Consider the following 57,083-nt stretch of genomic DNA (forward strand, 5'->3'; position numbering starts at 1 on the left):
ATCCCCGCCCTGATGGCCGGGAGTGGACGGCAGCCGACACGCTCAAGAACGTCGTGCTCGCGCTGACCAGCCTGGACGGCACGCGAGAACTGATCGCGATCGGCGTTCCTGGCGACCGCGAGGTCGACCTCAAGCGCGTCGAGGTGGCGTTCGCGCCGGCCGAGGTTGAGGCCGCCAACGAGGGCGACTTCGCTAAGAATTCCGGCCTGGTCAAGGGATACATCGGCCCGTGGGGTGCGCAGGGGGCCGTGCTCGGCACGGCGTCAGCCACCGGTATTCGTTTTCTGGTCGACCCGCGCGTGGTCGCCGGCACCGAGTGGATCACCGGCGCCAACGAAGCGGGCCGCCACGTGTTCGGCCTTGTCGCCGGCCGCGACTTCGCCATCGACGACGTGGTCGAGGCGTCCGATGTGCGCGCCGGCGACCCGGCGCCCGACGGCTCCGGCCGAGTCGAACTCATTCGCGGTATGGAAATCGGGCACGTGTTCCAGCTCGGCCGCAAGTACGCCGAAGTACTCGGCCTCAAGGTTCTCGACGAGAACGGCAAGCTGGTCACGGTCACGATGGGTTCATACGGCATCGGCGTCACTCGCATTCTCGCGGTCATCGCCGAACTCAACAACGACGCAAAGGGCCTGATCTGGCCCGAATCGGTCACTCCGTTCGACGTACACGTGATCGCCACCGGCCGGGACGAGATCGTCTTCGACACCGCGGAGGCCGTCGTCGCCGCGATCGAGGCCACCGGCCGCGACGTGCTCTACGACGACCGCCGCAAGGTCTCACCCGGCGTCAAGTTCGGTGACGCCGAACTCATCGGCGTGCCGTGGATCGTCATCGTCGGCCGCGGCGCAGCCGATGGCATCGTCGAACTGTGGAACCGCCGTACCGGCGACCGCGAACAGGTCGACGTCGCCGACGTCGCGACGCACTTCGCCCAGCACGTCGCCTGATCGACCGCATCGCGAGCGGATGCTGCCGGCTGGCTGAGCCGGCAGCATCCGCTTTGTAGCGACCCCGCCCAACCGGCCGGGCGCGGGGGGAGTGGGTGACGGGACGCCGCAGATTCGGGTACCGTTGTCTTCAGCCCGCTGCGCGGTTTCGCGGCGGCAAGATCTGAATAGAGGAGGCCGGCCATGGACATCGACCTCAGTGTTTTGCGGCTACTGGAGCGCGAAAAAGAGATTCCCTTTGAGGAACTCGTACACATCATTGAACAGGCGATTCTGATTGCCTATGGCAAGCACATCCAGCAAGATGTGACGAAGCTTGAAGCTTCGAAGATGGCTGACGCCAATCACTCCGGTCAGGAAGTGCCCGAAGCGCGCGTCGTTCTCGACCGCAAGACCGGGCACGTCGACATCTACGTTCCCGAGCACGATGACGAGGGCAACGTCGTCGGCGAAGCCGTCGACAACCCGACCGATTTCGGGCGTATCGCAGCCTTCGCCGCCAAGCAGGTCATCAACCAGCGTCTGCGCGACCTGGCCGACGACGCCGTGCTCGGTGAATTCAAGGGTCGCGAGGGTGACATCATCGCCGGAATCATTCAGCAGGGACCGAACCCCCGAATGATCCACGTCGATCTCGGCACGATCGAAGCGATCATGCCCCCCGAGGAGCAGGTTCCTACCGAGAGCTACGTGCACGGCGCGCGCATTCGCGTGTTCGTCACGGCCGTCGGTCGCGGACTCAAAGGCCCGCAGATCACCGTGTCGCGCACCCATCCCTCGCTCGTGCGCAAGCTGTTCGCTCTCGAGGTGCCCGAGATCGCGAGCGGAGTCGTCGAGATCGTCTCGCTCGCTCGTGAAGCCGGACACCGCACCAAGATCGCCGTGCGCGCCACGGAGCCTGGCGTCAACGCCAAGGGTGCCTGCATCGGAGAGCTCGGCCAGCGCGTACGCGCCGTGACCGTTGAGCTCAACAACGAGAAGATCGACATCGTTGACTTCTCGCCCGACCTCGCGACCTTCGTCGCGAGCGCCCTGTCGCCGGCCAAGGTGACCAGCGCCTACGTGATCGACGAGTCGATCAAGGCTGTGCGTGCCCTCGTGCCCGACTACCAGCTGTCCCTTGCGATCGGCAAGGAAGGCCAGAATGCCCGCCTCGCGGCCAAGCTGACCGGTGCGAAAATCGACATCCAGCCGGACAGCATTCTGGAGGATGCCGAATAGGGGGTACGATGGAACCCGTTAGAACGTGTATTGGCTGCCGTTCGCGCGCCCCTCGATCCTCACTTTTGCGGATCGTTGCTGGGAAATCAGAAATTGTGGTGGATGAAACCGCCACAATCCCCGGTAGAGGTGCGTGGCTGCATGCCCGCCACTCGTGCTTTCAGGATGCCGTAAGGCGACACGCTTTCGGGCGTGCCTTTCGTGTGACCAGGTCACTGGACGCGAAACAACTAGAGAACAGGCTGAATTGGCTTATGGATAACTAATGAGCGGCTCGAAATGAGACCCGTCCGTTACTAACGGTCTGCCCCTTTCCGGGTGCAGGCCCGGAACAGGAGAATTGTGGCTGCGAAACCACGCGTACACGAGATCGCTACCGAGCTCGGAGTCGACAGCAAGGTCGCCCTTGCTAAATTGAAAGAAATGGGCGAGTTCGTCAAGGGACCGTCTTCCAGTGTTGAACCGCCGGTAGCGCGTCGCCTTCGCGCCGCTCTCGAGTCGGAAAGCACCGCTGCTAAGGCTGCAACACCCGTGCAGGCCACTGGCGCCGTCGTTGGCGCTGCCACTACGGCAACGCCTGCTCGCCCGAGCCACGGCGCCAAGCCGGGTGCTCGTCCCGGCCCGAAGCCCGTCGCTGAACCGGTAGCCCCGGTAGTCGTAGAGTCTGTCCCGGCAGCGGATGCCGCGCCGCTTCCGGTCGCGCCGCTGACCGTGGCCGAGCGCCAGGCGCAGGCTGCTGAGAAGGCTGCAGCTGCCCAGAAAGTTGCCGCTGCTGACCAGGCTGCCGCGGCTGACGCCGCCGACAAGCCCGGTACCGAGACCCCCAAAGCGAAAACTACGGAAGGATCGGCTACGCCGGTCAAGCCCGGCATGCCTCGTCCCGGAGCAGCACGTCCGGGTAACAACCCGTTCGCCAGCAACCAGGGCATGGGCCAGCGTCCAACCCAGCCGCCGCGTCCGGGTAACAACCCGTTCGCGAGTGCGCAGGGCATGGGCCAGCGTCCCGCGACACCAACCCCAAGCAACATTCCGCGCCCGCCGGCACCTCGTCCCGGCGCTCCGCGCCCCGGCGGACCCGGTCAGGCCGCTCGCCCGACCGGCTTCGGCCAGCGGCCAGGCGCTTTCCAGCGTCCTGGTGGCGCCCCGGGCGGAGCCGGCGCAGCACGCCCCGGATTCACCCGTCCCGGTGCTCCTGCCGGAGCCCCCGGCTTCGGCCCGCCCCGCCCTGCCGGTGGTGGTGGTGGAGCCGGTCGCGGTCGCGGCCCCGGCGGTGGCACTGCTGGTGCCTTCGGCCGCGGTGGCGGCAAGAACAAGGCGCGCAAGTCCAAGCGCACGAAGAGAGCAGAGTTCGAGCTGCGCGAGGCCCCGTCGCTGGGTGGAGTATCCGTACCCCGTGGCGACGGTGGAACCGTTGTTCGTCTTCGTCGCGGAGCATCCATCACGGACTTCGCCGACAAGATTGACGCGAGTCCTGGAAACCTCGTCACCGTACTGTTCCACCTCGGTGAAATGGCCACGGCAACAGAGTCCCTCGACGAGGCGACGTTCGATGTGCTCGGCAGCGAGCTCGGCTACAAGATTCAGATGGTCTCTCCCGATGACGAAGACCGTGAGCTGCTGCTCGCGTTCGATATCGACATCGACCAGGAACTCGAAGATGAAACCGACGAAGACCTCGAGATTCGTCCTCCCGTCGTCACCGTCATGGGTCACGTCGACCACGGTAAGACCGCGCTTCTGGACGCGATCCGTAACGCCAAGGTCGCTGAGGGTGAAGCCGGTGGCATCACGCAGCACATTGGTGCGTACCAGATCATCACCGAGCACGAGGGTATCGACCGTGCGCTGACCTTCATTGACACACCGGGCCACGAGGCGTTCACCGCCATGCGTGCCCGTGGCGCGCAGGTCACCGACATCGCCATTCTCGTGGTCGCTGCCGATGATGGCATCATGCCCCAGACCATTGAGGCGCTCAACCACGCCCAGGCCGCCAACGTTCCGATCGTGGTTGCTGTGAACAAGATCGACAAGCCCGGCGCGAACCCGCAGAAGGTGCGTCAGCAGCTCACCGAATTCGGCCTCGTCGCGGAAGAGTACGGCGGAGACGTCATGTTCGTCGACGTGTCGGCCAAGAACAAGACCGGCATCCAGGAAATTCTTGATGCTGTGCTCCTGGTCGCCGATGCCGGGCTCGACATGCGCTCCAATCCGAACAAGGACGCCCGTGGTGTCGCCATCGAGGCCCGCCTCGACAAGGGCCGCGGCGCGGTGGCAACCGTGCTCATCCAGTCCGGAACGCTGCACGTGGGAGACTCCATCGTCGCCGGAACGGCTTACGGTCGCGTTCGTGCGATGGCCGACGAAAACGGTGTCGCCGTTCTCGCCGCCACGCCGTCCCGTGCGGTCCAGGTGCAGGGTCTCTCGAGCGTCCCGCGCGCCGGCGACACCTTCCTTGTCATCGAGGAAGACCGCACCGCACGTCAGATCGCCGAGAAGCGTGAAGCCGCCGAGCGCAACGCCCTGCTGGCCAAGGCCCGCAAGCGCATCAGCCTCGAAGACTTCACCCGTGCCCTCGAAGAGGGCAAGGTCGAGTCGCTCAACCTCATCATCAAGGGTGACGTTTCCGGTGCCGTTGAGGCCCTGGAAGAGTCGCTGCTCAAGATCGAGGTCGACGATTCGGTTCAGCTGCGCATCATCCACCGTGGTGTCGGTGCGGTCACGGAGAGCGACGTCAACCTCGCCACCGTCGACAACGCCATTATCATCGGGTTCAATGTTCGCCCCGACACGAAGGCCCGCGAGCGGGCCGCTCGCGAAGGCGTCGACGTACGGTTCTACTCCGTCATCTACTCCGCCCTCGAGGACATCGAGAATTCCCTCAAGGGAATGCTCAAGCCCGAGTACGAAGAGATCCAGAGCGGTATCGCCGAAATTCGCGAGGTCTTCAGCTCGTCGAAGTTCGGAAACGTCGCCGGTGTCATCGTGCGCTCCGGTACCATCACCCGAAATGCCAAGGCTCGCGTTATTCGCGAGGGCATCGTGGTGGGGGACAACCTGGGCATCGAGTCGCTGCGTCGCTTCAAGGACGATGTCACCGAGGTCCGCACGGACTTCGAGTGTGGTATCGGACTGGGCAAGTTCAACGACATCCGAATTGGCGATGAGATCGAGACCATCGAAATGAAGGAGAAGCCGCGCGTCTAGCGTTGGTTTTGGGGGTCGGACTTGGTTTTCCGAGTTCGACCCCTTTTGGGGTCGAGTCTTCGCAATTTCCTACTCAAAGGAAAGAGCGGGACCCGTACCCCGATTCCCATTTAGTGGGAAATTTCATTTGAACCCGCAATTGATAGGCGGATGTCCGTCATCCTGCGGCGGAGAAAAAAGTTAAGGACGACCGGGCGCATCGGCGCCCGCTAATAAGGAGTGAATCATGGCAGATCCGGAACGCGCCAGAAAGATGGCGGACCGCATTAAGGTCATCATCGCCAAGCGGCTGGAACGCGGCCTGCGCGACCCGAGGCTCGGGTTCGTGACTATCACCGACGTGAAAGTCACCGGGGATCTCCAGCACGCCTCGGTGTTCTACACCGTGTATGGTTCGATCGAGGAGCGCACGGACAGCGCAGCCGCCCTGAAGGCCGCAACCGGCCTCATGCGCAGCGAGGTGGGCAAGAACATCACCGCCAGGCTCACGCCGTCTATTGAATTCATCGCCGATGGCATTCCCGAAAACGCGGCCTTGATCGACGACCTGTTGCGCGAAGCGCATGACCGTGATACCGCGACCGAAGACGAAAAGGGCACGGCTACATACGCCGGCGAAGCCGACCCGTACAAGAAGCCGCGCGAATACGACCTCGAAGAAGACGACGACGACGAGTCCGGCGCCGAGAGCACCGCAAAGCACTAGCGCCCTTCACCCCACCACCTCACTCCGGACGGGGCCCGGGCCCCGTCCCCGGGCCCAGGTTATAAACTGGGCCCGCGTTCCGGGCCCGGGCCCCGTCCGACTGAGGCGCCGCTGCACACTGCGGCCGGCTAGCGGATGCCGGGGGACCGCTCGTAGCGGGTGAAACGGTAGGGGAGCGCCATACTGGAGCTGAGCCATCCGTTTGCGGGATCTGTCTGGACGCGGGTCCAGGCGGCGTCGAGGCTAGGCGCGAGAGTGTCACCGGCGATCGAGGCGTCGATCTCAGTCACCTCGAGGGTGTCGGCCTGGGGCAGGGCCAGCCGAAAGATTTCGGCGCCACCGATCACCCAGACCGGCCCCTCGGTGTGGGCGAGGGCGTCGTCAAAACTGTGCGCAATGGATGCTCCCGCCGCGGCCCAGCCCTGCTGCCGGGTGATCACGACGTTCTGCCGACCCGGCAGGGGACGAAAACGCTCCGGAAGCGAATCCCAGGTGCGTCGACCCATGATGACGGCGCCTCCCCGGGTTACGGTGCGAAAATGGGCGAGGTCTTCCGGCAGGTGCCAGGGCAGAACTCCGTCAGCCCCAATGACGCCACCCACCGTCTGCGCCCAGATCAGGCCCAGTTTCATACCGCGACCGCGCCCTTGATAGCGGGATGATGCTGGTAATTCTCGAGGACGAGGTCGTCGAACTCATAGTCGAACAAGCTGGCGCGACCCGGCTTGATGCGCAGCCGGGGGGAGGGAAACGGCGTGCGGGAAAGCTGTTCGTTGACCTGCTCGACGTGATTGTCGTAGATGTGGCAGTCCCCACCGGTCCAGACGAACTCGCCGAGCTCGAGGCCGGCCTGTTCGGCAACGAGCTGGGTGAGCAGGGCGTAGCTGGCGATATTGAACGGTACCCCGAGAAAAAGATCGGCGCTGCGCTGGTACAGCTGGCAGGAAAGCTTGCCGTCGGCGACGTAGAACTGGAACAGGGCGTGGCAGGGAGCGAGCGCCATTTTCGAGAGGTCGGCTACATTCCAACTCGAGACGATCATGCGCCGTGAGTCCGGATCGGTGCGCAGGGTGTTGAGCACGTCGCTGATCTGGTCGATGGTCTCTCCATCGGGGGCGGGCCAAGAGCGCCACTGCACCCCGTAGACCGGGCCGAGTTCGCCGTTTTCGTCGGCCCATTCGTTCCAGATGCGCACGCCCTTTTCCTGCAGCCAGCTGACGTTGGAGTCGCCGCGCAGAAACCAGAGAAGTTCGTAGGCAATCGACGCGAAGTGCACTCGTTTGGTGGTCACGAGCGGAAAACCGTCGGCCAGATCGAAGCGCAACTGGCGGCCGAACACGCTGCGGGTTCCGGTTCCGGTGCGGTCGGCTTTTCGAGCGCCGTTCTGGAGGGTATCGCGAAGAAGCGCTGAATACTGGGCATCGGCAGCAAAAGAAGTGGTTACGGTCACCGTACAATCGTACGCGGCGAAGCCGGGATGACTACTCCGGCAGGGTGTAGCCATCGCGCACCGGTATGGCCAGACCGTCGGCCACGAGACTGGCCAGCGCCCGCTGCAGCTGGGCCGGGTCCGGCCACAGTGTGTTGATCTCGGCATCCGTCACTGAACGGTGAGTGGAGCGCAGCTCGGCCATGATCAAGCCGCGCACCTGCCGGTCGCTGCCCACGAACTTCTTCTGCACCGTTTTGCGGGCACCGGTGTACTCGGGGTAGTCGGCGGCTCGCCAGGCACATGCATTCCGAATTGGGCATACCTCACAGTGGGGGCTGCGGCTGGTGCAGACCACCGCACCGAGCTCCATGATTGCGGCGTTGAACAGCGCCGCTTCCTGCACGCTCTGCGGCAGTAACAGGCCCATCGCATCAAGGTCACGGCCACGATTGGGCGGCGAAGGCTCGCCCGCTCCGGCGATTGCACGGGCGATCACCCGTCGTGTGTTCGTGTCGACCACCGGATGCCGATGGCCATACGCAAAAGCGGCCACCGCTCGCGCGGTGTAATCTCCGATGCCGGTCAGGGCCAGTAGTTCGTCAATGTCGGAGGGCACAATACCCCCGTGCAGTTCGGTGATCTGCACCGCTGCGGCATGCAACCAGAGCGCGCGCCTCGGGTAGCCGAGGCTGGACCAGGCGCGCACCGCCTCGCTCGGCGGCACCGCGGCCAGCGCAGCCGGCGTGGGCCAGCGCGCCAGCCACTCCTCGAGCCGCGGAATGACTCGATTCACCGGAGTCTGCTGCAACATGAACTCACTCACCAGAATGCCCCAGGCTCCGAAGCCGTCGCGCCGCCATGGCAGGTCGCGGGCGTTCGCGACGAACCACGCATTGAGCGCGGCGCTGACGCCGTTTGTGGCGGGAATCGAGGGTGTGACGTTCATCCGTTCTAACCTAGGCTCGATTCATGAAGTTGGTTTCCACACCGCGCATCGAATTTCTGCGCACCCTCGCCGCCGAGATCCTGCACAACTACGGTCGCGGTCGCACCATCATTGCCATCGACGGACCGGATGCCGGTGGTCGCACCGCCTTCGGCGATGATCTGGCTGCGGTGTTCCGGGAAGATGAACTGCACGTATTCCGGGCCAGCCTGCGCTACTTCCAGCACTCCCGTGCCGAACGGCAGCGATTAGCGCCCGACGCACCGGACCATCGCTACCGAGTCGGCTACGACTACTCAGCGCTTCGCCGAGTACTCGTCGAGCCCTTTCGCATGGGCGGCAGCACCGGCTTCGTCACCGAAGAGTTCGACCCCGATCGGGACACCTGGATTCAACCGACCTGGCAGACCGCTCCCGCCGACGCCATCCTGATCATCGACGGTGACTACATCAACCGGCCCGAACTACACGGACTCTGGCTGTACAGCGTGCTGCTGGAAGGCGCAGCGGTAAACGCTTCTGACCTGCGGTACCACGCCGAAGTGCATCCGCGGGACGTCGTGTCGGCTGTGGTCGACACGACCGACCCGGAGGCTCCGCGGCGCGTGCTGACGGATCGCTGCTGACCGGTTGCGGCTGGGCGCTTACCAGTGCCGGGCCCTAACCTCGGCCGGGGTCAAAAACCGACCGCTGAGCTCGACCTCGTGCACGAGTTTGGTCAGCAGCGCGTTCACCGGCGCGGCCACGCCCGCTTCGGCTGCAGCTTGCACCACCGCTCCGTTCAGAAAATCGATCTCGGTGCGTTGGCCGCGCGCGAGACTCTGCAGGGTCGAACCCTGGTTTGCCACCTTGCCCATACGTGCACGCATCGACAGTGGCAACACCTGGCCGGCCCAGAGCGGCGCAACCGCAAAGGCACGCAGCCGCCGGTGCGACAGTCCCTGCAACGTGTGAAACCGAACCCCGCTGGCGAGGCCTACCCGCACGGTTTCGCGCATGCTCCGGGTCATCAACCGTCGAAGGTCCGCTTGCCCGATCACCTCCTGCACGCTGAGCCCGGTGATGGCAGGCAGGGCGTTGAGCATATTGACGACGAGCTTGGTCCACTGCGCGCCGACGAAGTTATCGAGGGCGAGGGTGGGTACAGCGGCGTCAAGAACCGCCTGCCAGCGCCGGGTCGCCGCATCAACTGGGCCGTCGCCTCGCCCGAGATAGCTCGGCGCCGCCGTCGTCACCCGAACCCGGCCCGGCCCTTCATAGTGGGCAGCAATGATCGTGATGAGTCCGAAACATTCTGACCGCGGCAGCAGCCTTTCGGCGGTGCTGACCCCGTCCAGTCCGTTCTGTACGACGAGCACCGGGGTTCCGTCCAGCGCTGCGGCATTCTCAGCAATCGCCGCAGCAGCATCCTGCGCCTTAGTGCAGAGCAGCGCCAGGTCACACGGTTCGACCAAGCGCTCAACGGCCACCGGTCGGGCGAACCGATCCCCGTAGCCGCCCGTCACATGGATGCCGTCGGCCAGCACCGCTGGCAGCGAGGCCCCGCGCATGGTCACCACCAGATCGTGCCCCTGCTCAGCGAGCAGGCAGGCGAATGTGCTGCCCAGGGCACCAGCACCGATCACCGCGATTCTCACGGCTCACATACTACGGGCCGGGGCTGGCAGGTGATTCGCACCATGCCCCCAGTCCCACGCTGATAGCCTCAGCTAGTGACCAGCGGCCTTTTACTCATTGACAAGGCGCAGGGCTGGACCAGCCATGACGCTGTCGCCAGGACCCGGCGTCTCGCCGGCACACGCAAGGTCGGCCACGCCGGCACCCTCGACCCCATGGCCACCGGGCTGCTGGTACTCGGTATCGACAGCTCGACCCGGCTGCTCACCTATGTCGTCGGCCTCGACAAGGAATACCTCGCGACCATCCGCCTCGGCCAGTCCACCACAACGGATGATGCAGAGGGCGACGAACTCACCCGCGCGACCGCCGAGCAGGTCTCCGCCATCAGTGCCGCGGCCGTCGCGGGCGGAATCGCGGACCTCACCGGTGAGATCAGCCAGCAGCCGAGCGCGGTCAGCGCCATCAAAGTCGACGGCAAACGCGCCTACGCCCGAGTGCGCGCGGGCGAAGACGTGCAATTACCGTCTCGACCGGTGACAGTGAGCGAGTTCGAACTGCGTTCCAGCACGCACGGAGATGGTTTTCTCGACCTCGAGGTTCGCGTCGTGTGTGCCTCCGGCACCTACATTCGCGCCCTGGCACGTGACCTGGGCACCGCGCTCGGCGTCGGCGGACACCTCACCGCGCTCCGCCGCACCCGCATCGGCCCGTTCCGAATCGAAAACGCCGCCACCCTCGAGCGGGTCGACGTCGTCGCGCAGCTCATTTCGCCAGCGGATGCCGCCACCCGCCTGCTCCCACGCCTCGACCTGTCGACAGAAGAGGCCATCGACCTGGGCCACGGCAAGCGCATCACCATCGAGAGAGACCCCACCCGCACCGGACCGGTCGCCGCGATCGCTCCCGACGGTCGACTGGTCGGACTGATCGAATATCGTGGTGACCAGGCCAAGGTGCTGCTGAACTTCGCGCCGGATAAACCCGACACATCACACGCCAGCGAATCGACACCGACCTCATGATCGAATGGTTCACGTGGCTGCAACTGGCCATCGCCGTGCCCGGCGGACTGCTCTGCGTCGTCCTCGGCCTCGCCGGGCGCAAACCCACCGACCTCACCATGGGCGCGACCGCACTCGTCGAGTTGTTGTTGATCGTGCAGCTCGCGGCCGCAATCGCGGCGCCGCTGGCCGGCAACGATGCCACCGGCAGCCTGCTCGAGTTCTACACCTACCTGGTCAGCGCCATGCTACTGCCGGTCGTGGCCGGATTCTGGGCGCTGGTGGAACGTAGCCGCTGGAGCACGGTCATTCTCGGGGTGACATGCCTGTCGGTCGCCGTCATGATCTACCGCATGAACCAGATCTGGAACGTGCAGGGCAGCTGACGCGGTTTCAGGTTCGCTGCGGATGCTGCAATAATTATCGAACCAGATGAATGCCGAGCAATGACACAATCCGACACCGAAGAGCCCTCCCCCTCCCACCGGGTGAGCGGCATTGGGCGACTCCTCATCGCTGTCTACGGGGTGTTGGCCCTCGCCGCCACGGGGCGTTCATTCGTGCAGATAGCCTCCGAGTTTGAAGACGCCCCGCTCGCATACTCGCTGTCGGCCCTCGCCGCTGTCGTCTACGTCGCCGCAACGGTTGCACTGATCAAGCGCAGCCGCCGCTGGTATCGCATTGCCTGGATCACCATCAGCTTCGAACTGCTCGGCGTGCTCGTCGTCGGAACGTTGAGCCTGGTCGACCCCGCGCTGTTCCAACATAAAACGGTCTGGTCGGTCTTCGGTCAGGGCTACGGTTTCGTTCCCCTCGTGCTGCCACTTCTGGGCATGTGGTGGCTCAGACGCCACCCGGTGTCGGTGGCCGCCCACCCGGCAGTCACCGAGAGTCGCGCATGAAAACCCTGTACGGTATCGATTCGGTACCGAACGACTGGCCCGCCTCGGCCGTCAGTATCGGAAAGTTCGACGGCGTGCACGCCGGGCACCGGGCCGTGATCGCTGAGCTCAAGGCCATCGCCGACCGGGAACAACTCGCGACCGTCGTGGTCACCTTTGACCGGCATCCGCTCGCCCTGCTCTCTCCAGCCACCTGCCCGAGCGCGCTAGTCAGCGCCCAGCAGAAACTCGACTTGATCGCCGAGACCGGAGTCGATGCGACGTTGCTGCTCGAGTTCAACCAAGCTCTCTCCCGCCTTCCCCCGCGTGAATTCATCGAACGCATTCTGGTCACCGCGCTGCACGCCCGGTTTGTGCTGGTCGGTCGTGACTTTCGCTTCGGTACGGGCGGTGCGGGCGATATCGCCATGCTCCGTGACCTCGGCACCGAGTTCGGCTACGAGGTGGCTCTGATCGACGATGTGAAGCCGGACGGGCAACGCCGAGTGTCATCCACCTGGATCCGCGAGCTGCTCGGCAGCGGCGCGGTGACCGAAGCCGGCCGATTGCTCGGCCACCTGCCAACCGTGCGCGGAGTCGTCGTGCACGGTGCCGCGCGCGGCCGCGAGCTGGGCTTTCCCACCGCCAACCTGTCGGCCGACTCCGACGGCCTGATCCCTGCCGATGGCGTCTATGCCGGGTGGCTGACGGATGCCGGATCGCGCTACCCGGCAGCCATTTCGGTAGGCAATAATCCCACCTTCGACGGAGTGGCCCAGAAGCAGGTCGAAGCGTACGTGCTGGACGAGGTCGATCTAGACCTCTATGACCACGTCGTGGAGGTGTCGTTCGTGGAGCGGATTCGCGGCATGGTCGCGTACTCGGGCATCGATCCGCTGATCGCGCAGATCCGCGATGACGTTGTGCGGGTTCGGGTAATTCTGGGCCGCGAAAGCCTGAGCTAATCGCCACCGCGGGCGGCACCGGTTTCGAGGGTCAATCCATCGAGGCCGGTTTGCCCGGGTACGCTGGGCAGACCAATATTTTCCTGGGGGTTCCATGCGGCAACAAGCACGAGCGATAGAAACGCGGGCAGCGATAATTCGTGGCGCCGCGGAAGCCTTCGAGCAGCGCGGGTACGGGAGCACGTCGCTCGCGCAGGTGAGTGCTGCCGCGGGCGTGACCAAGGGAGCACTGTACTTTCACTTCGATTCCAAGGAAGCCCTCGCGGTCGCCATAATCACGGCTCAGCACGAGAAATCGGTCGATGCCGGTCGTCAGCTGCTCGAGAACAACATACCCGGCCTGCGTGCGCTCGTTTCCATGTCCTACGAGCTGGCGCGCCAACTGCGCGATGATCAGGTCGTCAGCGCCGGTGTGCGCCTGACCATCGAGGCCGTGAACTTCTCGACGCCCGTGTCCGCGCCCTACCGGGACTGGATGGTCGCCTGCGAGGAATTTTTGCGTCGGGGGATCGCCGACGGAGATGTAGCGTCAACGATCGATGTGCCGGCAGCGGCACGGTTTTGCACCGCCGGTTTCACGGGGGTGCAGGTAGTCTCGGACGTGCTGACCCGGCGTGGGGACATCGACCAGCGACTAACCGAGATGTGGGCGTTGATACTGCCCGGACTCGTTGCCCCCGAGCGCTGGGACGACCTGAAGAATCTGGCTGCCGACGTGCAGCGGCAGCGCGCCGCGGATCGGCCGTAGACTAACCAAGTGAATACCGCCGTGTCCCGCCGACTGTGGCCCGGACGCAGCCTCGCTCTCCTGGGCATCATCCTGGTCGCGGCAAACCTGCGCACCGCCGTCGCCGCCCTCTCGCCGATCGTGGCCGAAATCAATGTCGACATTCCCCTCGGCGCGGTGTCGCTCGGGGTGCTCGGCATGCTCCCACCGGTGTGCTTCGCCCTGTTCGGCATCTTCACCCCCATGATCACCCGCCGCCACGGCCTCGAAATACCACTCATACTCGCCCTCGTGGCGATTCTGCTCGGTCATGTCACCCGCGGCCTGTCCGGCTCGATCACCATGCTCATCATCGGCAGCGTCATCGCTTTCGCTGGGCTCGGCATCGGAAACGTGCTGCTGCCTCCGCTGGTCAAGAAGTACTTTCCCGACCGGGTTGGGCTCATGACGAGCCTCTATGTCACCGTGGTATCACTGAGCACTCTGGTGCCGCCACTGATTGCAGTCCCGGTAGCGGATGCCGCCGGCTGGCGCATCTCGCTCGGCATGTGGATGATCCTCGCCCTGCTCGCCCTGGTGCCCTGGATCACCATGCTGGTGCGGCATCGTGCGCGAACGCCGGACGCGATCATCGAGGAGGCCGACGCCACCATTCTCGGGCGCCTCTGGAAGTCGTCGATTGCCTGGGCTCTCGCGGGCGTGTTCGCGGTCTCGTCGCTCAATGCCTACGCGATGTTCGCCTGGCTGCCGCAGCTACTCGTCGACACCGCCGGCGTGAGTCCCGCCCAGGCCGGAACTCTTCTGGCGCTCTACGCCAGCATGGGCATTCCGTGCGCACTGATCATTCCGGTCCTCACCGCCCGCATGACCAACGTCGGGCCGCTCGTCTACGTCGGCGTGTTCGCGTTCGTCGCCGGTGACCTCGGGCTGTTATTCGCACCGGAAACCCTGACCTGGCTCTGGGTCAGTCTCGCCGGGCTCGGACCATTATTCTTTCCCCTCGCACTCGTGCTGATCAACCTGCGCACCCGCACTCACGCCGGCGCAGTGGCCCTCAGTAGCTTCGTGCAGAGCATCGGCTACACCCTGGGAGCGCTCGGGCCGCTGGTCTTCGGTCTGCTGCATGAACTCAGCGGCGGGTGGACCTGGCCGCTCATTTTCTTGTTGACGGCCGCGCTGGCCATCGTCATCGCTGGCGCGGTGATCGGGCGTCCGCACATGCTGGAGGACGACTTGACGCTCACTCGCTGATTGCCATCACGGCACGAGATGGGCACGGTGGATCAGCGCCGCGGCGCCGATCAGCGGGCCGTCGCCGGACAGCGCCGACGGTACCACTCGCACCCGGGTCGCGTAGGCGAACTGCACCCGCCGGGCGATCGTTTCCCGTGCGAAATCGAGCAGGTCGGGAGTGACGTTGGCGAAGCCGCCACCGATAGTGACCACGTCGAGATCGAGCAGCGTCGCTGCGGACGCAATGGCGTGACCGAGTGCCCGGCCGCTGCGCGTTACGGCGGCGATCGCAATCGGATCGGCGGTCGAGTAGGCCGCCGAGAGATCTTCTCCCGACTCGCCGTTGAATCCCTGCGTCTGTGCCCAGGCGACGGTCTTCGGCCCCGAGGCGATCGCCTCGATGCAGCCGATTCCACCGCAGGCGCAGGGATCGTCAAAGCCGCCGACCTCGATGTGGCCGATGTGGCCGGCATTCCCGGTTGGTCCCGACACGGTGACGCCACCGAGAATCAGGCCGCCACCGATGCCGGTCGAAACGATCATGCCCATCAGGTTGTCGACGCCCTTTCCCGCTCCCACCCAGTGTTCGGCAAGTGTGATGCAGAGCCCGTCCATGCGCAGGCGCACCGGCAGATCGGGAACGAGGGCGGCGACTCGATCTTTCAGGGGATACTCGCGCCAGACCGGCAGGTTCAACGGTGACACCGCCCCCTGCTGCAGGTGAATCGGCCCGGCACAGCCGATGCCAACTCCAACCAGGGCCGCACCGGTGGGCAGGCTCAAGCGGGTCTGAGTTACTGCATTCGTGACAGCGACGGCGAGTTGTTCGCTCGAAGCGCTCGACCCGGTCGCCGCGCGGTGCCGGCTGGATGTGAGCACCCGCCCGTGGTCGTCGACGAGGGCGGATTCAACCTTGGTACCCCCGACATCGACGGCGAGAACAAACTGGGGCGCTGCACTGGTGCTCATGCGTTGATCGTACTGGTCGCGATCCCAGCCCGGTATTTGCTCATATGAGCAACAATTCCCACGACTGTTGATTCACGCGTTGGGTCGACGTAGGCTGGAGTCAAACGATTGGAGCGCGACACCGACATGAGCGATACCGACGAACTCCTCTCCATTCGTGCCGCCGAGCTTTACTACGAAGAGAACCAGACCCAGGACGAGATCGGTGTGATTCTGCGCCTGACCCGCTGGAAGGTCGGCCGGTTGCTGGCAAGCGCGAAGGCAAACGGGTTCATCCGCATCGAGATCGTGCACCCGCGCGCGCGCCGCCTGCCGATCGAGCGGCGCCTCCGCGAATCGACCGGCCTCACCGATGCGATCGTCGTTTCCTCCGCGGGCGTGTCGAGCGAAGCCGAACTGCAGTCGCGTACCGCGCAGGCCGCCGCGGACTTTCTGTCGAGCCTGCGCCCGATTCCGCGCACCCTCGGTATCAGCTGGGGTCGTACCCTGCACGATGTGTCCCTGCACCTGAAGCAGGGCTGGGCGCCAGGCGTGAACGTGGTTCAGATCAACGGTGGCGTCAGCCTGAACCAACGCACCGGAACCGCGGCATCCACTGCCGTGACCATCGCTCACAAGGCCGACGGCTCGGCCACCCTGCTGCCGTGCCCCGCCGTCTTCGAACGTCTTGAGACCAAGCAGGCGATGGAAGCCGACCGCGCTGTCGCCGGGGTACTCGCCCTGGCCCGCAACGCGCAGGCCTATCTCTTCAGCGCCGGCCAAGCAGATGCGAATTCCGCCCTCGTCGACAGCGGTTTCCTGACCGTGGAACAGATCGATGACCTCGTCTCGCGCGGTGCCGTCGGCGACGTCGTCGGCCGCTATATAGATGCGAACGGCCGCATCGTCGACCCTGAACTCAATGAACGAACGGTCGGTATTCAAATCGATCAGTTGCGCCGTGCCCCGCTCACCATCGCGGTCATCTCCGGAAACGATAAGCATGCCATTGCCCGCGCCGTCGTGCGCAACGGGTTGTGCACCGTGCTGGTCACCGACGAAAACACCGCGAACGCTCTGCTCCAGGAAAAGGACACCCTATGACCAACAGCCCTCTGGCCACCTACCAGCCTGACCAGCGTGCCCTCGCGTTGATCGGCGGGGAGGCCACCGACGCCAACCTGCGCCGGTACCTGCACGGTATCCCGGGAATCGACGCCGTCGGCCTCGAAGCCCGCGCCGCCGACCTCGGCACTCGTTCGATCAAGACCAGTTCCAAACGCTGGGCGATCGACACCATCATCGGTCTGATCGACCTCACCACCCTCGAGGGCGCCGACACCCCCGGCAAGGTGCGCTCGCTCGTGGCCAAGGCCCTCGTGCCCGACCCGGGCGACCCGGGCACACCCCGTGTCGCAGCGGTCTGCGTCTACGGTGACATGGTCGGTTCGGCCGTCACGGCGCTGGGCTCAGCCCATGCGGCCGGCGGAACCGATGGTGTCAACGTCGCCGCCGTCGCCACCGCGTTTCCGAGCGGCCGCGCCTCCCTCGCGATCAAGCTCACCGATGTGCGCGACGCGGTCGCGGCCGGCGCTGACGAGATCGACATGGTCATTGACCGTGGAGCGTTTCTGGCCGGCCGGTTCGGCCAGGTCTACGACGAGATCGTTGCCGTGAAAGAGGCCTGCCGCCGCGCCGACGGGTCGATGGCTCACCTCAAGGTGATTCTCGAAACCGGCGAACTGAGCACTTACGACAACGTGCGTCGAGCCTCCTGGCTGGCTATTCTGGCCGGCGGAGACTTCATCAAGACTTCCACCGGCAAGGTCGCCCCAGCCGCGACGCTGCCCGTGACGTTGTCGATGCTCGAGGTTGTGCGGGACTGGCACCGCCTTACCGGTGTGCGTATCGGCGTGAAGCCGGCGGGCGGTATCCGCACCTCCAAGGACGCCATCAAATACTTAGTGACGGTCGCCGAGACGGTGGGGGAGGAGTGGCTCAGTCCACGCCTGTTCCGGTTCGGCGCCTCCAGCCTGCTGAACGACGTGCTGTTGCAGCGCCAAAAGATGACGACCGGGCACTACTCCGGCCCCGACTACGTGACGATTGATTAGGGAACGACCATGAAATTTCTCGACTACGCCCCCGCCCCCGAATCAAAGGCCCTGCTGGGCCTCAAAAGCGACTACGGCCTGTTCATCAACGGCGCGTTCACCGCCGGTCGCGGAACCCCGTTTCGAACAATCAACCCGGCCACCGAACAGCAGATCGCGATGATCGCCACCGCCAACGAAACGGATGTCGACGATGCCGTTTCGGCCGCCCGCCACGCCTACGACGGCGTCTGGTCCCGCCTCTCCGGCAGCGACCGGGGCAAGTACCTGTTTCGCATCGCTCGACTGGTGCAGGAACGCGCCCGCGAACTGGCCGTCGCGGAAACACTCGACAACGGCAAGCCGATCAAGGAAACCCGCGACGTCGACATTCCCCTCGTCGCCGCCTGGTTCTTCTACTACGCCGGCTGGGCAGACAAGCTCGACCACGCCGGAGTGGGACCCAACCCGGCCTCCCTCGGCGTCGCCGCTCAGGTAATCCCGTGGAATTTCCCGCTCATGATGCTGGCCTGGAAGATCGCCCCGGCGCTTGCCGCTGGCAACACCGTCGTGCTCAAGCCCGCCGAAACGACCTCCCTCACCGCGCTGCTGTTCGCCGAGATCCTGCAGCAGGCCGACCTGCCGGCCGGTGTCGTGAACATCATCACCGGCGACGGAAGCACGGGAGCGACTCTCGTCAACCACCCAGGCGTCAACAAGGTCGCGTTCACCGGTTCGACCTCGGTCGGTCGGGCCATTGCCCGTTCGATCGCCGGAACGGACAAAAAGCTCAGCCTCGAACTCGGCGGCAAAGGCGCCAACATTGTTTTCGACGACGCCCCGATCGACCAGGCCGTTGAGGGAATCGTGCGCGGCATCTTCTTCAACCAGGGCCATGTCTGCTGCGCCGGCAGTCGCCTGCTCGTGCAGGAAAGCATCCACGACGACGTCATCGACCGGCTCAAGCGCCGCATGCAGACGCTGCGGTTGGGTGACCCGCTCGATAAGAACACCGACATCGGCGCCATCAACAGCGCCGAACAGCTCGCGCGCATTCGGGAACTGTCCGATCTGGGCGAGCAGGAGGGCGCCGAACGTTGGAGCGCCGACTGCGAAATTCCACCGAACGGTTTCTGGTTTTCGCCAACCATCTTCACCAACGTGTCTACCAGCCACCGCATCGCCCGCGACGAGATCTTCGGACCGGTGCTCTCTGTGCTCACTTTCCGTACCCCGGCCGAGGCCGTCGCAAAGGCCAATAACACCCCCTACGGTCTTTCCGCCGGAATCTGGAGCGACAAGGGCAGCCGCATCCTCGCCGTCGCCGACAAGCTGCGTGCCGGCGTGGTTTGGGCGAACACCTTCAACCAGTTCGACCCGTCGAGCCCCTTCGGCGGCTACAAGGAAAGCGGCTATGGCCGCGAAGGCGGCCGCCACGGCCTCGCCGCTTATTTGAAACCCGCCGTGCGCAGCGGCTCGCGTTCGATCGCCGCCGCCAACCAGCAAACACCGTCCGTTTCCAAGAAGTCCGCATCCGCCGGCAAGAAGTCCGCATCCGCAGAGAAGGCCGCCAAGTGAACCGCCTCGCCATTCCTAAAACGTACAAGCTCTACATCGGCGGTAAGTTTCCGCGCAGCGAATCCGGCCGCGTCTACGAGGTGCTCTCACACACAGGCGACTTTCTCGCCAATGCGGCCAAGGGCAGCCGCAAGGATGCCCGTGACGCGGTCGTCGCCGCCCGGAGCGCCCTCGGTGGGTGGGCCGGCGCCACGGCCTACAACCGCGGCCAGGTGCTGTATCGCATCGCCGAACTGCTCGAGGGCCGCCGGAACCAGTTCATCGCCGAGATCGTGAACTGCGAGGGCGTCAACGCCGCCGTCGCCAGCGCTCAGGTCGACGAGGCTATCGATCGCTGGGTCTGGTACGCCGGCTGGGCCGACAAATACGTGCAGGTTGCCGGCAACGCCAACCCGGTTTCCGGCCCGTTCTTCAACATTTCCGTCCCAGAACCGACGGGTGTCGTCGCGATCATCGCGCCGCAGGGCACCGAATCGCTGCTCGGCCTGGTCAGCGCGATCGCGCCAGCCCTCGTCGCCGGCAACACCGTCGTCGTCGTCGCCAACGAGCGCGCTCCGCTGTCGGCGATCAGCCTGGGCGAAGTGCTCGCCACGAGCGACGTGCCCGGCGGTGTCGTCAACATCGTGACCGGTTCGCCGGCCGAGATCGCGCCCTGGCTGGCCTCCCACGCCGACGTCAACGCCCTCGACCTCGTCGGTGCCGGCAACCTGGACTGGGTGGAGCTGCAGATCAGCGCCGCCGACACGCTCAAGCGGGTGCTCCCGCCCGAGGCCGGAGCGGATGCCGCCACACCGGCGCTGAATCGCATCCTCGCCTTCACCGAACTGAAAACGGTCTGGCACACCAAAGCTATTCTCTAAAGCGAAAGCGTGGGAGGACACTCAGCCGAGGGCCAAGGGAACGGGATAAGCTCCGCCGCATGACTCTACGCAGAGCACTTGTCACCGGCGCCACGGGCTACATCGGCGGCCGCCTCGTACCGAGACTCCTGGAAGCCGGCTTCACGGTACGAGTACTCGTGCGCACTCCGTCCAAACTGCGCGATGTGCCCTGGGTCGACCAGGTGGAGGTCGTGCGGGGTGACCTGGGTGACCTGGACTCGGTGCAACGCGCCTGCGCCGACATCGACGTGCTCTACTACCTCGTGCACTCGATGGGCGCGGCCGGTGACTTTGAGAAAACCGAGCACCTGGCCGCCGAAAACGTTGCCCATGCTGCTGCCGAAGCCAACGTTCAGCGCATCGTCTACCTCGGCGGTCTGCACCCCGACACCGACACGCTCTCGGCCCACCTGCACTCCCGCAGGGAGGTTGGTCGCATCCTGCTCGATAGCGGGGTACCGACCATCGCGTTCCAGGCCGGCGTCGTCATCGGTTCCGGCTCGACCTCGTTCGAGATGATCCGCCACCTCACCGATGTGCTGCCGTACATGCCCGCTCCCAAGTGGGTACGCAACAAGATCCAGCCGATCGCCGTGCGCGACGTGCTCTACTACCTGCAGGCCGCGGCCGACCTGGCGCCCGACGTGAACCGCACCTTCGACATCGGCGGCCCCGACGTGCTGCGCTACGGCCAGATGATGAACGGTTACGCCCTCGAGGCTGGCCTCAAACAACGGGCGATCGCCGCGCTGCCCGTGCTGACCCCGTGGCTGGCCTCGCAGTGGGTGAACCTGGTCACGCCGATTCCGCGCAATCTCGCCATACCCATTATCGCCTCGCTGCAATACGACTGCGTCGTGCACGAGAGCGACATCGATGAGTACATCCCCAAGCCGGACGTCGGGCTCACCGGCTATCGACGTGCGGTGCGCCTCGCGCTTGGCCGTATGCGCAACGGTGACGTCGAGACCAGCTGGCGTAACTCCTCGATCGAGGGCGCGTCGAGCAACCCGCTGCCAAGTGACCCGGACTGGTCCGGCCACGCTTTCTACACCGACCTGCGTGAGAAGTCCACACCCGCTGCTCCGGCCGCGCTCTGGCGGGTCATTGAGAGCATTGGCGGCGAAAACGGCTGGTACTCCTTTCCACTCGCCTGGGCAGTGCGCGGCCTGATGGACAAGGCGGTGGGCGGTGTAGGACTGCGCCGAGGTCGCCGCAACCCCGACCACCTGCACACGGGTGAGGTACTCGATTTCTGGCGAGTCGAGCAGATCGACCACGGTAGCTTCCTGCGGTTGCGCGCCGAGATGCGGGTTCCCGGGCGGGCCTGGCTTGAAATGAGCGTCACCCCGACGGATGCCGGTGGCTCTGTCTACCGGCAGCGCGCGGTGTTCTTTCCCCGCGGCCTCGGCGGCCGGCTGTATTGGGCGGCGATCCTGCCGTTTCACGGGATCATCTTCGAGGGAATGGCCACCCGCATCACGGCGACGGCTGCGGCGGAACGCCAAGTCGAGGCGGAACATTCGCTCGGGGCGGTGTCGCGCTCTGACAACTTCTGATTCGGGGGTAGAACGTGCGTATACTCTGAGAATTCTGGTCACTCGACCCGGTTCGGGGCATGATGGATTACAAGTAGGAGGTCACTATGTCAGTTTCTCTCGCCTTTCTGGGTGACGGCCTCGTAGCGGGCGGTCAGTGGGATGAATGGTTATCCGGGCACGACGTGCACAATCTGGCCGTGAGCGGCAACTCTACTGACGAGGTGATCTTGCAACTTGCCCAGGTTATTGAAATGCGACCCGACGCCATCGTGATCGGGGTCGGGACCAATGATCTCGGCTGGCGCAGGTCCGACGAATATGTTGTACGCAACCTGGAAACCATCCTATACACGCTAAGGCGCGCGCTGCCGGAAACCCGCATCATGGTGCAGTCGGTTTTACCCCGTGAACAAGCATTTGCCGCGACAATCCGCTCCATCAATCGGCATATCTGGCAGTACGCTCCCACCCAGCACGTGCAATACCTCGACCTCTGGCCAGCCCTCGCGCTGCCTGACGGCGAACTCGATCCAGCTATGGGCATCGACCGCCTGCATTTGAACCCAGCCGGTTACGCGGCCTGGCTGGCCGAGTTGAAGCCGGGCTTGGAGATGTTGTTCGAGCGCCCGCCGTCAACGACCTCGATTCCCATCCAGCACGCCTGAGAGCGAAGCGTGCCGGGACCGGGGAGTGACCGCTGCGCTCGGTAGAATACAGTCATGCTTTGCTCAGCCCACCCCGCACGTATCCTTGCTCTCGGTCCTAGTGCATCCTCCACGGCCACGACCGCATCACGCGTGACGACCTCCACGAGTTCCGTCCACGGTTTCTCTCGCGGCTGCGCCGGCGTCTGATGGGCACTCCAGCCGCACCGACATTCACCCGCTCGGCTCTCGCGCCGGGCCTCTTGGGAGCCATCGTTCTGCTCGCGGGACTCGCGCTTTTGGACAGTGAGAGTTTCATCATCATCCGTTACGCGGTCAGTATTCTCGCCCTCATTCTCTGCGTCTTCGTGATTCAGGCGCGTTCCTGGTACTGGCTGGTCGGTCTCGTTCCGATGGCCGTCCTGTGGAACCCGGTCGTACTTTTTGACCTCAGTGGTCAGGGATGGGTTTCGGCGCAATTCATCGGGGCGATCATTTTCATCGCGGTCGGTCTGCGCACCAAAGTTCCGGTTCGCAAGGACTGAACGTCGGGCGTAGACTACTATCGCGTTGAGAGAACCCGGTCAGGTCTCTGCTGTGCACTGGTAGCCGGTGGAAGTTTCCGTACACTCAATGTTTTGACATCGTTGATTTGACGGCACCGGCGTTGCGACAGCATCCGCTTGGCCTTGGGTCTGGCGTCAGATCGCGACCCGTGCCGCGTTTCGTGAATCGAATGTTTCCGAACACGATAAAACGATTTTGCGCAAATGCAGCGTTCCGGTAATACCAGAATGACCGTGACCGGCACGCTCGGACAGATACAGCCGGTACCCGTACCGTGCTGCTTCGAAGTGGAGAACAATGGCTTATACCCGCACCGATGCCTCGGGCAGCCGGAACAATCCCGGTCGTAACGGAGTCACCCGCAATCGGGCTCATCCGCGCTCCCGCGACGACGACGCCCCGATCATCCCGATTCTCGCTCGTAAGGTGCGCGAGGTCGAGGCCAAGGCGCAGTCCGGTACCAAGCTCGGCCCGACCAATCGCACGAAATACCAGGTCATCGCCCTGTTGATGCGTGAAGAACGGGCCAGGGTCAAAGGCGACAAGGAACTCTCCGACGCGAACCGAGCAGAGTTGCTCAAACGCCTCGACGGGATCGCGCAAATTCTGGCCAAGACTGCCGCCAGGGATACAAGCCTGATCACGCTGCTCGAACCCGATGCCGGCGTCTCCACCGTCGCCCAGCGGTTTCGGCGTGATTGGCTGCTCGAATCCGGTGCCGAGCTCAGCCCCGACGAACTCATCATCACCCGCGAGCCCGAGGCGGCACCGGTAGTGCTGCAGAACCAGGTCATCCCCCAGTCGGTGAAAGCCAGGCAGCTCGCCAACCCGTTCCTCGCCCCCGACTTCAGCGCCGCCGCACAGCCGATCGTGCACCCGCGTCGGCTCGCCAACTGGGAGCTGCTCGGCCCGCTGTTCAAATCATTCGAGTACGGTTCAGGCGGCCAGGCGGCCAGCATGGACATGCCGGAGGCACCTGGCCGTGACCGGCTCTCGCCGGGCGGCATGGAACTCATGCGGCATCAAGCCCGCTTCATCGAGAGCGCCCGGCTCGGGCACCGCAGTTACCTACTCGCCGACGAGCCGGGCCTCGGCAAGACCGCGCAGAGCCTGCTGGCGGCATCCGTTGCCAACGCCTATCCGCTTCTGGCCATTGTGCCCAACGTGGTGAAGATGAACTGGGCGCGTGAAGTGGAACTGTGGACGCCGAACCGGCGGGCAACGGTCATTCACGGCGACGGCGACAGCCTCGACGCTTTCGCCGATGTGGTGGTGGTGAACTACGACGTTCTCGACCGGCACCTGGCCTGGCTCGGTACGCTCGGGTTCAAAGGAATGGTTGTCGACGAGGCGCACTTCATCAAGAATCTGTCGTCCCAGCGGTCCAAGCATGTGCTCTCGCTCGCGGACCAGATTCGCCGCCGAACCCCGGGCGGCAACCCGCTGCTGATGGCACTCACCGGAACCCCACTCATCAACGACGTCGATGATTTTCGTGCCATCTGGCAGTTCCTCGGTTGGATCGACGGCGACAAACCGGCCCCTGCGCTGCTGAAACGCCTGGAAGAGACCGGCCTGACCCCGGCCGACATGGGCTTCTACAAGGAAGCCCGTGCTGCCGTCATCGACATGGGCATCGTGCGTCGCCGTAAGGTCGACGTAGCCGCCGATCTGCCGGCCAAGCGCATCGCCGACCTGCCGGTGGAACTCGATGACGACCTCGGTCGATCGATCCGCCAGGCCGAACGCGAACTGGGTGCCCGACTGGTCACCCGGTACCACGCGCTCGTGGCCGCCAGGCATGCCGGCTCGGGCGGCCCGGCCGTTCCCGACGAAGACCAGCGGGATGCGTACGTTCGCGCCATCGCCCACGCCGAACTCGAAGATTCCAAAGGCCAGACCACCGGGGAAAACGTGTTCACGATGGTGCGCAAGATCGGCCAGGCCAAGGCCGGGCTGGCGGCGGACTACGCCGCGCAACTGGCGCGCTCGGTCGGCAAGGTAGTGTTCTTCGCCAAGCACATCGACGTCATGGACACGGCAGAGGAGATCTTCGCCAAGCGCGACCTGAAAACGGTGTCGTTGCGCGGGGACCAGAGTGCAGTGGCCCGCCAGGCTGCGATCGACTCCTTCAACAACGATCCCGATGTCGCCATCGCGGTGTGCTCGCTGACCGCGGCCGGGGTCGGCGTCAACCTGCAGGCCGCGTCGCACGTGGTGCTGGCCGAACTGAGCTGGACCGCCGCCGAGCAGACCCAGGCTATCGACCGGGTGCACCGCATCGGTCAGGATGAACCGGTCACCGCCTGGCGCATCATCGCAGCGCACACCATCGACGCACGCATTGCCGACCTGATCGGCAGCAAAGAGGGTCTTGCAGCTCGCGCCCTCGATGGTTCCCAAGCGGAGTACTCGACCACCGATTCGGTACAGGCGAGTGCTCTTATCTACCTGCTCACCCAAGCCCTCGACGGAAAGCTGTAGATCGCATGAAGATCGGTATTCTCACCAGCGGCGGCGATTGCCCCGGACTCAACGCGGTTATTCGCGGCGCTGTGCTCAAGGGTGTGCGCACGCACGACTTTGAGTTCGTCGGAATTCGCAATGGTTGGCGCGGACTCGTGCAGAACGAGTTCATGCCCCTCGACCGCCACAGTGTGCGCGGCCTGTCCCGTCAGGGTGGAACCATCCTCGGCAGTTCCCGCACCAACCCGTTTGAGGGTGAGAATGGCGGTCCGGAGAATATCCAGCGCACTCTCGATGCAAAGGGTATCGACGCTGTGATCGCCATCGGCGGGGAGGGCACGCTGACCGCCGCGCACCGCCTCACCGAGGCCGGCCTCAACATTGTCGGGGTTCCGAAAACCATCGACAACGACCTCGAGGCCACCGATTATTCTTTCGGTTTCAACACCGCTGTCGAAATCGCCACCGAGGCGATCGACCGTTTGCGCACCACCGCCGAGTCCCACGGCCGCTGCATGGTTGTTGAAGTGATGGGACGCCACGTCGGCTGGATCGCGCTGCACTCCGGGATGGCCGGTGGCGCCCACGCCATTCTCATTCCCGAGCAGCCCAAGTCGATCGCGCAGATCTGCGAGTGGGTGGAGCGTGTGCGCGACCGTGGCCGAGCCCCGGTCATCGTCGTTTCGGAGGGCTTTTTGCTCGCGGGCATGGAGGAGGCGCACTCGACCAAGGGGCTCGACGCTTTTCACCGTCCCCGTCTCGGCGGAATCAGCGAGATTATTGCCCCGCTCATCGAGGAACATACCGGCATCGAAAGCCGGGCAACGGTGCTAGGCCACACCCAGCGTGGCGGGGCGCCATCGGCCTACGACCGAGTGCTCGCCACGCGGCTCGGAATGGCAGCGGTCGACGCGATCCACAACGAGCAGTGGGGTTCCATGGTGTCCCTGCGCGGCACCGAGATCGATGTCGTGAGCATCGCCTCGGCCACCATCGGCCTCAAGCGGGTCCCACCAGCCCGCTACGACGAGGCGTCTGTACTGTTCGGCTAGGCCGGCGTACTGTTCGGCTAGGCGGGGTCGAGCATGGCGGTCAGGTCAGGCCAGTTTGGCCTGCACCTGGGCCAGCGAGGGGTTGGTCGCAGCCGATCCGTCGGGGTAGAGAATGGTCGGTACCGTCTGGTTGCCGTTGTTGAGGCTCATCACCAGCTCCGGCGTACCGTCAACCCGCTCAATGTTGACCTCGGTGTAGCCGATCCCGGCGCTGTCGAGTTGCTTCTTCAATCGTTTGCAGTAACCGCACCAATCGGTCGTGAACATGGTGATGGTTCCGGTAGCGGGTACAAAGTTCATATGCGCAGCCTATCCGCACTGCCTTAGAGTCCACTCCGTGCGCACGGCTTGGAACGAGCATTAAGATAGGCCAATGACTTTGCCCCAGGTGTGCGTGTGCTACCTCACTCGACTATCTCCCGAAGGTGATCGGCAGGTACTGCTGGGGCGCAAGAAGAAAGGCCTCGGCGTGGGCAATATAGTCGGCGTCGGCGGCAAACTCGAAATCGGTGAGAGCGCAGTGGATGCGGCCGTTCGCGAAATCGAGGAGGAGTCCGGACTCGTGGTGGCGGCATCCGCTCTGACCGAACTCGGGTTTCTCACGTATCTGTTCCCGCACCGCGAAGAGTGGAGCCAGGAGTCGACCGTGTTCGTCTGCGACGAGTGGTCGGGAACTCCGCGGGAATCGAACGAGCTCAACCCGGTATGGTTCGACATTGCGAACCTGCCCGTCGATGAGATGTGGGATGATGCCCGGCATTGGCTGCCGGGAGTCCTCGCCGGGATCCCGGTGCGTGCAACGTTCACCTTCGGCCCTGATCTGGAAACCGTCGTGTCTCGTGCCTGAATTCAGCTGGAACCTGATCACCTGATCACCTGATCACCTGATCACCTGATCACCTGATTGATGGGCCTGCCGTCGAGCCCGAGCCTTGCGCACTTCGGTGGACTGATGGGCGCCACGATCACCGGCGTCGGCGCCCACAGGCCAGACCGGCACATTCATCCGCTCGTCGCGTGGGGTGGGTCAGGCGGTTTTGCGCACTCGGCCGAGCCAGGTCATCAGGTGGTAGATAACGATGGCCGCTACCGTTCCGAGCGCGATGCCGTTGAAGCTGAGTGTTCCGGCGTTGAGTGTGAAGTCGGCGATACCGATAATGAGCGCGGTCGCGGCGGTGAACTGGTTCACCGGCTTGGAGAAGTCGACCTTATTGTCGAACCAGATCTTGACGCCGATGACGCCGATCAGCCCGTAGAGCGCGGTGGTGACACCGCCGAGCACGCCATCGGGGATCGTGAAGATGATCGCACCGACCTTGGGGGAGAGGCCGAGCAGAATAGCGACGATTCCGGCGACCCAGTAGGCCGCCGTGGAGTAGATGCGGGTCGCCGCCATGACACCGATGTTTTCGCCGTAAGTGGTGGTTCCGCTGCCGCCGCCAAAACCGGCGAGCATGGTGGCCAGACCGTCGGCGAGCAGGGCCCGTCCGGTGAGTCGGTTCACCTTGGCATCCGTCATCTGGGCCACACCTTTGATGTGGCCGACGTTCTCGGCGATGAGCACGAGCACGACGGGAAGAAAAGCGGGCAGCACCCCGAACACGGCCGCCGGGTTCTCGAAGGGGTTGGCCGGCGCGGTGAACGGAGGCAGGCCGATCCAGGCCGCGTCCGCAACGCGGCTGAAGTCCACCTCACCGAGGAAGATCGCAGCGACGTAGCCCACGAGCACGCCGAGAAAGATTGAGAGCCTGCCGAGGATGCCGCGAAACAGCACGGTGCAAAGAATCACCGCGACGAGCGTGATGAGCGCGGTGAGCGGTGCCTTGTCGAAATTGGCCTTGGCCACCGGGGCCAGATTGAAGCCGATGAGGGCCACGATCGCGCCCGACACGATCGGCGGCATCAGCCGGTCGATCCAGCCGGTGCCGGTGAGCTGCACGATAACGCCGACCAGGGCGAGCAATACCCCGACGGCCATGATGCCGAACAGGGCGCTCCCCATGCCGGCCGAGGCCGTTGCCGCGGTGATCGGCGCGATGAACGCAAACGACGACCCGAGGTAGCTGGGCAGTTTATTGCCGGTGATCAGGAGAAACAGCAGGGTGCCTATGCCGGAGAACAGCAGGGTCGTGCTCGGCGGGAAGCCGGTGAGCAGGGGCACCAGAAAGGTAGCGCCGAACATGGCGACGACATGCTGCGAGCCCATGCCGATGGTCAATGGCCAGCTCAGTCGTTCGCCAGGGCCGACCACCGCCTGCGCCTCGACGGTTTTTCCGTCACCGTGCAGTGTCCAGGGCAGTGCCATTTGTGTTCTCGTTTCGTCTGGTGCGGTATCTGTGTCGAGCGTAGTCGCAGCCGGTTAGCACCGCGGAATAGACTCGATTCCATGAGCCAGCTCGCTGATCCGACCACCCAGCAGGGTCTCGAAGTGCGGGTGTCGGGCGGTTTGCTCCGCGGAGTTCGTGAACGCGGCGTGGTGGCCTGGCGCGGCATCCCCTACGCGGCCGCTCCGATGGGCGATCTGCGGTTTCGTGCCCCGCAGCCGGCCGCGACCTGGCACGGTGTGCGTGACGCGAGCGTGTGGGGCTTGATCGCCCCGCAGAGCCACAAGGGCCAGTTTCGCGGCGCCCACCCACGCATCCCGCAGGGGGAGGACTGCCTCAACCTCAACGTGATCGCACCCGACGAACGGATTCGGCCCGGTGCACAGTTGCAAGACGCCCTCCGGCCGGTGATGGTGTTCATCCACGGCGGCGCCTACAGTGTCGGTTCCAGCCGCGAGGTGCCACGGCAGGGGGAGGGGCTCGTGCGGCGCGGCGGCATCGTCTATGTCAGCCTGAACTACCGGCTGGGAGCCCTCGGGTACCTGGACTTTTCTCGCTTTGGTTCGCCGGAGCATCCGTTTGAGAGCAACCTCGGCTTGCGAGACCAAGTCGCCGCCCTGCAGTGGGTGCGGAACAACATTCACGCCTTCGGCGGTGATCCGAATGCGGTCACCCTGTTCGGCGAGTCGGCCGGCGGTAACGCGGTCACCACACTGATGACCGTGCCGAGCGCGTCGGGCCTGTTCCAGCGGGCGATCGCACAGAGTGCGCCGCCGAACGCGGTCTACCCGAGTGACATCACTTCGCGCTGGGCCGGCGAGTTCGTGGACAGCCTCAGCGAAGCCCCGGGCCCCTACAGCACCGCCGACGCGGCCCGTCTGTTGCTGGCCGCCGACCCGGCACTGCTCGCCGCCGCCACGACCGCGCTGACCCTGCGTACGCCCGATCAGGACCCGGGTACGATTCCGCTCTGCCCGGTCATCGACGGTGATTTTCTACCGGAGCGGCCGCTCGACGCTTTTCGGGATGGCCGTGCGGCGCGCATCCCGCTCATTATCGGCACGAACGCGCGTGAGGGCTCGCTGTTCAGCGGCCGCATCGATATTCTCGCCACGACGCCCGCGCGCATCCGTGCGATCTTCAAAAAGACCAAGAAGAAAGCGAAGAAGGCACTCAAAGCGCAGTATCCAGGCATCCCGGCGCTGCGGGCCGCGCTGGATTTCGGCGGTGATTACTCATTCTGGTATCCGAGCGTGAAGGTCGGGGAACGACACTCCCGGTACGCACCGGTGTACTTCTACCGTTTCGATGCCGCTCCACGGCTGCTGCGGCTGATGGGCCTTGATGCCACGCATGGTCTCGAACTCTTTCCGTTGTTCGATCGACTCGACGGCTGGTTCGGCCGCGGTATGACGGCGCTCGGCGGGCGTCGTACCTTTCAGGACATCGCAACACGGATGCAGGGCTGGTGGCTGTGCTTCGTGCACGGCGGGGTGCCATCGGCCGAGTGGCCGCTCTACGATGAAACCACGCGCGCGACGCTCATCATTGATCGGGACGACCAGGTCGAGTCGGACCCGCACCGGGAACGGCGCCTGGCCTGGGGACGGTTCGTGCCACACGTTTAAGTAGTGTGCCTGGCCTGGTCATAGACTAAGACCTTGCATTAAGAGCCACGGCACCGGGAGTACACCATTTCGAGCACTGAAACACCCACTACTGCGGCTTCGCGTGGCCTGAAAGCCCGCGTCGACGCGTACTTCGAGATCTCCAGCCGTGGCTCCACCTGGTCAAGAGAATTCCGTGGCGGAGTCGTCACTTTCGTGACGATGGCCTACATCGTTATCTTGAACCCGCTCATTCTCGGCGGGTTCAGCGCCGACCAGGCCGCCGTCGACGTAGAGGGTGGCTGGCTTCCCAACGAGCAGGTCGCCGCCGTCACGGCGCTGACTGCCGGAGTCATGACTATTCTGTTCGGCGTCATCGCCCGCCTGCCCTACGGCTTCGCAGCCGGGCTCGGGATCAACTCGTTCCTCGCCGTGAGCGTCGTCGGCCAGGTCACCTGGGCCGAAGCGATGGGCCTTGTGGTCATCAATGGGCTCATCATCGTGCTGCTCGCCTCGACCGGCCTGCGCGAACTGATCTTCAACGCCATTCCCCGGCCTCTGAAAATCGCCATCACGGTAGGAATCGGCCTGTTTATCGCGTTCATCGGCCTGGTCGACTCCGGTTTCGTGCGGGCCAGTGGTGCGAACTCGCCGCCGGTGCAGCTCGGCGACGCTGGCTCGATCGCAACGTTGCCGACGGCGATTTTCGTGATCGGGCTCATCATCATGGGGGTCCTTGTGGCCCGTAGGGTGAAGGCTGCCCTGCTGATCGGCATCGTCGTGACGACCATCATCGCCGTCATTCTCGAGGCAATTTTCAGGGTGGGACCCTCGTTCGGTACCAACCCGGCCGGTTGGAACCTGAACGCGCCCGTGCTGCCGACGAGTGTGGTCGCCCTGCCCGACTTCGCACTGATCGGCCAGGTGTCCTTCGGCGCGTTCGAGCGCATCGGCATGCTCGCCGCCGTGATGCTCGTCTTCACCCTCGTCTTCACGAACTTCTTCGACGCCATGGGAACCATGACCGGCTTGGCCAGTGAGGCCGGATTGGCTGACAAGGACGGAAAGTTCCCGCGGCTGAAATCCGCGCTCATCGTCGAGGGTATCGGAGCTGTCGCCGGTGGTGCGACGAGTGCCTCGTCGAACACCGTGTTCATCGAATCGGGCGCCGGCATCGGAGAGGGAGCCCGCACGGGCGTTGCCAACGTAGTCACCGGTATCCTCTTTCTGGCCGCCATGTTCTTCACTCCGCTCACCCAGATCGTGCCGCTGGAAGTGGCTGCCGCGGCGCTCGTCATCGTCGGAGCACTCATGGTGTCGCAGATTCGCCACCTCGACTTCACCGAATTCTCCAGCACGCTGCCGATCTTTCTGACGATCATCGTGATGCCGCTGACCTACTCAATCGCCAACGGTATCGGTGCCGGGTTCATCAGCTGGGTGCTCGTGCGCAGCCTCTCCGGCAAAGCACGTGAGATCAGTCCGCTGTTGTGGGTCGTCGCCGTCGGTTTCATACTCTTCTTCGTGCGTGGTCCGGTCGAGGCTCTGATCGGCTGAGTGATCGAAGGCATCGTCAGGGCGGCAACGCAGGTGCACGACGACGATTGGCCGTGGTTCGACCCGCGGCAGCCGCGAACGGATGCCGCGCGACTAGATCTCGCGACTAGATCTCGCGACTAGATCTTGCGACTAGATCTTGCGACTAGATCTTGCGACTAGATCTCGCGACAGTGCGTCGTGAGCATGCCGATCTTGTCGATCGAAATGGTCACGGTCGACCCGTCGCGTAAAAAAATCGAAGGTTTACGGCTGTAGCCGGCGCCGCCTGGACTGCCGGTGGAGATCAGGGTTCCCGGCAGAAGAGTGGAGGTTGTGGACAAGTAGGAGATGATCTCCGCGACGGTGCGCACCATGTCGCCGCTCGAAGCGTCCTGCAGAATACGGCCGTCGACGTGGGTGGTCAGCCACAGATTCTGCGGGTCACCAATCTCATCGGCGGTGACGACGAGCGGGCCGGTCGGGGTGAAACCATCAAAGGATTTGCAGCGAGACCACTGTGCCTCTGAGAACTGCAGGTCGCGAGCGGTGATGTCGTTCACGACCGTGTACCCAAAGACATAGTCCAGGGCGTCGGCGACTAACACGTTGCGGGCCGGGCGGCCGATGATGACACCCAATTCGGCTTCGTAGTCGACCTGGGTGGTGAGGTCGCGCGGCCAGGTGATGGTCGAGCCGTGCCCGGTGAGCGAGTTGGGCCAGAGCGAGAACACGGTCGCCGCCGTTTCGAGGCGCAGGCTCAGCTCGGAGGAGTGAGCGGCGTAATTGGCGCCGATTGCGATGATCTGCGGCGGTCTGAGCACCGCGGAAGAGTGTCGCAGTTCGTCGACCGGGGTGAGTGCTGCGCCGTTGGAGGCGGCGTCGAGGCTGATCGCGCGGATGCGTTCGTACTCGGCGTCGCCCTGTTCGAGCAGGTCTTGCAGGTCACGCGGAGCGTCGTCAATGACGTCGTCCAGGAACAGCGCCGCATCGTCAAAGATCACGGCCAATCGGGGAACGGAGGAGCCGTCAACTCTCAAATGCGCAAATTTCACTCTCTTAGGCTAACGGGCGCGAACCCGCGTTGGCTTGTGGGGGGCTCCAACCCTCGGCTTGTCTGCTTGGAGGAAACGGGCGAAGGGCTGCTGTGGCCCCGGCGCAGGTGCACGCCGGCGTAACTGCGCCCGCGGGCCCGGTCGGCCCCGCGGGCGGCGAGTGCATTCGGGGCAACGGTGAGCCCGACGCGGCCAGCTCCCTCCCAACGTCAGGTTGCTCGTCAACAGTATGTCGGGGCCACCCCTGAGCGTGCCACGCCTGGCCGGAAGGCGGTAGCGCAGACTCAAACACGCAGCGGCTCGATAGACTGTGGCGATGAACGCACTGCTGCGGCTCCAGTCCGAGCTCGGCGCAATCGTCAGCGTCGATCTCCTCGACCTTGAGGCTAATCGCGCCGACAAATCCGGCTGGGTGGCCGACGGTACGCCGCTTGCCATCGTGCGCGCTACGACGGTCGATCACGTTCAAGCGGCGCTGCGCATTGCAACCGAATTTCGGGTACCGGTAGTCACACGTGGCGCCGGAACCGGCCTGTCGGGCGGAGCCTGCGGTACCGACGGATCCATCGTGCTGAGCGTGGCCGGACTGACCCGCATCATCGAAATCAACCCCGACGACGAACTTGCTGTCGTCGAGGCCGGCGTGATCAATCAGCACTTCAACGATGTCCTCGCGAAACAGGACCTCTGGTTTGCCCCGGACCCGGCCAGCAAGGGCATCTCTACCGTCGGCGGTAACATCGCCACGAATGCCGGCGGGCTGCTGTGCGCGAAGTATGGGGTCACCCGGGAAGCTGTGCTCGGTCTGACCGTCGTGCTCGCCGACGGCAGTCTGCTGCGCACCGGGCATCGCACGGTCAAGGGCGTCACCGGTTACGATCTCACGGCGTTGCTCACCGGATCCGAGGGTACCCTCGGCGTCATCGTCGACGCGACGGTGCGGGTGCGCGCGCTGACCGCTGGCACTGTTGCCACCATCGGTGCGGTTTTTGACACGGTGATGGCGGCGGCCGCAGCCAGCGCTTTGATCACTGCCGCACGGATCCGTCCCGCAGTGATGGAACTGATCGACCCGGTAGCGCTCGGCATGGTGGCCGCGTACCTCGGGCCCGACGGCTCGGCCGGCCTGCCACTCGGCCAGGGTGCGTTTCTGCTCGTGCAGACCGACGGACCGGCGGCACTCGCCGAAGCCGAGGCGGCCGTGGTGGTGCTGCGGGCAGCTGGCGGCCAAGCCAGTTTGTCAACGGATGCTGCCTCTGGCGATCGTCTGCTGGCCATTCGTCGCGCCATGCACCCGGCCCTCGAACAATTCGGTCGGGTGCTCATCGAAGACGTGTCGGTGCCGCGTTCGCGCATGGCCGAGATGTTCGCCGTCATCGCCGAGATCAGCGCACGAACCGGTATCCCCATTCCCACCGTCGCCCATGCCGGCGACGGTAACCTGCACCCGAACTTCGTCATACCGCGCGGCGGTGCAGACGACGCGGTGGTGCCCGATGAGATCTGGGCCGCCGCCGACGAGATGTTTCAGGCTGCACTGGCCTTGGGCGGCACGCTCACCGGCGAACACGGTGTCGGCGTGCTGAAGCGTCGCTGGCTGCGCGATGAGATCGGTGACACGAGCCTCGTCTTGCAACGCCAGCTCAAAGCGGTCTTCGACCCGCTGGGCCTGCTGAACCCCGGCACCATGTTCGACGCCTGAACTGCTGATTCGGAGCCGGTATTGTCGAGTAATGAGCCTCGATCAGCCGCCAGGCCAGCATCCCACCGAACAGCGGTCGAGCCAACACCTGCCCGTGCAGGCGAGTCAGGCTCCGGTGCAACCGGTCTGGAGCCAGCCGGTGCTCCCGTCTCGCGCCGGCCCGATCGTACTGGCCGTGATCGGCATCGTGTTCGCGGGGATGGCCCTGCTTGCCGTGTTTTGGTACCTGACCACATTCCTTGGCGCCGACGCCCTGCTCGTCGGGCTGATCCTGGCGCTACTGCCGCTTACGGTGGTGCTGCTGGCGGTGCGCTGGATCGACCGCTGGGATCCGGAGCCGCGACCCGCCCTCATCTTCGCGCTGCTGTGGGGCGCGGGAATCTCCGTCGTCACCGCCTTGGTCTTCGATCTTGGCGTGCAGGTCACGATTGCGGCCAGCGCGGGGGCCCTGACCGGGAGTGATTTCGCATCCGCTGTCGTCCAGGCCCCGATTGTGGAAGAAGTCGCCAAGGGCTTCGGTGTGCTTGCGCTGTTCTGGGCGGTGCGAAGGCACTTTGACGGGCCAGTCGACGGTGTCGTCTACGCCGCGACGATTGCGGCCGGCTTTGCCTTCTCGGAGAATATTCAGTACTTCGGTCTGGCTTTGACCGAGGGCGACGCGCAAAGACTCGGCATGACGTTTTTGCTGCGCGGGGTCTTTTCGCCGTTCGCGCACGTCACTTTCACGATCTGCACCGGGCTTGCCCTCGGCCTGGCCGCGAGGCGCAGCGCCAGCCGCGGCGGGGCGGTCGGTTATTTTCTGATCGGTCTGCTACCGGCGATCATTCTGCACGCACTGTGGAATGGCAGCACCTTTGTACTCGACGGCGACGCCTCCGTGCTCGCCTATTACGCGGTCGTGCAAGTGCCGTTGTTCATCGCCGCCATTCTCGTCGTTGCGTTTTTGCGCCGGCAAGAGGCTCGCACCACCCTGCGCCGTCTACACGAATATTCGCAGGCCGGATGGTTCACCGCAGCCGAGGTCTCGATGCTGGGCACCGGTTCCGGTCGACGGCAGGCGCTCGCCTGGGGCAGACGCCAGCAACGACCGAAGAAAGTCGCGATGCGCCGTTTCATAGCGGATGCGACGCGGCTTGCCTGTGTGCGCGACCGTCTTGTTCGCGGCCAGAACACCGCGGCCCTGCACACCCATGAGGCGCAACTGCTCGGACTGCTGATGAATCACCGGGCCGACGTGCTCGGTCAGATGCGGCCGGGTTCGGCGCCAGCGGCACCGTGATCAGGTTGAGTCACGCGGGACAACAGAAACTCGCCGCTTCGGTGGTGTGGCGGTGCCGACGACTCTCCCGATGCGACGAGTTGGTGTGTGTTAAGAGTGCACCCGGAACCCGCCAGGCGCAAGCATTATTTTCGCAGCACCCCTGGTATGCAATCCGGGGCGGAATCCGCTTGGATAGGGGTATGACTGATTTGAATTCCAAGCCCGAAATTGATTTCCCAGAGGGCGTTGCGCCCGAACAACTCGAGATCACCGATGTCGTCGTCGGTGATGGCGCTGAAGCTATGGCCGGAGCCACCGTCGACGTGCACTACCTGGGCGTCGAGTTCGCGTCCGGCGATGAATTCGACTCGTCGTGGAACCGCGGCCAGTCGATCAACTTTCCGCTGCGCTCACTCATCGCCGGCTGGCAGGAAGGCATCCCCGGCATGAAGGTCGGCGGGCGCCGCAAGCTCGTTGTGCCGCCGCACCTCGCTTACGGCCCGGCCGGCTCTGGGCACCGTCTCTCCGGCCAGACCTTGATTTTTGTGATCGACCTGCTCGGCGTGAGCTAACCCGCGGCGCCAAGAACCACACGGAACGGGATACGGCTGCTGTAGCTGTATCCCGTTTTGTCTGCGCGCTGACCTGATCAGCAACGATTAGGTCAGCGTCGCCGTCGGCTCCGGGCCAAGCACAAACCGGCGCCCGGTGATTGAATCCGGTACGATCTCGACAAAAACCGGCTTGACCGTGGGAATCAGCGGATGCAACGGCAACGTTGCGGCGTCGTCGACGTCCCGCTGGGTGTCGAGCGCGCGGGCCGTTCCGTGCACGACGACACTCCATGCTTCATCGCGGCCCACGCCATCTGTTTCGAACGCGACGTGGTTGTTGACCGTGAGCTCGATCAGTTTGGTGCCCGGAGAAGTACGAAACAGCAGACGTCGGTCGGCGGCGACAAAATTGACCGGAAAAATATCGGGGCGGCCACCGACGGCCACGGCCAGGCGGCCCAGGCTGGCCGAGAGCAAGGCGTTCCAGCATTCCTCTTCGCTGAGATTCTGCACGGCCGATGCGGCCGCGTTCACGTCGTTGAAAGTCATGATCCATCGTCACACGCCCCGGGCCACAGGGCGAGCCGGGCCGGCGTGTTTCGTCCTGCGGCAGGCAAACTGGCGCCGAGAATATTTTGTCCCCGTGTCTGGGGTGTTATGCCTGTAAGCTGGAGATTTGCCCAGCGGGGCAGGCACCTGGCGGTGCACAAGCGGTTTCATCCTGAGGGATTTTATCGCGCGTCGCAATCTATTCCTGAGAGGGTTCCACAGTGAGTGCATTACCCGAAGTACCGGCGAAAACGCCACACAGAAGTCCTTCCAAAGCCCGTCTTTTTGTCGTTGCGGCGCCTCGAGTGTTCTACCCGGCACTCGGCATCATTCTGGCCGTCGTCATCGTCGCCATCGCCTTTCCCGTGCGCACGGGCAGCGTTCTGGCCCTGTTGCAGGGCTGGGTGGTAGCCGGGCTTGGCCCGTACTATGTGGTTATCGTCGCGGCTTTCGTCGTGTTCGCCATTTGGATGGGTCTGAGCCGTTTCGGCGACATCAAGTTGGGTAAAGACGACGACGAACCCGAATTTGGTCTGATGAGCTGGTTCTCGATGCTCTTCGCTGCCGGCATGGGCATTGGCCTGGTCTTCTGGGGGGCCTCTGAACCCCTCACCTTCTTCACGACTCCAAAGCCGGGCGTGACCGGTGATTCCGCGGATCTCGCCGCCGCAGCGATGACGCAGACCTTCCTGCACTGGGGGTTCCACGCCTGGGCCATCTACGCTGTTGTCGGCCTGGCCCTCGCCTACTCGATCCACCGGAAGGGTCGGCCGGTCTCCATTCGCTGGGCCCTCGAGCCGCTCCTCGGCACCCGCCGGGTCAAGGGCCGCCTCGGTGACGCGATCGACGTGATTGCCATCGTCGGTACCCTGTTCGGTGTCGCGACCTCCCTCGGACTCGGTGTCAAGCAGATTGCCGCCGGACTGAGCTACCTCGGAGTGGTCGGCGAGGTCACCAATACCCTCCTCATCGTTTTGATCATCGTTATCACCATCATCGCGACGGCTTCGGTCGTCAGCGGCGTCGGCAAGGGCATCAAATGGCTCTCCAACATCAACCTCGGCATGGCCGGGCTCCTGCTCGTGGCCGTGCTGCTTCTCGGCCCCACGATGTATCTGCTGCGTATGCTCGTGCAGTCCGTCGGCGGCTACTTCGAAAACGTGGTCGGACTCACCTTTGACACCGGAGCGTTCACTGGCGAGTCCGGCCTGGACTTTCAGGGTGCCTGGACGATCTTCTACTGGGGCTGGTGGATCTCGTGGGCCCCGTTCGTTGGCGTGTTCATCGCGCGCATTTCACGCGGACGTACGGTTCGACAGTTCATTGCCGGCGTGTTGCTCGTTCCGACCCTGGTCACGTTCGTCTGGTTCGCTGTCATGGGCGGCAGTGCCATCCGTCAGGCCTGGGAGGGTGATGGCGGCGGGCTCTTCGACCCGAACGTCGGCATCATCCCCGAGAATGTGCTGTTCAACTTTCTCGGCACCCTTCCGTTCGGCGTGATCCTCTCGGTGCTCGCGGTCATCATCATTGCGATCTTCTTCATCACCTCAGCCGATTCGGGTTCGCTCGTAATTGACATGCTCGCTTCCGGCGGTGACACCAATCCGCCCAAGTGGAGCCGCATCATGTGGGCCGGCCTCGGCGGGCTCGTAGCCATCGCGCTGCTGCTGGCTGGCGGATTAGCGGCCCTGCAGACCGGCGCGATCTTGACCGCCATTCCGGTGAGCATCGTGATGATCGGCATGTGCATTGCCATCTACAAGGCGTTCCGCATCGAACACGAGGTCTTGGTGGCTGCCGAACGCCGCCAGCGTCGTGAGGAGATGGCCCGCCGCATCGGCAAGTCCGTCACCGCGCACCTCGAAGAGAACTTCGACGACCACTTCGGTGATCAGGTCGACGGACACATCGAGGCGGCATTGACCGATGATCCGACGCGGCGCCCGCGCTGGGGTCGTCGTCCGAAGGCATAACACGTGAACCGGGTCAGGGTCGCTACATGCCGTTGGCGGCCCTGACCCGGTTGACCAGATCGCGCCACGGACCGTTCACCTGGGGTTCGGCGAGCACTACCTCGTGCGGAGCGCACCGAATGCGGTAGGCGAATCGGTCAGGGGTGGCCTCGCTGTCGGTGACGTCATCCCAGGGCAGAGAATTCAAGAACTCTGTCCACGTGCTCGGGTCGGGCTGTTCTTCGACCCGAACTTCCCAGGTCAGGCGGATTCCCGCCATCCCGCCGCTGCGGGAGACGATGACTTTCATATCGTGATGTTACTCCGGTGGCAGCGGTGCAGTGGGCGCGGTCGATGATGGGGGTGGTGTCGGCCGGGCGGGGGGAAGAGGAGCGGGAATCGTCGCTATAACGCCCACCGTCGCCCAGGCGTGTAGCACCGCGCTGTGGGCGGCACCACCGCTGCCGTACAGCCGCGCCGCGGTGTCGGCCGTCGCCGCAGCGAAAGCAGCAAAGTCGCTCTGACGGTTCAGCCCGGTACCGGTCAGCGTGTCGTACCAAATACGGCCCGGGGTCTCCCAGGCGTTGCCGCCGAGAGTGTCGGCAACCAGGTAGAACGCGCGGTTGGGAATACCGGAATTGAGATGCACTCCGCCGTTGTCATCGTCGGTTTCGATGTACCCGGTCATGTCGCCGGGCTGCGGATCTTTACCCAGCACATCATCGTTGTACGCGGTGCCGGGCGCTTTCATCGAGCGCAGGGCAACGCCCTCGACCTGGTCCGTGAACAGGCCTTCGCCGATCAGCCAACTGGCGTCTGCCGTCGATTGATTTGTGGCGTGCTGCTCGACCAGGGCGCCGAACACGTCGGAGATGGACTCGTTGAGGGCCCCCGACTGGCCACGGTATTCGAGATTGGCCGTAAATTGGGTGACCCCGTGCGTGAGTTCGTGACCGATCACACTGGGCGAAATAGTGAAGCGGTTGAAGATCTGCCCGTCACCGTCGCCGAACACCATGCGCTCGCCGTCCCAGAAGGCGTTGTCGTATTGTTCGCCGTAGTGCACGGTCGCGTCCATGGGAAGTCCGTTACCGTCGATGCTGTCCCGCCCGAACTGCGTCCAATACAGCATCTGCGTGGCGCCGAGACCGTCGTAGGCCTCATTCACGGCCGGGTCGCCGCCGGCAGGCTGCCCCTCGGCGCGCACTTGCCGACCGGGCAGTCGTTCCTGGCCGCCGGCATCCGAAATAGTGCGGTCTGACTCGCCCGGGGTACGCGCCGGCAGGGTGCGAGCTCCGGAATAAGCAAACGGATGAACCCCGTCGCGCAATTGCCGAATCTGCGAGTCCCGCAGCAATGACGCCCGTGCGGCCGCTGCGGCCTGCGCGAATCGGGGTTCGTCAAGTTTCGCCAGCCTGACCAACAGATAGGGCGGAACGATCGTGCACACGGTGTGGAGCGCGGAATTGTCCATGAGCAGAGTCTGGCACCGGCCGCCGACATTGCAACTACGCGTTTTCGCGCGACTGAATAAACTCGTCGCATGCGCTTTGGAATCGTCATCCTTCCACAGGACCCGTGGTCGGTTGCCCGCAGAAAATGGCTCGGAGCCGAGCAGTACGGCTTCGACCACGCCTTCACTTACGACCACCTCTCCTGGCGCTCACTCGCCGATGAACCATGGAACGCGACTATCCCCACCTTGACCGCTGCTGCGGCCGTGACCGAACGCATCAGGCTGGGCACCTGTGTCTCGTCACCGAACTTTCGGCATCCGGTGCCGTTCGCCAAAGATGTCGCGACGGTCGACGACGTGTCGGGCGGGCGGTTTCTGCTGGGCATCGGATCCGGCGGCACCGGTTTCGACGCGAGCGTTCTCGGTCAGCCGGGGTACACCCCCCGGCAGCGGCACGAACGGTTCGCCGAATTCGTCACAGACCTCGACCTGTTGCTGCGCGGCGAGGAACCCGGCGCGACCGACGGCATTACTTTCGCCGGTGAGTGGTACACCGCCAACAACGCTCGCATGGTGGCATACCCGGCCCACGGCCCGTCCCGCCAGCGAGTGCCGTTCCTGATCGCCGCCAACGGGCCGAAAGGCCTGGGGCTGGTGAGCCGTTTCGGGCAGGGCTGGGTGACTACCGGGCAGGACGGTACGGCGGGGGAGCGTTGGTGGGCCAGCGTGCGCGATCTTACCCACCGGCTCGACGACGTTGTCAGCGGCGACGGTCGCGACCCCGTTACGATCGACCGTTATCTCTCGCTCGACAGCGGCGGAACATATTCTTTGCAGAGCATGAATGTGTTCGAGGATGCCGTCGGCCGGGCCGCCGAGCTCGGCTTCACCGACGTGATCAGTCACTGGCCGCGCGAAAATGGAATCTACTCGGGCGATGAGTCGATACTCGGCACGGTCGCGGCCGTTTTCACGTGAATCAGCCAGAGAGACCGGTTGATCGGGGTTTCTGCACGGCGGATGTCTAGGCTGGGTGCATGCGCGCACACGACGACCTCACCCCCCTGGTGCCTCGCACCCCGCTGACCGATCGGCTCGGCTGGCTCGGATTGCGCAGCGGCCAGATTTTGCTCGTCATCCTGCTGGCCTCGGTGATCATCTTCGGCCTGGTGCAACTCAAGCTCGTCGTCATCCCGGTGCTGATAGCGATCATCCTCGCCTCAGCGTTGAGCCCGGTGATCAACGGCCTGCGGAAGCGTGGCGTCGCCGCCATCCTGGCCACCTGGATCACCCTGCTCGGCGGCATCGTCGTGTTCGGCGGCATCATCACGCTCATCGTCCTCGCTGTACGCGACCAGTGGAACGAGCTGTTCTCCTCGGCCTCCCAGGGTATCGACCGCCTTCAGCAGTTCCTCATCGACGGGCCGATCCAGGTCGACGCAAAGCAGATCGACGACGCCCGCACGGCAATCGTCGATTTTCTCACCAGCAGCCAGTTCGGCACCGGAGCACTTGCCGGGGCATCCGCTGTCTTCGAACTGATCACCGGAACCGTGCTACTCATAGTCATATTGTTCTTCTTTCTCAAAGACGGCGGCCAGATCTGGAACTTCTTCCTGACGCCGTTCAAGGGCGAGCGCCTCGCCCGCGGACGCCGCATCGGCCACACCTCACTGCGGGTGCTCGGCGGTTACGTACGCGGCACGGCGATCGTCGCCGCGGTCGACGCCACGGCGATCGGCATCGGCCTTGCAATCTTGCAGGTGCCGCTCGCCCTCCCACTCTCGGTCATCGTTTTCCTCGGTGCGTTCATTCCGCTGATCGGTGCGACCGCGGCCGGCGTGCTCGCAGCCTTGGTCGCCCTCGTCGCGAGTGGACCGGGCGTCGCCCTCATCGTCATCATCATCGTGATCGCGGTCAACCAACTCGAGGGCAACTTTCTGCAGCCGGTCGTCATGGCGCAGTCGCTGAAGCTGCATCCGCTCGTCATCCTGGTCGGGCTGACCGCCGGAACCATCCTTGGCGGTATCGTCGGTGCCGTACTCTCGGTACCGATCGCGGCCGTCGCCTGGGCCATCGCCAAAGCCTGGAACACACCGGATGCGCCGCGTCCGACCGTCGCGGTGAGCCCGACGAAGCGTCGAGTTCGCAAGCGCTGAACCGATCTGCTCGTGCCACCGCTGGCCGGCGCCGCGTGCCTGTCGGTCGAACAGATTCGCGCGCTCGGAAATGGGGCCGTATCAACTTGACCTCGAATGGCTCACCTTCGACACGGCGGCAGGCCAGGACGGTGCCGAATTCGAAGCATTGATCCGCTTCGCCGCGACCGGTGAAAAGACGCCCATCGTCTCCACCGGGCACCCTCTGGCCGGCCCGCCCGACCCAGCAGCCCTCCTCGACCCGTCGGTCACGAGCGCCGCGTTCGACGCCGGCAGCTGGCAGAAGCTCGGCATTGACGAACGGGTAGCAGCGGATGTCGCCGCCCGCCTCGGCCATGCCGTCACCCGTTACGGCCAGTACCGTCTGTCGCAGACCGAAATCGATACGGCCGAGGAATCGCTCACCCTGGCCCTTGGCGTGGAGGTGTACCGGTCCACCTTAACCGTGCACACGGCGCCGATGGATGGAGCCGTCATGGTGATCAATGCCGATGCGGTGCGGCTCGAGGGGGACCACTTCGACCTGTGGTTGACCGGGGTTCACGTGGCTGCCGTCGACGGCCACTTCATGCGGGCCGGAACCATCCTTGGTTTGGCTACTGCACGTCTGACCGTACAGATCAGCCGGCGGGAAACACCACTTGATCGATACCTACGGGCAGAGCTACGTCGATATGGTCAACAACGTCACCATCGTCGAACACGGACATCCGTGCATTGCCGAGGCCGCACGCACCCAATGGTCGCTGCTGAACACCAACTCCCGTCTCCTCCTCGGTCGCCTACAGCCCCGCCAGCGCCGACCATTTTCTGAACGCTCTCGACGAGGTGCGCGGCGAGCTCACCGCGAGAGTTAGCGACGCGTCTTCGTGGAGGGGAGCGCGCTCGGCTCGGGTTCGGCGATGAAGACCAGGCCGCCGGCGCTATTGGCCGAAAGCATGAGCGCCTCGATCCAGTCACGATTGATAGACGGGGTTCGGCTGCCGAAATACCGGTAGTAGAGCGTGCTCGTCGGGTCGAGCCAGATGGCACTGCGGCCGGTGCCCTCACCGACAGAATCGGTCCAAGTGAAGACGAAACTTTCGCGTCGACGCAGCTTGGTGCTGATCACGATCTGCAAGTGCATCAGGGCACGATCATCGAAGGTGATTACGTTGCCCGGATTGCCGTAAAGCAATGTACCCAAACGTGCACCTCCTCGATTGTTCCACCACTGTAGCGGTAGCCGGGGTGAGGACAGACCGGTTCGTCGCCGCCAAATCCCGCCGGGTGAGCGCGTCGGCCGCCCACTCTGCTAAAATATGTAGGTTGCCGTTCAACGGCCGCGGATAAAGAGAGCTCAGGCATTTGGCCAAGGGCACCGCGCAGTGAGAGAAAGGGGATCCCACTTTATGGCACTCGAACCAGATGCTAAGAAGGCGATCATCGAAAAGTACGCTACCCACCCAGGCGACACCGGGTCCCCGGAAGTTCAGATTGCAATGCTCACGCAGCGCATTCTCGACCTCACGGAGCATTTGAAAGAGCACAAGCACGACCACCACTCACGTCGTGGCCTGCTTCTTATGGTTGGTCAGCGTCGCCGTCTGCTCGGTTACCTGTCGGACATCGACATCACTCGGTACCGCACACTGATCGGCAGCCTCGGCCTGCGTCGCTAATTTTTTTATAGCGAAGGCAGCGTTGATAACGCGAACTTCTTCACAACGGGCCGTCACCTTTTAGGTGGCGGCCCGTTGTGCGTACCGCGTCATCTCGGGGCAGGTACTGAACAGGTGAGAATCGGGTTGCTAGCATAGGGGGTTGGCAATAACGAACGGACACCACTACGCATGAGTCTCTGGCGCACCAAGAGTATTGAAGATTCGATAGCAGACTCGCTGGAGAAGGGCCACAGCCTTAAACGCACCCTGGGTACCTGGGACCTCATGATCATGGGTGTCGCCGTGGCTGTCGGTGCGGGAATCTTCTCGGTAGGGGCCAAGGCCGCTGGCAGTTATGCCGGACCGTCGGTCACGCTTGCTTTTCTGCTGGCCGCCGTCACCTGCGCCCTCGCCATCATGTGTTATGCCGAGTTCGCCTCCGCGGTGCCGGTCGCCGGCTCCGCCTACACTTTCACCTACGCCACCCTCGGCGAGCTGTTGGCCTGGATCATCGGCTGGGACCTCATCCTCGAGATGCTGACCGCTGCCGCCGTGATCGCCAAATACTGGGGCATCTACCTCAGCACAGTCTTCGACCTGGCCGGCTGGAACGTTCCCGCCACCATCAAGGTGCTTGGCCTGGACGTGAGCTGGGGCGCCTTCGTCATCGTGGCCATCTTCACCGCCCTGCTTGTGCTCGGCACTCAGCTCTCCGCCCGCGTGGCCAGCGTCTTCACGATCATCAAGGTCGCGATCGTCGTCTTCGTCATCATCGTCGGAGCCTTCTTCATCAGCCCGAAGAACTACACCCCGTTCATCCCCGCCGAGGTGCCCACTGAGGGCGGAGACGGTGACGTCTGGATGCAGTCGCTGTTCTCCTTCATGACCGGTGCCGCCCCCGCACAGTACGGCCTGTTCGGCCTACTCGCCGGCGCATCCCTGGTGTTCTTCGCGTTCATCGGTTTCGATGTCGTCGCTACGAGCGCCGAAGAGGTCAAGAATCCGCAGAAGACCCTGCCGAGAGGTATCTTCGCCGGACTGGCCATCGTCACGGTGCTCTATCTCGGCGTGAGCTTGGTACTGACCGGGATGGTGCCGTACACGGTGCTTGCCGACGACCCGAACGCGTCACTCGCCACCGCTTTCGTCGCTGTCGGCGCCGGCTGGGCTGCCCAGATCATTTCGATCGGAATCCTGGTCGGTCTCACGACGGTCATCATGGTGCTGCTGCTCGGCCTCTCCCGAGTGCTGTTCGCGATGAGTCGCGACGGCCTGCTGCCGCGCTGGCTGAGTGTCACGACCGAGAAGCGCCGCACTCCGGCACGGATCCAGATCATCTCCGGTGCCGCCGTCGCATTGCTTGCCGGCCTCACCGACGTCGGGGTGCTCGAAGAAATGATCAACATCGGCACCCTGTCGGCGTTCGTACTCGTCAGCATCGCCGTGGTTGTGCTGCGTAAGAAACGCCCCGACCTGCCGCGCGCTTTCAAGGTGCCGTTCTCCCCAGTGCTGCCGATTCTCTCGGCTGTGCTGTGCATCTGGCTGATGCTGAACCTCACGACCCTCACCTGGGTGCGCTTCGCGGTCTGGCTGGTCGTGGGCATCATCGTCTACTTTGCCTATGGACGCCGACACTCCATACTCGGCATCAAGCAGCGTGCCGCTGCCGCCGAAGCGGCCAGGGTCACTGCGGGCGAGGCGACACGCGTCGACTAACGATCATTGTTTGCCAGTTCCCCGCTCGAGCGCGAGTTGACCGAGCAGATCGGCGTTGACCGAGCAGATCGGCGTTGACCGGGTAGATCGGGGCAACGGTGCCGGAGAGATCCGGGCGATCACTGGAACCTCGGTTATCGGGTGGAGCCGGCCCAGAGGTCCTCGACCGACACGACGAGGGGCGAGGGAACGGCGTTGCTGCCGGAGTACAGCACCAGACCGATGGAACCAACCGATTGCAGGCCGGCCGTCGAGTCGCTCTTGCTGACCTGCCAGGTGCTGGGTTCGGCCGTGCCAACCTTCCATACCTTGGCTCGAATCGCCGTGGGCGAAACCCCAGTGACCTGCAATCGAAGTTGCAGTCGATTTCCGGGTGCGTAGGTGAGCCCCGGAACGATCAGATCCACCACGGTCGAATTCGTGCGCCGAATCTGGAGCTTGACGCTTCCGCTCGGCGCGACGACGATCCTGGCTCCGTAGGACGCGCTGCCGATACGCCGACCGATGACCGCGATGTAGGCCGACCCGGTAGTCGGTCGCACGAGGTTGAGGCTCGTGCGCACCTCGGTGTCCTGACTGGATACTCCATTCAGGTATGTACCCCGGGTGCTTCCCGGCGTCGTGGTCAGCTGCGCGACTCCGCGTGCCACGGAGAAGCCGGTGGCTGCGGTCCACGAACCTCCCAACTCGGCTGATCCCAGGGCGCCGGTGACGGTGCGACCGAAGGTGTCGGAGGCCAGGACGCCGCTCAGTCGGGCGACCTCGGACGCGGCCAACGTGAACGCACCAACGCAGTAGGCAATGGACGTTGTCGTGCTCGGTTTGGCCGGGGCCTCCCCAACGCCTTGGCAGTTTGACAGGAAGCCCGAACTTTTAAGCGAAATCGTGCTGAGTCCGGCCCAAGCGCGCGTGATGACCGGAAGGTAGGTCGCCGAGTCGAGCAGGCCGGTGCGGATGCCGTACGCCATCGCGTAGACGAAGAGCGCCGTAGCGCTGGTTTCGGGTGCTGGAAAGAGTGACGGGCTGAGCAGGCTGCTGCGCCACATCCCGTCAGATCCCTGGAGCTGGGCCAGCCGGGCGGCCATCGTCTGGAGCATGGTTTTGTACTCGGTGTACTGCGGGTCTGCCGGCGGCAATACCATCAGTGTGCGCGCCATCGCCCCGATCACCCAGCCGTTACCGCGCGCCCACATGACCTTGTGGCCGAGCGAGTCTCGCTGTCCGACGTACTTGCAATCCCGCCACCACAGCTGTTCGCTAACATCGAACAGCCCGTCGGCGGTGCAGCCAGGCCGCACCGGCGTCGTGCCGTCGTTCTTGAGAAAATTGTAGAACTGCGAATGCTTCGCTTGATAAGTGGACTTGCCGGTTCGGGTAGCCCAGCGCGGCCACAGGGGCAGGCCCATGAACATCGAGTCGATCCACCAGTAGCGATTGGGTGCGAGGCTGAGGTCCTCGGCCATGAACCCGTCGGATGGCGCAAGGTTTGCATTCACCCCGACATTCGCGGAGTCCTGCCAGACCTGGATGGCCGCACGGCTGTCAGGGTTCGATGTGGGGCTTGACGGTGCGTCGGCGGTCCAGTAATTTCGTGTGCCCCAGGACTGCAGCCACTGCCGGTAGGTCGGATCGTTAGTTTCCTGAACGAGGGCCTCTACCCCCATGAAATAGGGGGCCCATTTCCAGCCGGCGTCGGAGCTCGCTCCGCCATTGTGCGCATAGAAATAGTCGGTTGCTGACCGCGCGGCCTGCACGATCGTCGACCGAGATGGCAGTGCCGCAGGAGCGGCCTGAGCGGCCTGCGAGGTCTGCGCGGTCGGCAGAACAACGACGATAACTGTCAAGAGCAAGGCGAGGACGGTTTTCATGGTGTCAAAATACTCGCGGGCCGTCATTCTGGCAATGCCGACGCCGGTGGCTTCGAGTGGGTCTGTTACGCTGAACGGGGCCGATTTTAGTAATCGACTCGTCCAACTCGCCTGTCATACGGGCACGCGAGCCTTCGTCGCCAGAATGGCGAGAAGCATACTTAAAGGAGAAAACCCCCACATGGAGGGTCCAGAAATCACGTTCGCCGAAACCGTTATCGATAACGGCAAGTACGGCAAGCGCACCATCCGTTTTGAAACCGGGCGTCTCGCCCAGCAGGCGCAGGGCTCCGCCGCCGCGTACATCGACGAAGAGACGATGCTGCTCTCCGCCACGAGCGTCAGCAAGCAGCCGAAGGACAACTTCGACTTCTTCCCGCTGACCATTGACGTCGAAGAGCGCATGTACGCTGCCGGCCGCATTCCCGGCAGCTTCTTCCGTCGCGAAGGTCGCCCGTCGACCGACGCGATCCTCACCTGCCGCCTGATCGACCGGCCGCTGCGCCCGTCGTTCGTCGACGGTCTCCGCAACGAGATCCAGGTTGTCATCACCGTCCTGGCCATCGAGCCCGACGAACTCTACGACGTGCTCGCCATCAACGCGGCCTCGATGTCGACCCAGCTTGCCGGGCTTCCGTTCTCCGGACCGATCGGTGGCGTTCGCGTCGCCCTCATCCCCGACGAGAACGGTGGCGGCCAGTGGGTCGCCTTCCCGAAGCACTCGCAGCTGGACGACGCCGTATTCAGCATGGTCGTCGCCGGCCGCGTTGTCACGGATGCCGCCGGCACGCAGGACGTCGCGATCATGATGATCGAGGCCGAAGCCACCGATGCCGCCTGGAACCTGATCAAGGGTGGCGCCATTGCGCCGAACGAAGCCGTTGTGGCCCAGGGCATTGAGGCTTCCAAGCCCTTCATCAAGCAGCTCGTTTTCGCGCAGCAGCAGGTAGCCGACGCGGCCGCCAAGCCGACCGCCGACTTCGCCCTGTTCCCGCCGTACCAACCAGCCACCTACGACGCCGTCGCCGCGCTGTCCTACGACCAGCTGAAGTCGGTCTACACGATCGCCGACAAGGTCGAACGTCAGAACGCAGACGACGCGCTCAAGGCATCCGTCAAGACCGCCATCGCGGCCAAGGTCGACGCCGGTGAACTCGACGCGAGTGCCAACAACCAGGTCAACGCGGCATACAAGTCGGTCACCAAGCTCGTCGTGCGCTCCCGCGTTCTCGATGAGGGCATCCGTATCGACGGTCGCGGGCTGGCCGACATCCGTCCGCTCGACGCCGAGGTTGCGGTCATCCCGCGCGTTCACGGCTCGGCCATCTTCCAGCGCGGTGAAACCCAGATTCTGGGCGTCACCACCCTGAACATGCTCAAGCTCGAGCAGTCGATCGACTCGCTGAACCCGGTCACCAAAAAGCGCTATATGCACAACTACAACTTCCCGCCCTACTCGACCGGTGAAACCGGTCGCGTCGGAACGCCGAAGCGCCGCGAAATCGGTCACGGAGCGCTCGCTGAGCGCGCCCTGGTTCCCGTGCTGCCGACGCGTGAGGAGTTCCCGTACGCCATCCGTCAGGTCTCCGAGGCGCTCAGCTCCAACGGATCCACCTCGATGGGTTCCGTTTGCGCCTCCACCCTGTCGCTGCTGAACGCCGGCGTGCCGCTGCGCGCCCCGGTTGCCGGCATCGCCATGGGCCTGATCAGCGACACCGTCGACGGCCAGACCCGCTACGCGGCCCTCACCGACATCCTCGGCGCCGAAGACGCCCTCGGTGACATGGACTTCAAGGTGGCCGGCACGAGCGACTTCATCACCGCGATCCAGCTCGACACCAAGCTCGACGGCATCCCCGCTTCGGTCCTGGCTGGCGCGCTGACCCAGGCGAAAGACGCCCGCACCACGATCCTCTCCGTGCTCAACGCGGCGATCGACGCTCCGGACGAGATGGCGCCCACAGCGCCCCGCGTGATCAGCGTGCAGATCCCCGTCGATAAGATCGGCGAGCTGATCGGCCCGAAGGGCAAGACCATCAACTCGATCCAGGACACCACCGGTGCCGACATCTCGATCGAGGAAGACGGCACCGTGTACATCGGCGCCGTCGACGGACCGTCCGCCGAAGCCGCTCGCGCCCAGGTCAACGCCATCGCGAACCCGACCAACCCCGAGGTCGGTGAGCAGTTCCTCGGAACCGTCGTCAAGATTGCCGCGTTCGGTGCCTTCGTCTCGCTGCTTCCGGGCAAGGATGGTCTGCTGCACATCTCTGAGGTGCGTAAGCTTGCAGGTGGCAAGCGCGTCGAGAACGTAGAAGACGTGCTCGGCGTTGGCCAGAAGGTTCTCGTGGAAATCACGAAGATCGATGACCGTGGCAAGCTGTCGCTCGCTCCGGTACTCGACGAGGCTGCTGACACCGAAGGTCGCGCCGCGGCTTCCGACAGCGCAGACGCGTCGACCGAGGTCTAAGCTGCCCCAATAGATCTCCCGATCACCTCTCGCCAGGTCGGTCGGGTTGACGGAAGGCCCGCACTGCTTGCAGTGCGGGCCTTTTCGCGTCCGTTGCCCGAATGACAGCGGGTGCATGCCTTGTCGTGCCTGATCGCCGGGACTACGTTCGCGGCATGACACATACACGGTTAGTCGCAGGATTCCTGCCACGCATTGGCGCGGTCGCCCTGGTCACTTCTGCCCTACTGGCGGGCGCAGTAAGTGCTTCGGCGCTCGCGCAGAACGACACCGCTCGCTCAGGCCCGACTGCCGCATCCGCTGTCGGATACGTCGCCCTCGGCGACTCGTTCACTTCCGGCCAGGGTGCCCCGCCGTACGTTTTCGACGGTACTGCGTGTCTGCGCTCCAAACGGGCCAGTTACCCGATTTTCTCCGCCCTGGTCAGCTCCTACAAGCTGTCGTCAAACAACGCTTGTTCCGGTGCCGCTACCACGGATGTCCCCGGCCAGCTCCTCGGGGTCAGCGCCAGGACCGCGCTGGTCACATTGACCGTTGGCGGCATCGACGCCGGCTCCAACGTGGTCTTGGCTGCGTGCGCCCCCGACCCCGCCAGCCCGGTCTGTGCTGGCGCCATCAGCAATAGCGTGACTCAGCTGCGCCTTCTAACTCCCAAGCTCGTGGAGACTTACGCGCTCGTGGCGGCGACGTTGCCGCAGGCGAAGATCGCGGTTTTGAGCTATCCGCGGCAGTTCAAGCCGGGATTCTCCGCGCTGGGTGACGTACTCAATGGTGCAACCGACGCGCTGAACCTCGTTATCAAGGGCTCCGTCGGGGCCACGGGCACGGCCCGTATCCGCTTTGTCGATGCGTCGCAGGAATTCGCCGGGCACGGCATCGGGTCACGCGTGCCGTATTTTGCGTTCGACGCGCTGAACCCTTTTGCGCCGGCCAATTTTCACCCCAACGCGTTCGGTAATAGTCTCGGCTACGCGCGTGCCCTCGTCAACGATGGGCTGCTGCGCCGGTAGGCGCGACGCACTACCCGCTATCTAGTTGAAAGAATCATAAGGTAGCGATATACTCAGATCGTGCTGAGTTCTGGTCTAACCGTCGCCCAATTAAAGTCCGACTTATTCAAGTCGTTGGGACATCCGTTGCGCGTGCAGGTTCTGGAACAGCTCGTTGCCGGAGAACGCTCGGTGGGTAGTCTAGCCGAGACGCTCGGCTGCGAGCTATCCAACCTGTCGCAGCAGCTCGGCGTTTTACGTCGTGCCGGCGTGGTCGCAACGCGCCGCGAGGGAAACTCCATCTTCTATGCCCTGAAAGATGCGAGTGCGATTGAGTTGCTGGCCGCGGCCAAGCGCATGGTGCTGGCCAACCTGGCGGACTCGCACGCTCTGCTCCGCCACCTCGAAACGGAATAGTCCTCGAAACGGAATAGTGCTCGAACCGGAATAGTGTTCGACCACGGCTGGTCAGGTGCTGTCAGCGTGTCTACAGGTCGTTTCCGGCGTAAGAGAGGTTGAAACTCTTGTTCGCGAGCGGAAAATCGGGAACGATCGTCTCCGACAGGGCGTGCGGCACGGCGGGCCAGTTCAGAAATGACGGGTCGACGATCTTCACCCGGCTGAGTGTGCCGTCGGCGGCGAGTTCGACTCGGTGCGTCGTCGTACCCCGCCAGGCTTCGACGAGGGCAAGGCCCGTACCGGTCGAGGTGGGGTTCACGCTGAGCGCGGTACCGGTGTGACCCCGCAGACGCAGCAGTAGGTCGAGCACGACGGCGGTCGAGACCTCGAGTTCGCGCGCGCGCACGGTGTACCGGGCCAGTACGTCGCCGCCCTCTTCGGTGACGACGTGAAAGACTTCGCCGAGGTTGACGAACGGATGCTCCAAGCGCGCATCCGAAGCGATGCCCGACGCGCGAGCGACGTAGCCGAGCGTTCCAATCGTGAGGGCCTGTGCCCGGGACAACCGGGCTGTTCCGGTGAAGCGACCACGCACGATGGCATGACCGAGAGTGATGCCGACCAGTTCGGCCACGGCCGCGCTCACTCGGGCGAGCTCGGCGGCAGCGGGGAGAGCGGTCACGCGCGTGCCGCCGACGCTGAGAGCACCGCGCAGCAGACGATGCCCCGTGACCGACTTGTTGATGCGCATCAGTTGCTCACGCAGGCCCTGCGCGTGCGCGTCGATGATGCCGAAGCCCACGTCGTTGGCGAGCGAGCCGAGGTCGGTCACATGGTTGTAGAGGCGTTCGAGCTCCAGTAGCAGGGCACGCAGTAGCCGGTCCGGCTCGGAGACCTCGATACCGCCTGCCTGCTCGACGGCCATGACAAAAGCGAGGGAGTGGCCGATGGCAGTGTCACCGCTGATCTGTTCGGCCAAAAGCACGCCCTCGGCCGCGGTCTTGCCCTCGAACACTTTCTCGACACCGCGATGCAGGTACCACTGGCGGGCTTCCATGCGCACGATGGTCTCACCCACGACGGAGAACCGAAAGTGACCGGGCTCGATGATGCCGGCGTGGATCGGGCCGACCGCGATTTCGTAGACGCCGGGCCCTTCCACCGGCACGAATGGAAACGACTCAACGTCGGGCTCGAACCCCGGCACGACGGCATTGGCGCGCAGCATCGGGTACCAGCCGCGCGGCCAGTGGCCGTGGCGCACCAGACGGTGTGGCTGCGGGTGGTTACGGGGAACGATACCGTACAGGTCGCGTATTTCGCGTTCGAAGTTACCTGCTGAGAGGGATATTTCGGCGAGGCTGGGAATCCAGGCGTCGTTTTGCGGCACACTGACCGAGAGGTCTGCGCGCAGCGACGGCGTGACTCCGACGAAGGAATACACGATGCGAAAGTCGTCATCGTCCTCGTGGCAAGCGACGAGGGCCAGCCGGCTACCAGCATCCAGCAGCGCGCTGGCAGCGCTCGGCAGTTGGGAACGGTCCAGGTATCGCAGTTCAGTTCCACCAGCAGCCAGGTTATCGGCGGCCAGGTCTTGGGGCGTTCGCTCATCACGCATCAGTTGCTACCTCCTAGAACGGCTGTGGCCTGCAGCAGAAGAGTGCCGACCGGTTCGGCGACGAACGCGACCGTCGCCGTCGTCGCCAGGGCCAAAATGATCGGCAGGCGTGGACCGTGGGCCGAGTAGTCGGGGGCGAATCCAACGCCCTCCGCGGGAGGGCCAAGAGTCATCTGAACGGTCAAACGGGTAAACGCGGCGAAGATCACGAGTAACAGCACCAGGGCCGCTCCGATGACGCCCCCGAGGCCCACCGACCAGCCAGCCATGATGATGCCGACCTCGGAGAAGAAGATGCTGAACGGCGGAAAACCGACGATGGCTGCCATGGCGATAAGCCACGGCACGGCGAGGCCGGGCCGTCGCACCAACAAGGCGCGCACGTCCGCGATAACCGGGGTGCCCTCGACCTTGAGGATGCGCCCGGAGATCACGAACAGAGTCGCCTTGATCAGGCCGTGGCCCAGAACGTACAACAGCACCGAGGGGAGCGCGGCTGGACCGATAGCGACCCCGATGGCCATGAGACCCATGTGTTCGATGCTGGAATAGGCGAGCATCCGCTTATAGTCGCGTTGGCGAATGAGCAGCGAAGCGGCTACGAGGAGCGAGAGCAGGCCGCCGATGCTGAGCATGGTGCGCAGAAATTCCGGACCGATCACGAGGTTGGTGATGGACTGGATGCGCAGGATGGCGTAGAGCGCGACCGAGAGCAGTACGCCGGACATGAGGCCGGAGACCGGAGCCGGGGCCTGGCTGTGTGCATCCGGCAGCCAGCTGTGCATCGGAGCGAGGCCGGCCTTGGTCGCGAAACCCAGCACCGCGAGAGCGCCGCCGGCGGTGATGAGCGCCGGGTCGAGGCCGAGGTTTGACTGGCTGAGCAGCAGCCAGGACAGCGTGGGGGTGTCGGTACCGACGGACGCGGCGTAGATGAAGCCGATGCCCAACAGTGCGATGGCCACGCCGACCGAACCGAGGATGACGTACTTCCAGGCCGCCTCGAGGGAGCGACCGGTTCGGTGGTGACCCACGAGGAAGGCGGTGGCGATGGTGGTCGCCTCGACGGCGGCCCACATCAGGCCGATGCTGTCGGCGAGAACTGCGAGGGACATAGCCGCCAAGAACAGGGCGATGAGGGCCTCGTAGCTGGCAGCAACTTTCGTGCGGCTCGATGCGGCGCTGCTGAGCCCGCCCCAGGTTGAAATGAGGCCAACGGCTCCGACGACGCTGATCATGTAGGCCGAGAGGGCGTCGGCGCGCAGCATGCCGCCGCCGGTTTCGGGCACGGCACCGTTCAGCACGGCGCTAACCAGCACCAGGCCGGCAATCAGGACAGCGCTCGACGCGGCGACGCCGACGAAACGGCGGAGCGCGAAGGTGCCCGGCAGCAGGCTGAGCCCGGCAAGGGCGAGCGGGCCGACCAAGGGAATCCACAGTATTAAGGACATCAATCGTGCAACTCCCTGAGCTGATCGACGGCCGTGCCGCCGAACTTGGTGCGCATGCGGCCCGCGAATACATGCAAAATAAGCACCACCAGCAAAACGTCGAGGGAGAACGCGAATTCGAGCAGAATCGGCACCCCGCCGCTGGTGAGAAACGTAATCGTGGCGATGCCGTTGTCGAGCAGCAGAAAACCGATGAGCTGCGATCGGGCACGTCGCCGGCTGATCAGCAGCAGAAATCCGATGAGCACCATGGCGAGGCCGATCGGGGCGGCATGACCGGTGCTGCTGCCGCCGAGACCGAAGACACGACTGACGACGACATAGCTGAGGATGGTCAACAGGGTGACCGTCAAGAGGGCAGCGGTCGGGTTGAGCCGGGGCGATTCCTGAATTTGCTTTATTGATGCCTTGGATTGGTAGGCGAGCACCCAGGGAAGGCCGATGCCCTTGACCGAGAGGATGAGGAGCGACACGAGCACCAGCTCAGACTCGCCCTCGGCGATCCCGATGACCGCCACGAGAGCGGCGAGAGCGATGCCTTGCAGGGCGAGAAGTCGAATCGATGCGAGCAAGGAGTGTCGCCAGACCATGAGTGCGCTCGTCAGCAGCAGTGCCCCGGCGCACAGGCCGATCAGTTGGGGGTAAATGTTCTCAAACACGGATGCTCCTCAGGCGACCAGGTAGGAGGCGGTGACGGCGAGGAAAGCGAGGGCGAACGAGCCGGCGAGCAGCTCCGGCACCTGGAACAGACGCACCTTGGCCAGGAAGATCTCGCCGACACTCAGCACTACACCGAGTGCGAGTACCTTCACGGTGATGCTCACGACACCGACAGCCAAGCCGAGAGCGCTGAAATCGGTCAGGACGCCCCACGGCACGGCCAGGTTGCTGACGAGGCCGAGCAGGGCGGCCAGCTTCAGCCAGGAGCCGACTTCGAGCCAGGCCAGGTCGCGCCCGCTCGCTTCCAGGATCATCGCCTCGTGCAGCATGGTCACCTCGAGGTGGGTGCCCGGATTGTCAATGGGGAGTCGGGCGGTCTCGGCCATGATGGCGATTGACAGGGCGACGAGGGCCAGCAGGCTGACCGGCGAGATGATCACCTCGGGGGAGAGCAGCCGGGTTTCAACGATGACCGACAGGGTACTGGTTCCGGCCGGGATCGAAAATGCGTAGATGGAAAGCAGCAAAGTTGGCTCAACGAGCGCCGCGACTGTCATGTGCCGACTGGAGCCCATGCCGCCGAAGGCTGTTCCACCGTCCAGGCCGACGAGCGCGAGAGCCACGACACCGATCAGCATGACGGAAACAATGACGAACAGGTCGCTGGGAACCAGAGCGAAGGGAATGGTGCCCACCAGCGGCAGCAGCACGCACAGCAGCAGGCTGGACACGACCAGGGCGACCGGGCCTGCCCTCAGCATCCAACTGCTGTCGGTGGCTCGCACCGGGTTCTTTGCCAGCAGTTTGCGCACGTCGCGCCACGGCTGCCAGATTCCGACTCCGGCTCGGCCTTCGATCGTGGCCCGCACCTGGCGGATCACCCCGATCAACACAGGGGCGAGGAAGATGAACAGGACGACCTGTACGAAGGCGATGATGATGGCGTTCATAGCGAGACCACGATCAGCACGATCAGAAGAGCAACGAAAGAATAGGACAGGTAGCGGTGGATGCTGCCGTTGGCGATGTGGCGCACGACGATTCCGTAGCGCTGGAACAGGTTGAGTACCGGTCGATACAGCCGGGTTTCAAAAACATCCGATACTCGTTGTTCCACCCGGACCCGTTCCACCAAATATCGAGACTCGGCCACGTGGGTGACCTGCACGTCGCGCGACGGTTTGAGCACGTCGTCGAAGACTCGCACGAGCGGCTCGGCGTAGGAGGTCGCGGTGTACTGCATGCGCGGCCTCGCTCGAGAGCCGCCGCCGCCCCAGGGCAGTTCGACCGTGCGATGTGGATACCGACGGGCCGACACGATGATCGAGACGATCACCGGAATGGCCACCAGGACCGAGAGCACGACCAGCATGATCGGGTCGAGCACCGCCCCGATACCCGGCAGCGAGACTCCGCCGAGACCGACGGACTGCACGGCGGCGCTCGGGTTCGCAC

54 protein-coding genes (2 of these 54 cut by a window edge) are annotated in these 57,083 nt (G+C 64.4%); 36 read left to right on the forward strand and 18 right to left on the reverse strand.

Translation table 11 applies throughout. The annotated features are described in order from the left end of the window. From E3T38_RS13210 to rbfA, 5 genes are all read left to right on the forward strand, one after another. On the forward strand, positions 1–953 hold the 3' portion of the coding sequence (locus tag E3T38_RS13210; RefSeq protein WP_134548613.1) for a proline--tRNA ligase. 823 nt of this gene lie to the left of the window's left edge; only the last 953 of its 1,776 coding nucleotides appear in the window; its start codon lies off the left edge, out of view; its stop codon occupies positions 951–953. 183 nt (positions 954–1,136) lie between these two features. After that, positions 1,137–2,174 carry a transcription termination factor NusA gene (gene nusA, locus E3T38_RS13215; protein WP_134548614.1) on the forward strand — a complete coding sequence of 346 codons (1,038 nt, stop codon included), beginning with the start codon at positions 1,137–1,139 and terminating at the stop codon, positions 2,172–2,174. A gap of 8 nt (positions 2,175–2,182) precedes the next feature. Then, complete coding sequence (locus E3T38_RS13220) at positions 2,183–2,440, forward strand: YlxR family protein (protein ID WP_104127324.1); 258 nt, start codon at positions 2,183–2,185, stop codon at positions 2,438–2,440. A gap of 76 nt (positions 2,441–2,516) precedes the next feature. Further along, on the forward strand, positions 2,517–5,381 hold the full coding sequence (gene infB / locus E3T38_RS13225; protein ID WP_134548615.1) for a translation initiation factor IF-2: 2,865 nt from the start codon (positions 2,517–2,519) through the stop codon (positions 5,379–5,381). 226 nt (positions 5,382–5,607) lie between these two features. After that, positions 5,608–6,087: a 30S ribosome-binding factor RbfA gene (rbfA, locus tag E3T38_RS13230; protein WP_134548616.1), complete on the forward strand. Its 480-nt coding sequence runs from the start codon at positions 5,608–5,610 to the stop codon at positions 6,085–6,087. 128 nt (positions 6,088–6,215) lie between these two features. Here rbfA and E3T38_RS13235 read toward each other — a convergent pair whose 3' ends face one another. The 3 genes from E3T38_RS13235 to E3T38_RS13245 are packed head-to-tail and all read right to left on the reverse strand — an operon-like array spanning position 6,216 to position 8,465. After that, a complete protein-coding gene (locus E3T38_RS13235) occupies positions 6,216–6,719 on the reverse strand; it encodes a dihydrofolate reductase (RefSeq protein ID WP_134548617.1) in 504 nt (167 codons plus the stop codon). Further along, entirely contained in the window at positions 6,716–7,537 is an 822-nt protein-coding gene (locus tag E3T38_RS13240) for a thymidylate synthase (RefSeq protein WP_241984479.1), read from the reverse strand. The genes E3T38_RS13235 and E3T38_RS13240 overlap by 4 nt, the downstream gene beginning before the upstream one ends. Before the next feature lie 31 nt (positions 7,538–7,568). Then, positions 7,569–8,465 (reverse strand): A/G-specific adenine glycosylase, encoded by an 897-nt coding sequence (locus E3T38_RS13245; RefSeq protein WP_134548619.1) that lies wholly within the window; start codon positions 8,463–8,465, stop codon positions 7,569–7,571. 23 nt (positions 8,466–8,488) lie between these two features. Between E3T38_RS13245 and E3T38_RS13250 the strand changes: the two genes are divergently transcribed. Then, positions 8,489–9,091, forward strand: a complete 603-nt coding sequence (locus tag E3T38_RS13250; protein WP_134548620.1) for a hypothetical protein — start codon at positions 8,489–8,491, stop codon at positions 9,089–9,091. Positions 9,092–9,109: 18 nt separating this feature from the next. Here E3T38_RS13250 and E3T38_RS13255 read toward each other — a convergent pair whose 3' ends face one another. Further along, positions 9,110–10,102 carry a ketopantoate reductase family protein gene (locus E3T38_RS13255; RefSeq protein ID WP_134548621.1) on the reverse strand — a complete coding sequence of 331 codons (993 nt, stop codon included), beginning with the start codon at positions 10,100–10,102 and terminating at the stop codon, positions 9,110–9,112. A 75-nt stretch (positions 10,103–10,177) separates the two neighbouring features. Here E3T38_RS13255 and truB point away from each other — a divergent pair, with 75 nt between their 5' ends. The 6 genes from truB (at position 10,178) to E3T38_RS13285 (ending at position 14,910) form a co-directional block, all read left to right on the forward strand. Next, positions 10,178–11,107, forward strand: a complete 930-nt coding sequence (gene truB / locus E3T38_RS13260) for a tRNA pseudouridine(55) synthase TruB (protein WP_134548622.1) — start codon at positions 10,178–10,180, stop codon at positions 11,105–11,107. After that, the gene (locus tag E3T38_RS13265) at positions 11,104–11,472 is read left to right on the forward strand and encodes a hypothetical protein (protein ID WP_104200063.1); all 369 of its coding nucleotides are present in this window, start codon (positions 11,104–11,106) and stop codon (positions 11,470–11,472) included. The genes truB and E3T38_RS13265 overlap by 4 nt, the downstream gene beginning before the upstream one ends. A gap of 60 nt (positions 11,473–11,532) precedes the next feature. Then, positions 11,533–11,988 carry a hypothetical protein gene (locus E3T38_RS13270; RefSeq protein ID WP_134548623.1) on the forward strand — a complete coding sequence of 152 codons (456 nt, stop codon included), beginning with the start codon at positions 11,533–11,535 and terminating at the stop codon, positions 11,986–11,988. Then, entirely contained in the window at positions 11,985–12,932 is a 948-nt protein-coding gene (locus E3T38_RS13275) for a bifunctional riboflavin kinase/FAD synthetase (RefSeq protein ID WP_134548624.1), read from the forward strand. The genes E3T38_RS13270 and E3T38_RS13275 overlap by 4 nt, the downstream gene beginning before the upstream one ends. A 94-nt stretch (positions 12,933–13,026) precedes the next feature. Beyond that, complete coding sequence (locus E3T38_RS13280) at positions 13,027–13,680, forward strand: ScbR family autoregulator-binding transcription factor (RefSeq protein WP_134548625.1); 654 nt, start codon at positions 13,027–13,029, stop codon at positions 13,678–13,680. Between the two features lie 9 nt (positions 13,681–13,689). Beyond that, entirely contained in the window at positions 13,690–14,910 is a 1,221-nt protein-coding gene (locus tag E3T38_RS13285) for an MFS transporter (RefSeq protein WP_134548626.1), read from the forward strand. Between the two features lie 6 nt (positions 14,911–14,916). On the opposite strand, the gene E3T38_RS13290 is transcribed toward E3T38_RS13285, so the two are convergent. Further along, a complete protein-coding gene (locus E3T38_RS13290; RefSeq protein ID WP_134548627.1) occupies positions 14,917–15,861 on the reverse strand; it encodes an ROK family protein in 945 nt (314 codons plus the stop codon). Positions 15,862–15,987: 126 nt separating this feature from the next. Here E3T38_RS13290 and E3T38_RS13295 point away from each other — a divergent pair, with 126 nt between their 5' ends. The 9 genes from E3T38_RS13295 to E3T38_RS13335 all read left to right on the forward strand — a co-directional run bounded on the left by E3T38_RS13295 (position 15,988) and on the right by E3T38_RS13335 (position 26,662). Continuing rightward, entirely contained in the window at positions 15,988–16,944 is a 957-nt protein-coding gene (locus E3T38_RS13295) for a sugar-binding transcriptional regulator (RefSeq protein ID WP_134548628.1), read from the forward strand. Further along, a complete protein-coding gene (deoC, locus tag E3T38_RS13300; RefSeq protein WP_134548629.1) occupies positions 16,941–17,954 on the forward strand; it encodes a deoxyribose-phosphate aldolase in 1,014 nt (337 codons plus the stop codon). Before E3T38_RS13295 ends, deoC begins: the two co-directional genes overlap by 4 nt. A gap of 9 nt (positions 17,955–17,963) precedes the next feature. Further along, on the forward strand, positions 17,964–19,511 hold the full coding sequence (locus tag E3T38_RS13305; protein WP_134548630.1) for an aldehyde dehydrogenase family protein: 1,548 nt from the start codon (positions 17,964–17,966) through the stop codon (positions 19,509–19,511). After that, the gene (locus tag E3T38_RS13310) at positions 19,508–20,371 is read left to right on the forward strand and encodes an aldehyde dehydrogenase (RefSeq protein ID WP_134548631.1); all 864 of its coding nucleotides are present in this window, start codon (positions 19,508–19,510) and stop codon (positions 20,369–20,371) included. Before E3T38_RS13305 ends, E3T38_RS13310 begins: the two co-directional genes overlap by 4 nt. A 59-nt stretch (positions 20,372–20,430) precedes the next feature. Further along, positions 20,431–21,951 carry an SDR family oxidoreductase gene (locus tag E3T38_RS13315; RefSeq protein WP_134548632.1) on the forward strand — a complete coding sequence of 507 codons (1,521 nt, stop codon included), beginning with the start codon at positions 20,431–20,433 and terminating at the stop codon, positions 21,949–21,951. Between the two features lie 86 nt (positions 21,952–22,037). Further along, positions 22,038–22,598, forward strand: a complete 561-nt coding sequence (locus E3T38_RS13320) for a GDSL-type esterase/lipase family protein (RefSeq protein ID WP_134548633.1) — start codon at positions 22,038–22,040, stop codon at positions 22,596–22,598. Between the two features lie 188 nt (positions 22,599–22,786). Continuing rightward, complete coding sequence (locus E3T38_RS13325; protein ID WP_241984480.1) at positions 22,787–23,122, forward strand: DUF6804 family protein; 336 nt, start codon at positions 22,787–22,789, stop codon at positions 23,120–23,122. Between the two features lie 319 nt (positions 23,123–23,441). Next, positions 23,442–25,628 carry a DEAD/DEAH box helicase gene (locus E3T38_RS13330; protein ID WP_134548635.1) on the forward strand — a complete coding sequence of 729 codons (2,187 nt, stop codon included), beginning with the start codon at positions 23,442–23,444 and terminating at the stop codon, positions 25,626–25,628. A gap of 5 nt (positions 25,629–25,633) precedes the next feature. After that, positions 25,634–26,662: a 6-phosphofructokinase gene (locus tag E3T38_RS13335; protein WP_134548636.1), complete on the forward strand. Its 1,029-nt coding sequence runs from the start codon at positions 25,634–25,636 to the stop codon at positions 26,660–26,662. A gap of 45 nt (positions 26,663–26,707) precedes the next feature. Here the strand turns inward: E3T38_RS13335 and E3T38_RS13340 are convergent, their stop codons facing one another. Continuing rightward, a complete protein-coding gene (locus tag E3T38_RS13340; protein ID WP_104197039.1) occupies positions 26,708–26,962 on the reverse strand; it encodes a mycoredoxin in 255 nt (84 codons plus the stop codon). A 73-nt stretch (positions 26,963–27,035) separates the two neighbouring features. Between E3T38_RS13340 and E3T38_RS13345 the strand changes: the two genes are divergently transcribed. After that, positions 27,036–27,509, forward strand: coding sequence for an 8-oxo-dGTP diphosphatase (locus tag E3T38_RS13345; RefSeq protein ID WP_134548637.1), 474 nt, complete (start codon positions 27,036–27,038; stop codon positions 27,507–27,509). A gap of 180 nt (positions 27,510–27,689) precedes the next feature. On the opposite strand, the gene E3T38_RS13350 is transcribed toward E3T38_RS13345, so the two are convergent. Next, positions 27,690–28,967 carry a uracil-xanthine permease family protein gene (locus tag E3T38_RS13350; RefSeq protein ID WP_134548638.1) on the reverse strand — a complete coding sequence of 426 codons (1,278 nt, stop codon included), beginning with the start codon at positions 28,965–28,967 and terminating at the stop codon, positions 27,690–27,692. Positions 28,968–29,048: 81 nt separating this feature from the next. On the opposite strand from E3T38_RS13350, the gene E3T38_RS13355 reads away from it, so the two are divergent. Beyond that, positions 29,049–30,614: a carboxylesterase/lipase family protein gene (locus E3T38_RS13355; RefSeq protein ID WP_134548639.1), complete on the forward strand. Its 1,566-nt coding sequence runs from the start codon at positions 29,049–29,051 to the stop codon at positions 30,612–30,614. A 66-nt stretch (positions 30,615–30,680) separates the two neighbouring features. Continuing rightward, entirely contained in the window at positions 30,681–32,150 is a 1,470-nt protein-coding gene (locus tag E3T38_RS13360; protein ID WP_104197035.1) for an NCS2 family permease, read from the forward strand. A gap of 158 nt (positions 32,151–32,308) precedes the next feature. On the opposite strand, the gene E3T38_RS13365 is transcribed toward E3T38_RS13360, so the two are convergent. Continuing rightward, positions 32,309–33,184 carry a fumarylacetoacetate hydrolase family protein gene (locus tag E3T38_RS13365; protein WP_134548640.1) on the reverse strand — a complete coding sequence of 292 codons (876 nt, stop codon included), beginning with the start codon at positions 33,182–33,184 and terminating at the stop codon, positions 32,309–32,311. A 316-nt stretch (positions 33,185–33,500) separates the two neighbouring features. On the opposite strand from E3T38_RS13365, the gene E3T38_RS13370 reads away from it, so the two are divergent. The 3 genes from E3T38_RS13370 (at position 33,501) to E3T38_RS13380 (ending at position 36,719) form a co-directional block, all read left to right on the forward strand. Beyond that, complete coding sequence (locus E3T38_RS13370; protein ID WP_134548641.1) at positions 33,501–34,886, forward strand: FAD-binding oxidoreductase; 1,386 nt, start codon at positions 33,501–33,503, stop codon at positions 34,884–34,886. A gap of 31 nt (positions 34,887–34,917) precedes the next feature. Beyond that, positions 34,918–36,165 carry a PrsW family intramembrane metalloprotease gene (locus tag E3T38_RS13375; protein WP_134548642.1) on the forward strand — a complete coding sequence of 416 codons (1,248 nt, stop codon included), beginning with the start codon at positions 34,918–34,920 and terminating at the stop codon, positions 36,163–36,165. 182 nt (positions 36,166–36,347) lie between these two features. Next, the gene (locus E3T38_RS13380; RefSeq protein WP_134548643.1) at positions 36,348–36,719 is read left to right on the forward strand and encodes an FKBP-type peptidyl-prolyl cis-trans isomerase; all 372 of its coding nucleotides are present in this window, start codon (positions 36,348–36,350) and stop codon (positions 36,717–36,719) included. Positions 36,720–36,806: 87 nt separating this feature from the next. Here the strand turns inward: E3T38_RS13380 and E3T38_RS13385 are convergent, their stop codons facing one another. Further along, entirely contained in the window at positions 36,807–37,250 is a 444-nt protein-coding gene (locus E3T38_RS13385) for a pyridoxamine 5'-phosphate oxidase family protein (RefSeq protein WP_134548644.1), read from the reverse strand. Between the two features lie 221 nt (positions 37,251–37,471). On the opposite strand from E3T38_RS13385, the gene E3T38_RS13390 reads away from it, so the two are divergent. After that, positions 37,472–39,223: a BCCT family transporter gene (locus tag E3T38_RS13390; RefSeq protein WP_134548645.1), complete on the forward strand. Its 1,752-nt coding sequence runs from the start codon at positions 37,472–37,474 to the stop codon at positions 39,221–39,223. A gap of 22 nt (positions 39,224–39,245) precedes the next feature. On the opposite strand, the gene E3T38_RS13395 is transcribed toward E3T38_RS13390, so the two are convergent. Together E3T38_RS13395 and E3T38_RS13400 are read right to left on the reverse strand one after the other, a co-directional pair. Then, a complete protein-coding gene (locus E3T38_RS13395) occupies positions 39,246–39,512 on the reverse strand; it encodes a protealysin inhibitor emfourin (protein WP_104127290.1) in 267 nt (88 codons plus the stop codon). A 9-nt stretch (positions 39,513–39,521) separates the two neighbouring features. Then, the gene (locus tag E3T38_RS13400) at positions 39,522–40,676 is read right to left on the reverse strand and encodes a M4 family metallopeptidase (protein ID WP_134548646.1); all 1,155 of its coding nucleotides are present in this window, start codon (positions 40,674–40,676) and stop codon (positions 39,522–39,524) included. Positions 40,677–40,745: 69 nt separating this feature from the next. Here E3T38_RS13400 and E3T38_RS13405 point away from each other — a divergent pair, with 69 nt between their 5' ends. The 3 genes from E3T38_RS13405 (at position 40,746) to E3T38_RS13415 (ending at position 43,631) form a co-directional block, all read left to right on the forward strand. After that, positions 40,746–41,636, forward strand: coding sequence for an LLM class flavin-dependent oxidoreductase (locus E3T38_RS13405; RefSeq protein ID WP_134548647.1), 891 nt, complete (start codon positions 40,746–40,748; stop codon positions 41,634–41,636). A 59-nt stretch (positions 41,637–41,695) separates the two neighbouring features. Beyond that, on the forward strand, positions 41,696–42,817 hold the full coding sequence (locus E3T38_RS13410; RefSeq protein WP_134548648.1) for an AI-2E family transporter: 1,122 nt from the start codon (positions 41,696–41,698) through the stop codon (positions 42,815–42,817). A 70-nt stretch (positions 42,818–42,887) separates the two neighbouring features. Beyond that, entirely contained in the window at positions 42,888–43,631 is a 744-nt protein-coding gene (locus E3T38_RS13415; protein WP_134548649.1) for a hypothetical protein, read from the forward strand. 39 nt (positions 43,632–43,670) lie between these two features. Here the strand turns inward: E3T38_RS13415 and E3T38_RS13420 are convergent, their stop codons facing one another. After that, positions 43,671–44,003 carry an ATP-dependent DNA ligase gene (locus E3T38_RS13420; RefSeq protein ID WP_241984481.1) on the reverse strand — a complete coding sequence of 111 codons (333 nt, stop codon included), beginning with the start codon at positions 44,001–44,003 and terminating at the stop codon, positions 43,671–43,673. Between the two features lie 205 nt (positions 44,004–44,208). Here E3T38_RS13420 and rpsO point away from each other — a divergent pair, with 205 nt between their 5' ends. After that, complete coding sequence (rpsO, locus tag E3T38_RS13425) at positions 44,209–44,478, forward strand: 30S ribosomal protein S15 (RefSeq protein ID WP_092112143.1); 270 nt, start codon at positions 44,209–44,211, stop codon at positions 44,476–44,478. A 171-nt stretch (positions 44,479–44,649) separates the two neighbouring features. Further along, positions 44,650–46,176 carry an amino acid permease gene (locus E3T38_RS13430; RefSeq protein WP_134548650.1) on the forward strand — a complete coding sequence of 509 codons (1,527 nt, stop codon included), beginning with the start codon at positions 44,650–44,652 and terminating at the stop codon, positions 46,174–46,176. A 134-nt stretch (positions 46,177–46,310) separates the two neighbouring features. On the opposite strand, the gene E3T38_RS13435 is transcribed toward E3T38_RS13430, so the two are convergent. Then, the gene (locus E3T38_RS13435; protein WP_166805521.1) at positions 46,311–48,044 is read right to left on the reverse strand and encodes a glycoside hydrolase family 88 protein; all 1,734 of its coding nucleotides are present in this window, start codon (positions 48,042–48,044) and stop codon (positions 46,311–46,313) included. Between the two features lie 181 nt (positions 48,045–48,225). Between E3T38_RS13435 and E3T38_RS13440 the strand changes: the two genes are divergently transcribed. The 3 genes from E3T38_RS13440 to E3T38_RS13450 all read left to right on the forward strand — a co-directional run bounded on the left by E3T38_RS13440 (position 48,226) and on the right by E3T38_RS13450 (position 51,920). Then, positions 48,226–50,514 carry a polyribonucleotide nucleotidyltransferase gene (locus E3T38_RS13440; protein WP_134548652.1) on the forward strand — a complete coding sequence of 763 codons (2,289 nt, stop codon included), beginning with the start codon at positions 48,226–48,228 and terminating at the stop codon, positions 50,512–50,514. A gap of 155 nt (positions 50,515–50,669) precedes the next feature. Further along, a complete protein-coding gene (locus E3T38_RS13445; RefSeq protein ID WP_166805522.1) occupies positions 50,670–51,524 on the forward strand; it encodes an SGNH/GDSL hydrolase family protein in 855 nt (284 codons plus the stop codon). A 60-nt stretch (positions 51,525–51,584) separates the two neighbouring features. After that, positions 51,585–51,920 (forward strand): metalloregulator ArsR/SmtB family transcription factor, encoded by a 336-nt coding sequence (locus tag E3T38_RS13450; protein WP_233193289.1) that lies wholly within the window; start codon positions 51,585–51,587, stop codon positions 51,918–51,920. A gap of 70 nt (positions 51,921–51,990) precedes the next feature. On the opposite strand, the gene E3T38_RS13455 is transcribed toward E3T38_RS13450, so the two are convergent. The 5 genes in view from E3T38_RS13455 to E3T38_RS13475 are tightly spaced (at most 9 nt apart) and all read right to left on the reverse strand, a layout consistent with a single transcriptional unit that may run on beyond the window. Continuing rightward, entirely contained in the window at positions 51,991–53,520 is a 1,530-nt protein-coding gene (locus E3T38_RS13455) for an NADH-quinone oxidoreductase subunit C (protein WP_134548654.1), read from the reverse strand. Next, on the reverse strand, positions 53,520–54,968 hold the full coding sequence (locus tag E3T38_RS13460) for a proton-conducting transporter membrane subunit (protein WP_134548655.1): 1,449 nt from the start codon (positions 54,966–54,968) through the stop codon (positions 53,520–53,522). The genes E3T38_RS13455 and E3T38_RS13460 overlap by 1 nt, the downstream gene beginning before the upstream one ends. Then, positions 54,968–55,627 carry a hypothetical protein gene (locus E3T38_RS13465; RefSeq protein WP_134548656.1) on the reverse strand — a complete coding sequence of 220 codons (660 nt, stop codon included), beginning with the start codon at positions 55,625–55,627 and terminating at the stop codon, positions 54,968–54,970. The genes E3T38_RS13460 and E3T38_RS13465 overlap by 1 nt, the downstream gene beginning before the upstream one ends. Before the next feature lie 9 nt (positions 55,628–55,636). After that, complete coding sequence (locus E3T38_RS13470) at positions 55,637–56,578, reverse strand: respiratory chain complex I subunit 1 family protein (RefSeq protein WP_134548657.1); 942 nt, start codon at positions 56,576–56,578, stop codon at positions 55,637–55,639. After that, positions 56,575–57,083, reverse strand: the 3' portion of a protein-coding gene (locus tag E3T38_RS13475) for a proton-conducting transporter membrane subunit (RefSeq protein WP_134548658.1). The gene runs 1,504 nt beyond the window's last position; only the last 509 of its 2,013 coding nucleotides appear in the window; its start codon lies beyond the right edge, outside the window — the gene reads right to left on this strand; its stop codon occupies positions 56,575–56,577. Before E3T38_RS13475 ends, E3T38_RS13470 begins: the two co-directional genes overlap by 4 nt.

Source organism: Cryobacterium sp. Hb1, from assembly GCF_004403585.1.
Classification (GTDB): Bacteria; Actinomycetota; Actinomycetes; order Actinomycetales; family Microbacteriaceae; genus Cryobacterium; species Cryobacterium lyxosi.

Bases quoted from the DNA above. Each gene is read 5' to 3' on its own strand.
- nusA (WP_134548614.1), top strand. From the start codon at position 1,137: ATGGACATCGACCTCAGTGTTTTGCGGCTACTGGAGCGCGAAAAAGAG.
- E3T38_RS13220 (WP_104127324.1), top strand. From the start codon at position 2,183: ATGGAACCCGTTAGAACGTGTATTGGCTGCCGTTCGCGCGCCCCTCGA.
- rbfA (WP_134548616.1), top strand. From the start codon at position 5,608: ATGGCAGATCCGGAACGCGCCAGAAAGATGGCGGACCGCATTAAGGTC.
- E3T38_RS13235 (WP_134548617.1), bottom strand. From the start codon at position 6,719: ATGAAACTGGGCCTGATCTGGGCGCAGACGGTGGGTGGCGTCATTGGG.
- E3T38_RS13245 (WP_134548619.1), bottom strand. From the start codon at position 8,465: ATGAACGTCACACCCTCGATTCCCGCCACAAACGGCGTCAGCGCCGCG.
- E3T38_RS13250 (WP_134548620.1), top strand. From the start codon at position 8,489: ATGAAGTTGGTTTCCACACCGCGCATCGAATTTCTGCGCACCCTCGCC.
- E3T38_RS13265 (WP_104200063.1), top strand. From the start codon at position 11,104: ATGATCGAATGGTTCACGTGGCTGCAACTGGCCATCGCCGTGCCCGGC.
- E3T38_RS13270 (WP_134548623.1), top strand. From the start codon at position 11,533: ATGACACAATCCGACACCGAAGAGCCCTCCCCCTCCCACCGGGTGAGC.
- E3T38_RS13275 (WP_134548624.1), top strand. From the start codon at position 11,985: ATGAAAACCCTGTACGGTATCGATTCGGTACCGAACGACTGGCCCGCC.
- E3T38_RS13280 (WP_134548625.1), top strand. From the start codon at position 13,027: ATGCGGCAACAAGCACGAGCGATAGAAACGCGGGCAGCGATAATTCGT.
- E3T38_RS13290 (WP_134548627.1), bottom strand. From the start codon at position 15,861: ATGAGCACCAGTGCAGCGCCCCAGTTTGTTCTCGCCGTCGATGTCGGG.
- E3T38_RS13295 (WP_134548628.1), top strand. From the start codon at position 15,988: ATGAGCGATACCGACGAACTCCTCTCCATTCGTGCCGCCGAGCTTTAC.
- deoC (WP_134548629.1), top strand. From the start codon at position 16,941: ATGACCAACAGCCCTCTGGCCACCTACCAGCCTGACCAGCGTGCCCTC.
- E3T38_RS13305 (WP_134548630.1), top strand. From the start codon at position 17,964: ATGAAATTTCTCGACTACGCCCCCGCCCCCGAATCAAAGGCCCTGCTG.
- E3T38_RS13315 (WP_134548632.1), top strand. From the start codon at position 20,431: ATGACTCTACGCAGAGCACTTGTCACCGGCGCCACGGGCTACATCGGC.
- E3T38_RS13320 (WP_134548633.1), top strand. From the start codon at position 22,038: ATGTCAGTTTCTCTCGCCTTTCTGGGTGACGGCCTCGTAGCGGGCGGT.
- E3T38_RS13325 (WP_241984480.1), top strand. From the start codon at position 22,787: ATGGGCACTCCAGCCGCACCGACATTCACCCGCTCGGCTCTCGCGCCG.
- E3T38_RS13330 (WP_134548635.1), top strand. From the start codon at position 23,442: ATGGCTTATACCCGCACCGATGCCTCGGGCAGCCGGAACAATCCCGGT.
- E3T38_RS13335 (WP_134548636.1), top strand. From the start codon at position 25,634: ATGAAGATCGGTATTCTCACCAGCGGCGGCGATTGCCCCGGACTCAAC.
- E3T38_RS13340 (WP_104197039.1), bottom strand. From the start codon at position 26,962: ATGAACTTTGTACCCGCTACCGGAACCATCACCATGTTCACGACCGAT.
- E3T38_RS13345 (WP_134548637.1), top strand. From the start codon at position 27,036: ATGACTTTGCCCCAGGTGTGCGTGTGCTACCTCACTCGACTATCTCCC.
- E3T38_RS13350 (WP_134548638.1), bottom strand. From the start codon at position 28,967: ATGGCACTGCCCTGGACACTGCACGGTGACGGAAAAACCGTCGAGGCG.
- E3T38_RS13355 (WP_134548639.1), top strand. From the start codon at position 29,049: ATGAGCCAGCTCGCTGATCCGACCACCCAGCAGGGTCTCGAAGTGCGG.
- E3T38_RS13370 (WP_134548641.1), top strand. From the start codon at position 33,501: ATGAACGCACTGCTGCGGCTCCAGTCCGAGCTCGGCGCAATCGTCAGC.
- E3T38_RS13375 (WP_134548642.1), top strand. From the start codon at position 34,918: ATGAGCCTCGATCAGCCGCCAGGCCAGCATCCCACCGAACAGCGGTCG.
- E3T38_RS13380 (WP_134548643.1), top strand. From the start codon at position 36,348: ATGACTGATTTGAATTCCAAGCCCGAAATTGATTTCCCAGAGGGCGTT.
- E3T38_RS13385 (WP_134548644.1), bottom strand. From the start codon at position 37,250: ATGACTTTCAACGACGTGAACGCGGCCGCATCGGCCGTGCAGAATCTC.
- E3T38_RS13395 (WP_104127290.1), bottom strand. From the start codon at position 39,512: ATGAAAGTCATCGTCTCCCGCAGCGGCGGGATGGCGGGAATCCGCCTG.
- E3T38_RS13400 (WP_134548646.1), bottom strand. From the start codon at position 40,676: ATGGACAATTCCGCGCTCCACACCGTGTGCACGATCGTTCCGCCCTAT.
- E3T38_RS13405 (WP_134548647.1), top strand. From the start codon at position 40,746: ATGCGCTTTGGAATCGTCATCCTTCCACAGGACCCGTGGTCGGTTGCC.
- E3T38_RS13410 (WP_134548648.1), top strand. From the start codon at position 41,696: ATGCGCGCACACGACGACCTCACCCCCCTGGTGCCTCGCACCCCGCTG.
- E3T38_RS13415 (WP_134548649.1), top strand. From the start codon at position 42,888: ATGGGGCCGTATCAACTTGACCTCGAATGGCTCACCTTCGACACGGCG.
- rpsO (WP_092112143.1), top strand. From the start codon at position 44,209: ATGGCACTCGAACCAGATGCTAAGAAGGCGATCATCGAAAAGTACGCT.
- E3T38_RS13430 (WP_134548650.1), top strand. From the start codon at position 44,650: ATGAGTCTCTGGCGCACCAAGAGTATTGAAGATTCGATAGCAGACTCG.
- E3T38_RS13435 (WP_166805521.1), bottom strand. From the start codon at position 48,044: ATGAAAACCGTCCTCGCCTTGCTCTTGACAGTTATCGTCGTTGTTCTG.
- E3T38_RS13440 (WP_134548652.1), top strand. From the start codon at position 48,226: ATGGAGGGTCCAGAAATCACGTTCGCCGAAACCGTTATCGATAACGGC.
- E3T38_RS13445 (WP_166805522.1), top strand. From the start codon at position 50,670: ATGACACATACACGGTTAGTCGCAGGATTCCTGCCACGCATTGGCGCG.
- E3T38_RS13455 (WP_134548654.1), bottom strand. From the start codon at position 53,520: ATGCGTGATGAGCGAACGCCCCAAGACCTGGCCGCCGATAACCTGGCT.
- E3T38_RS13460 (WP_134548655.1), bottom strand. From the start codon at position 54,968: ATGTCCTTAATACTGTGGATTCCCTTGGTCGGCCCGCTCGCCCTTGCC.
- E3T38_RS13470 (WP_134548657.1), bottom strand. From the start codon at position 56,578: ATGAACGCCATCATCATCGCCTTCGTACAGGTCGTCCTGTTCATCTTC.